This window comes from Bradyrhizobium ferriligni (assembly GCF_056837965.1).
Window position 1 is genome coordinate 1 of the sequence record NZ_JBXEJO010000019.1, and the last position, 57,671, is coordinate 57,671.

Consider the following 57,671-nt stretch of genomic DNA (forward strand, 5'->3'; position numbering starts at 1 on the left):
GGGGGCTCTCTCCGCGAGTCTCATTGCGGAGAGAGCCCCCACCCGTCGCGCTGCGCGCGCCGACCTCCCCCGCAAGCGGGAGAGGTGAAGCGGAGTCTGCTGCTAATTCGAAAAAAGTGATGTCGTTCTGCGCCGTGCCGGCGCCCGCATCGCGGCAGGCGGCGGAGCATCCACCGGACGGTGGATTGTTCCAAATGCCGACATGCCGAACGTTTGGCCATCATGCCGGCGTCGTGCGCGGTTCAGCCTTGTGCACCGCACGGTGAGAGGCTGATCGCTCCAGGCTTTCCCAATCGAGAAGTTTGATCCGTATGAACAGGACATTCGCCGACACGGTCTTCCGCAACGGCCGGATCTACACGTCGAACCGCGGGCAACCCTGGGCGACATGCGCGGCCGTCAAGGCCGGCCGGTTCATCGCCGTCGGCGAGGAGCGCGACGTCGCGGCGCTCATCGGCGAGGGGACGGTAACCGTCGATCTCGGTGGACGCATGGCGATGCCGGGGATCGTCGACATCCACAATCACATCATGATGGGCGGACAGGCCGATCTCTACGAGCTGCGCTTCTCCAACGCCGACAGCATTCCAAGGATCGCCGAGACGCTGCACAAGGCTGCCTCAGCGGCTGCGCCGGGCACCTGGATCGTCGGCGGGCAGTTCGGCAACAATCTCCTGAACGAGATGAACACCGCGGAGTCCTGTGCGCTGCTGGACGCGGCCTGCCTCGGGCATCCCGTCGTGCTGCGCGACGACACCTATCATAATCGCTGGGCGAGCTCGGCGGCGCTGCGGCTGGCCGGTGTTGCGGCCGACACGGCTGATCCGACCGACGGTGAGATCGGCCGCGACCTCAAGTCCGGGACGCTCACCGGGATCATGATCGAGGCCGCCTCGGGCCTGGTCGAGCGGGCGCTCGCGGCCTCCGGTCACTACACGGCCGAGATGGATCGCGCGGCGGTGGCGCGCTCGATCTCGGTGCTGAATGCCTATGGCGTCACCGCCTTCATCGACGCTGCCAGCATGCAGCCGATCATGGCGGCGCTGAAGGGCCTCGACGACCGCGGCGAGCTCACCGCCTGGGCGGTCTGCGCGATGCCGGTGGTCGAGCCGGGCTTCATGTTCGGCAAGGCCGGCGAGGAGCTGTTCGCGCTGCGCGAGGATTACCGCGGCGCGCATGTGAAACCCGATTATGTGAAGGTGTTCCTCGACGGCGTGCCGGGTGCCAAGACCGCGGCCTTCCACGAGCCCTACGTCGCCGATCCCGTGCGCGGCTGCTGCTTCCGCGGCGCCACCATGCTGACCGTGCCGGACCTGATCCGCTGGCTCGGGCGCTGCGAGAAGCTCGGCCTTGCGGCGAAGATCCATTGCGCGGGCGACGCCGCGGTGACGCAGGCGCTCGACGCCATCGATGTCGTGCGCAGCTTCAACGGCCCGACTCATCTGATCCATCAGATCGCGCATGCGAGCTATATCGCACCCGACGATATCAAGCGCTTCGCCGCGCTCGGCGTCGCGGCCGATCTGTCGCCAATCATCTGGTATCCGACCATCTTCCTCGAGGCGCACAAGGCGGCGATGGGCGAGGAGCGCGCGCAGCGCTTCTGGCCGAACCGCGATCTGAAAGAGGCCGGCGCACTGATGGCCGGCGGCTCGGACTGGCCGGTGATCCCGATCCCCGATCCCTGGCAGGGCATCGAGGGCATGGTGACGCGGCAAAATCCGACCGGGGATTTTCCCGGCAAGTCGCTGTGGGCGGAGCAGGCGCTCGATCTCAAGACCGTGATCGACATCTACACCATCGATGCCGCACGCGCGGCCGGGCTCGGCCAGTCGATCGGCTCGATCGAGGTGGGAAAGTCCGCCGATTTGATCGTGCTCGACCAGATGATCTTCGACATCCCGCCGGATCAATTGGCCGATACGCGGGTCGAGATGACCTTCTTCGAGGGTCGCAAGGTCTACGAGCGGGGCGCATGATGGCAGCGGTGGATCAGATCCCGGTCACGGTGCTGACCGGCTTCCTCGGCAGCGGCAAGACCACGGTGCTGAACCATTTGCTGCGCCAGCCGGAGCTCAATGGCGTCGTCGCCATCATCAACGAGTTCGGCGAGGTGGCGCTGGATCATCTGCTGGTCGAGAGCAGCGAGGACCGCCTGGCGCTGCTCGACAATGGCTGCATCTGCTGCTCGGTGCGCGAGGATCTGATCGAGACGCTGGCCGACCTTGCGTCGCGCCGTGCTGACGGCGCGATCCCGCCATTCCACCGGGTGCTGGTCGAGACCACCGGGCTAGCCGATCCCGTGCCCGTGCTGCACACGCTGATGACGGCGCCCGATGTCCTCAGCCGCTACCGGATCGACGGCGTGGTCGCGACCGTCGATGCGGTTAATGGTGCACACACCCTTGTGGCGCATGGCGAGGCCGTCAGGCAGATCGCGGTCGCCGACCGGCTGCTGGTGACCAAGACCGACCTTGCCGCCGGTGATGCATTGGCGCGGCTCGATGCGCAGCTTGCGGCGATCAATCCGGTCGCGACGCGCGCGAAAGTGCGGAACGGGATCGTCGATCCGGCGAATGTCCTCGATGCCGGGCTGTTCGATCCGGCGGCACGCTCCGCCGATGTCGTGCGCTGGTTCGATCTGGCGTCGCAGGCGGCCAACGCATCGCACGATCACGGGGATCATCACTGCGAGGGCGAGGCGTGCAGCCACAGCCATCACGTGCACGACGCCGGCGTGTCATCCTACAGCTTGGTCATCGACGAGCCGATCCAACGCGAGGCGTTCGCGCGCTGGCTCGATTATGTCGCGGCGCTCAAGGGCGAGGACCTGCTGCGCTTCAAGGCGATCGTGCACGTTGCCGAGCAGCCCGACGCGCCCATGGTGGTGCACGGCGTGCAGCACGTGTTCCATCCGCCGATCACGCTTGCCAGCTGGCCGTCGGCGGACCGGCGCTCGCGGCTCGTCTTCATCGTGCGCGGCATCCCGCGCCGGATCATCGAAAACACCTTGTGCAAATTCGCCGCGGTGAGCCGTGCGGCGATCCAGCGATCGGCTGCGTGAGCCGCGGTCAAGCATTTTCATCATTGGTTGTGGAGGGAGAGGGACATGACTGAGACAAGGAACAATACGGCGTCCGGCCGGCTCAATCGGCGCACGCTCTTGAAAGCGGCCGGTGCCACCGGTCTCGCATCGGCGATGAACGTGCCGCTGGTCAATGTCGCGCGGGCCGCCGGCAACACCATCAAGATCGGCTGGGTCGGCTGCCTCTCCGGCGTCCGGGCGCAGTTCGCCGAGCCCGATCCCTGGATCCATGAGCGCATCAAGGCACGGCTGAAGGATGGTCTGAAGATCGGCGGCAAGACCTATCAGGTCGAGCTGGTGTTCAAGGACAATCAATCCGATCCGAACCGCTCGTCGGTGATCGCGAGCGAGCTGGTGCTGCGTGAAAAGTGCGACCTGATCCTGATCGAGGACGGCGATGCGCAGCCGCCGGTGCAGGAGCTCGCCGACGCCCGCGGCATTCCCACCATCTCGACCATGGTGCCGTGGCAGGGCTGGATGTTCCCGCGCAAGTCGACGCCGGACAAGGGGTTTCCGTACAGCTACCATTTCTTCTGGGGCGCCGACGACGTCGCCAAAAATTTCTTGGGCATGTGGCAATCGGTCGAGACCAACAAGAAGGTCGGCACGCTCTACATCGACAACCCGCCGGGCCAGGCGTTCTCCGATCCGAAGCTCGGCCTGCCGGCGGGCATCTCGGCGGCCGGCTATCAGGAGTTCTCGGCCGGCAAATTCCAGATCGCGACCGACGACTTCACCAACCAGATCGCGCTGTTCAAGAACAACGGCGTCGACATCGTCTCCGGCTTCACCTTCAGCAATCACTGGGTGACGCTGTGGAATCAGGCGGCGCAGGCCGGGTTCAAGCCGCAGATCTGCACGGTGGCGGCGGCGTTCCTGTTCCCGGCCGCGGTGAATGCGCTCGGCGATCGCGGCGACGGCATGTCGACCGAAGTGTGGTGGACGCCGGCCTATCCGTTCAAGTCCTCGCTGACCGGGCAGAACGCTGGCGAGCTCGCCGCGGAGTGGGAGAAGACGACAGGCAAGCAGTGGACGCAGCCGATCGGCTACGCCCATGCGCTGTGGGAGGTCGGGCTCGCGGCGTTGCAGAACAGCGATCCCAAGGACAAGAACTCATTGCGCGATGCGATCGCCGGCCTCGACATGGAGACCGTGGTCGGTCGGGTCAAGTTCAAGGACAGCCCGATCAAGAACGTCGCGGTGACCTCGCTGTCGGGCGGGCAATGGCGCAAGGCCAAGGGCGGCAAGTCGAAATACGAGCTCCTGATCGTGCACAACGGTACGGCGCCGTTCATCCCGAAGCAGGCCGATCTCCAGCTGCTCTCCAAGCTGGCCTGAGATGGCACCGCTTCTGCGCGTCAGCGGGCTGTCCAAGCGCTTCGGCGAGATTGTGGTCGCCGACAATGTCAGCTTCGCGCTGGCGCGCGGCGAGTGCCTCGGCGTGATCGGCCCAAACGGCGCCGGCAAGAGCTCGTTGCTCAACCTGATCGTCGGCCTGCTCACGGCCGACGGCGGCTCGATCATGCTCGACGACAGGGAGATATCAGCCCTGCCGCCGCACCGCCGGGCGCGGATGGGGCTCGGGCGGGCGTTCCAGATTCCGCAACCGTTCCCGCATCTGTCGGTCTACGAGAACGCGCTGGTCGCGGCGTCCTACGGCGCGGGCCTCACCGGCGAGGCGGCATCGAGCTGGACCATGGAGGTGTTGCAGCGCACCGGGCTCGACGCCAAGGCCGACAAGCTCGCCGGCGCCTTGCCGCTGATCGACCGCAAGCGGCTGGAATTCGCCAAGGCGCTGGCCTCGAAGCCGAAGCTGATCCTGCTCGACGAGATCGCCGCCGGGCTGACCGAGCCGGAGGTCGAGCGCCTTGTTGCCATCATCCAGTCGGTGAAGGCCGATCACGCCATGATCTGGATCGAGCACATTCCGCACGCGCTGCGCGCGGTGTCGGATCGCATCCTGGTGCTCGACTTCGGCCGCAAGGTGCTGGAAGGGCCACCGGCCGAAGTCATGGACAGCGCCGTGGTGCGCGAGATCTACATGGGATTGAAGGCCGATGGCGTTGCTTGATGTGAACGGCCTGCAGATATTCTACGGCGATCTGCAAGCCGTGTTCGACATGAACTTCACCGTCGCGGACGGCGAGGCGGTGGCGCTGGTCGGCGCTAATGGCGCCGGCAAGTCCACGTTCCTGAAGGCGCTGGTCGGTCTCAACGAGGAGCGGCGAGGGGCGGTGCAGTTCGACGGCATCGATATCTCGCAGATGCCGGCGGAAGAGGTGTCGCGGCTCGGCCTCATCATGGTGCCCGAGGGCCGCCTGCTGTTCGACTCGCTGACGATCGAGGAGAACCTGCTGATGGGCAGCGTCAACCGGCGTAAAGGGAGCTGGACCCTGCGGCGGGTGTTCGACCTGTTCCCGATCCTTGAGGAGCGGCGGCGGATGTTTCCTGGCCAGCTCTCCGGCGGCCAGCAGCAGATGGCGGCGATCGGCCGCGCGCTGATGTCGAACCCGCGGCTCCTGCTGTGCGACGAGATCTCGCTCGGGCTCGCGCCGGTCGTGGTCGAGCAGATCTACCGCTCCTTTGCCGACATCCGCCGCGAGGGCACCGCCGTCGTGCTGGTCGAGCAGGACGTCAAGCGCGCGCTCGCGACCTCGGAGCGGATCTATTGCCTGTTGAAGGGGCGGGTGTCGCTGACCGGCCCGGCGCAAGGCTTGCAGCCGGAGCAGCTGACGCACGCTTATTTCGGTAACTAGCCAGGATTGGCACGACATGATCTGGGTTGAGACATTGATCAACGGGGCCCTGCTCGGCGGGCTCTATGGGCTGCTCGGCATCGGGCTCGCGCTGGTGTTCGGCGTGATGCGCGTCGTCAACATCGCCCACGGCGAGTTCATGGTGCTGAGCGCGTTCTGCGCCGTGCTGCTCGCCAACCTGTTTCCGCAGGTGTCGCCGCTGTTAATGCTGATCCCGGTGATCGCGCTGTCTTTTGCGGCCGGTTGGCTCTATCAGGCCGCCATCGTCAACCGCGTCGTGACGTCGCCCGATCCGCTCTCGCCGCTGCTGCTGACGTTCGGCGTTTCAGTCATTCTGCGCAACGTGATGGTCGAGGTGTTCGGCGCCGACGTGCGCAGCCTCCAGGTCGGCGAGCTGTCGCGCGCCAGCCTCGAAATCGCCGGGCTGAACATCGGCATCATGCCGCTGCTGACGCTGGTGCTTGCCGCATTGCTGTTCATGGCGCTGCAACTCGTGCTGCGCCATACCGAGTTCGGCCGTATCGTGCGCGCCACCGCCGACCGCCGCGATATCGTCCGGCTGTCCGGGGTCAAGCCCGACCGGGTTTATAACTACGTCATGGGCCTGTCGCTCGCGCTTGGCGCGATCGGCGGCGTGCTGCTCGCGGTGCGCTCGAGCTTCACGCCGTTCTCGGGCGCCGAACGGCTGCTGATCGCGTTCGAGGTCGTGGTGCTCGGCGGGCTCGGCTCGTTCTGCGGCGCGCTGCTCGGCGGCATCGCGCTCGGCATGGCGCAATTGATCGGCCTGAAGATCGATCCGAATGCCGGGCTGCTCTATGCGCACCTCCTGTTCTTCATCATGCTGCTGATCCGGCCGTCGGGTCTCGTGTCGAGCAGGGTGTGATGCCGATGCCGACACGGACCATTCTTGCGGCCTCTGCCATCGTGCTCGTCGCGGTGATTGCCGGCGCCCCCTTCGTGCTGAACGAGGGTTTTCTGCGGCTCGCGACCGAATGCCTGCTCTTGCTGACGATGGCGCAGATGTGGAACCTGCTGGCGGGCTATGCCGGGCTGGTGTCGCTCGGCCACCAGGTCTTCATCGCGTTCGGCGCCTATGCGCTGTTCCTGACTTCCGGCTGGCTCGAGGTCACGCCGATCTGGGTGCTGCCGGTCGCGCCGCTGGTCGCGGGCGCGGTTGCGGCGATCATCGCCTTTCCGCTGTTTCGTTTGCGCGACGCCTATTTCTCGATCGCGATGTGGGTGTTTGCCGAGATCATCGGCGCGTTCACGATGAAGTCGCAGGCCGTCGGCGGCACGTCGGGCGTGCCGCTCGCGACCAGCAAGCTGATCGATTTCGACTGGTTCGAGCCGACGATGTTCTGGCTCGCCGGCGGCCTGACGCTCGTGACCATCGCGGCGCTGTACAGGATGATGACGTCGAGCTTCGGGCTCGGGCTGATGAGCGTGCGCGACAATGATCTTGCCGCGATGAGCGTCGGCGTCGACGTCCGGCACAACCGCTTCGTCGCCTTCGTGCTCTCGGCGGCGGGATGCGGGCTTGCCGGCGCGCTCAGCTTCATGGGCAATCTGTTCATCGCGCCGCTGGCGGCCTTCGACGTCAACTGGTCCGTCTACATGATGTTCATCGTGATCATCGGCGGTATCGGAACCCTGGAAGGCCCGATCCTCGGCGTCATCATCTTCTTCGGCCTGCGCGAATTGATGACCGGACCGCTCGGGCTGTCCGGCGGCTGGTATCTGGTCGGGCTCGGCATTATTGCCGTCGTGGTGATGATCGTAGCGCCGCGCGGCATTTGGCTGGCCCTACGCGATCGCATCGGCGTGCGGCTGCTCGATGTCCACCGCGCCGCGCCACGCCCGGCCGCGGCCGCGATCCTGCCGGCTGCGCCGGAACAAGTTACCGGATAAAGCGGGCCTTCACGTCGCCACCGTTGTTTGTATTCTGACAGTTCTGGCTTTGAGTGGAGGGCGGAATGGCTCTGATATCCCGGCATGGCGTATGGGCAGTCGCCGGTCTGATGGCAGCGACATTGGCGGCGCCGCTGCCGGCGCAGGCCGAGCGCCGGATGTGGCCGCAGGTGACCGCAACGCACCCGATGGACGGGCTCACCACCGACGAAATCCGTTCGGTCTCCGATATCCTTCACGGCGCCGGCAAGCTCGACGATTCGGCGCGGGTCGTCTCGATGTCGGTCGAGGAGGACCCCAAGGACGAGGTGCGGGCGTGGAAGCCCGGACAGCCATTCACGCGTCGGGCCAGCGCCACGTTGCTGAGCGGCGGGCATCTCTACGAGGCGCATATCGATCTCGCCGCGCGGAGCCTGCTGGGCTGGCAGGAAGTCAGGGATCATGAGGCTGCGCTGACCATCGACGAGCTGATCTCCGCCGGCGACCTGCCGAAGCAGGACGCGCGCTGGATCGCTGCGATGGCCAAGCGCGGCATCACCGATTTCCGCAACGTCATGTGTCTGCCGCTGACGGTCGGTCCGGTGAGCGACCCGGCCCTGAAGGGCCGCCGCCTGCTCAACGTTCCCTGTGTCGACACTACGGGGGCCGCCAACAATCTCTGGGGCAAGCCGATCGAGAACCTGTTCGCCCAGGTCGATCTCAAGAGCAAGACGGTGCTGTCGGTGACCGATCTCGGCGTGGTGCCGCCACCGCCGCAGACGCCCTCGCACGCCTATGCCGACTCCGGAACATATCGCAAGCCGCCGAAGCCGATCGAGATCAGCGCGCCTGAAGGCAGCAATGTGAAGGTGGAGGGCGGCCAGGTCCGCTGGGACAACTGGTCGTTCCATGTTCGTCTCGAGCCGCGCGTCGGCGCCGTGCTGTCGCTGATCCGCTACGATGACCACGGCACGCTCCGCGACATCGCTTATCAGATCTCGGCGAGCGAGATGTTCGTGCCCTATATGGACCCGGCGCCGACCTGGTCGTTCCGCGCCTATATGGATATCGGCGAGTACGGCTTTGGCGTGCTCTCCAGCGAATTGCAGCGCGGCGTGGATTGTCCCGAAGGCGCGCATTATCTCGACCTGACGATCTCGGATACCAAGGGCGCGCCGGTCGTGTCCAAGGGCGCGGTCTGTATCTTCGAGCGCCCGACCGGCGATCCGATCTGGCGCCACAGCGAGCTGATCAACAACACCGCCGAGGTGCGGCCGAACAACGAGCTGGTGGTGCGGATGGCGCCGGTGGTCGGCAATTACGACTATCTGGTGGACTACGTCTTCGACCGTGCCGGCAACATCGATGTGCGGCTCGGCGCCTACGGCATCGATGCCACCAAGGGCGTCGCGAGCAAGACACTGAGCGACGCAACGGCTGCGCAGGATACCGCCTTTGGGACGCTGGTCGATGAACGGCTGCTCGCGGTTAATCACGATCACTACATGACGTTCCGGATCGACATGGACGTCGACGGCACCGCGAACCGGCTGGTCGAGGATCGCTTCAATGTCCGCCGGCTGGAGCAGGGTCAGCGCAAGAGCCTCTGGCAGGTCGACACCAGGCCGGTTGCGACCGAAGGGCCGATCACGATGCCGCTGAACGCGGCGCAGTTCAGGATCGAGAGCACCGGCAGGACCAACAGCCGCGGCTATCGCACGAGCTATCAGCTGATGCCCGGTCACTCCGACGTCTCGCTGCTCGCCAAGGACGATCCGATCCAGCTGCGTGCGGGTTTCAGCGCCTACACGCTGTGGACCTCGGCCTACGCCAAGGACGAGCGCTACGCTGCGGGCATGTATCCGAACGGAAACCCCGAGGTCGACGGCCTGCCGAAATGGACGGCGGCGAAGCGGCCGATCGAGGACCGCGACCTTGTGCTGTGGTACACGGTCGGCTTCCGCCACGTGCCGCGCGCCGAGGATTGGCCGGTCATGCCGGGCCTGTGGCATGGCTTCCGGCTGCGTCCATTCAACTTCTTCGATCGCAATCCCGCGCTCGACGTGCCGCCGATGGTGAATGCCAGGGAGACGAAATGAGCGGCCGCGCGCATCGCATCGGAGCGGCGGCCGGCGTGCTGCTTGCGCTGCTGGCGACCGGCCCAGCCGCGCGTGGCGCGGCGGCCGAGAGCATCGCCGACGATGCGTCCTTGCTCTATCTGAGCACCAGCGACTGGGAGAGGCAACCGGCGCCGCGCAAGGTCGCGCTCGCGGCCGACTTCATGCGCATCTTCTGCACCGATCAGACGATGTCGGCCATATCGCTGGCCGAGTGCCTCGACCGCGGCAAGGCGGATGGCGCGCTGTTCGAGCGCGCCATGGCTTGTGTGAGTGCGCTATCAGGAAGCCGCTGAGAGGCCGGCGTCGATTCCTTCGGCGATCCGCCTCACGTCGGCCGACGTCAGGATCAGGGGCGGCGACAGGATCAGGTTGTTGCCGGAGACGCGGAGCATCACGCCGGCCTCGTAGGCGGCGTCGGCAACCTTCGCCATCGTCTTCTTGTCGGCGGGCTTCTTGCTGTCGCGATCGGCCACCAGTTCGAGCGCAGCCATCAAACCCTTGCCCCTGACGTCGCCGACCAGCGCATGCCTCGCCTTGAGCGCGGCCAGCGCGCGCGCAAGGTCCTCCCCGCGCGCGGCGGCGTTCTCGTCAAGCTTCAGGCGGCGGGTCTCGGCGAGCGCCGCGAGGCCCGCGGCGCAGCCGACCGGATGGCCGGAATAGGTGTAGCCGTGGCCGATCGAGCCGAACGTGGTCGTGTCGGCCTCGAAGGCCTCCGTAACCTGCTCGCCGATCAGCGTCGCGCCGAGCGGGAAATAGCCTGACGTGATCGCCTTGGCCATCGTCATCATGTCGGGCTTCACGCCCCAGAGCCGCGAACCCGACCACGCGCCGGTGCGTCCGAAACCGGTGACGACCTCGTCCGCGATCATCAGGATGCCGTGATGGTCGCAGATCTCACGCACGAGCTTCATGAAGCTGTCCGGCGGCACGATCACGCCGCCGGCCCCTAACACCGGCTCCATGATGAAGGCGGCGATGGTGTCGGCGCCCTGGAACGCGATCTCCTCCTCCATCGCCGCCGCACACAGCTGCGCGAGTTTTGCGGGATCGGTCTCGTTGAAGGGATTGCGATAGGTTGACGGCGCGGGGATATGGAACACGCCGGGCAGCATCGGCTCATAGTTGCGGCGGAAATTGGCGTTGCCGTTGACGGAAGCGCCGCCGAAATGGGTGCCGTGGTAGCCCTTCTTCAGCGCCAGGAACTTGGTGCGGTCAGCCTGGCCTTTGATCTTCCAGTATTGCCGGGCGAGCCGCAGCGCGGTCTCGACCGAGTCCGACCCGCCCGAGGTGAAGAAAGCGCGCACCATGCCTTCCGGTTTGAACCATTCGGTGAGCTCGTAGGCGAGCTCGATCGAGGGACCGGATGAGGTGCCGCGGAAGCCCGAATAATATGGCAGCGCGCTGAGCTGGTCCGCGATCGCCTGTTTGATCGGGTCGCAGCTGTAGCCGAGATTGACATTCCACAATCCGCCGACCGCGTCGATCACGGTCTTGCCGTCGATATCGGTGACTTCAACGCCTTCGCCCTTCATCACGATCCGCGGCGGCTGCGCCCGCATTTCGGCGGGATGGGCCATCGGGTGCCAGATCGGCTTGGCGTTGTTCTCAACCAGGAAGTTTTTGTCGCGCATGATCGTTCCCTGTCCGGCTGGAGCCTTTTCCGTTTCGATGCAATCGGGACGGGGCTCCAGATTCTGGTCTTGATGCGCTTTCTTCACGCGAACCGGTACCCACTTCGCTCGAAAGCGCTTTAGTCGAATTGCAGCCCGAAATGCCGCAGCGCCTCGCCGTAGGACGTGGCAGGATTGCGCACATCGAACAGCACCGTGCGCATGTTGCATGCGGCGGCGCCTGCGATGTTGCGGCGCTGGTCGTCGACGAAGACGCAATTGTCTGCCTCCAGCGCCAGTTCGTCCAGCACGCTTTGATAGGCGCGAGGGTCGGGTTTCAGGATCCCGGTATGCGTGGCATCGACGATGGTGTCGAAGCGCTTGAGGATGGAAAGACGGCTGCGGAAATCGGCACCGTAGAACAGGTCGAGCTCGTTCGAGAGGATGGCGAGGCGGAACCCGGCATCGGCGGCGAGGGTGATCGCGCGCGCTGCCTCGGGGCGGATCACGGTGTCGGGATCGGCACCGCGCGCGCGTTTCACGAAGGTCTCCATGTCGCGCCAGTCCTCGCCGATCAGGCGCCCGACCTCGCGGCTGCGGGTCAGCCAGTAGTCGCGCTCAGAAATTTCGCCACGCTGCATGGAAGTCCAGAGCGGATCGCTGTCGGGCGCGAACGGTCCGAGCCATTTCAGTGTGCACGGGGCGAGCCCGAGCGTACGCTCGGTCAGGTCATGGGTCTCGAACAATGTCTTCGAGATCACCCCGCCGAAGTCGAGCACCAGCGCCTGGGCAAGCGGCCTCCTCATGCGGCAGCCGTGGTGCGGCCGCGAGGGACAATGCCGGCAGCGACCCACCGATCGAAGATGCCGAGCACCGTTTCGTTGAATGCGGCGCTGTTGATGTGATCCTTGATCTCGTGCAGTTCGACCGGCGCCTTGATCGCCGATCGCATGGCGTCGACGAAGGCGGCGAGGGCGTCGGGATCGTGCAAGGCTTCGCCTTCGCGATCCCATTGCTGGATGCCGCCGGCGGGCAGCACGAAGGCAACGGGAGCGTTGGCCTGGGACAGTTTCCCGGCAATCGCGCGGGCGATCCGTTGGCGATCAGTGGATCCCGACGTTGCCGACGCAAGCAGCCGGTTGTGCGCGTGGAATGGACGATCCGACAGCTCGTTCGGAACCCCAAGCCATGCCGGGAAGTCGACCATGTCGATCGCCCCGGGTGCGACGATCTGTGGAATCCCGGCTCTGCCCGCATTCTCCAGCCTGTCGGCGCCGGAATTGACCACCGAGCCGGTAAGCTGGTTGGCGACCTCCTGCAGGCTGAGGTCCAGCACCGCGGCGAAGCCACCTTGCGCGGCGATCGATTCCATCGCGCGGCCGCCCATGCCGGTGGTGTGGAAGACGACCACCTCGTAGCCGCGCCGTTCGAGCTGCGGCTTGAGCTCGACCATGTAGCGCAGGCAGCTCTTGCCGAGCGAGGTGATCGCAACGACCGGCCGATCCTTACGCGGCCTGATTGCGCTTCTGGCGGCGCCGACGATCGCGCCGCAGGCTTGCGACAGCACGGCGGTGCAGGTGCCGTTGAGGCCGTAGAGGCCGCCGGCCCACAGGATCATCATCAGGTCGGCGGCGACGCGCTCGGGCGGGATCAGATGCGAGAAGGCGACGGTCGAGACGATCAGCTTCGGCAGGCCGAGCGGCAGCGCCTGCGCGACGTCGAGGGCAAGGTCGGTGCCCATCGTGCCGCCGATCGCGATCACGCCGTCGATTGCATCGCGCTCCGCGAGCGCGCGCGCCAGATTGGCGGCGCCGACCGCCATCAGCGACATCGCGGAATTCTCGTCGCCGCTCGATGCAACAGCCTCGATCGTGGTCTGTGCGGCGGCCGCCACCGCGTGCTTGTCATGCGCCACCTGGTACGGCGGATCGCCGAGCACGCTGATGTCCATCATGATGGTTCGGCCACCGGCGCGCGCGATGCACTCGCTCATGAACAGCAGTTCGTCGGCCTTGGTGTCTCCCGTTCCGATCAGGAGAATGCGGGGCTGCGTCATCTCAGGCATGACCTTCGGCTCGCCGGCAGGCGTAAGGGATGGTGACAACCGGTTTGCATAACGCGGGCGGAGCGCTCGGCCATCGTGCAATCACGCTACGGGGACGGGCCTTGCCGTGACATCCACCTATCGGTTGATTGCTGCCAAAGCCTTGATTTGGCGAGGATTGCGCCATGCCAGCGGTCTTGCTCGGAAGCCGCTTTTGTCATCGCCATAGTTGTCTCGCATGCAGCAAGCCCAGATCGATCGACTACGCGCGGCCGTCATTCCGGCCCAGCAGCTCTTCATCGGCGGGCGGCCGGCGCTGGCGATCAGCGAGGCACGGCTTGATGTCGTGTCGCCGATCGACGGCCAGGTATTGACCAGCATAGCTGACGGCGACGTGGCCGATGTCGACGCCGCGGTCAGACATGCGCGGCAGGCCTTCGAGCAGGGCAGCTGGTCGCGCGCGGCGCCGGCGCAGCGCAAGAAGGTGTTGCTGCGGTTCGCCGACCTCATCGAGCAGCACGCGCTCGAGATTGCGGTGCTCGGCGTGCGCGACAACGGCACCGAGATCAGCATGGCCTACAAGGCCGAACCGCTCTCGGCCGCCGGCACCATCCGTTACTACGCCGAGGCGATCGACAAGGTCTATGGCGAGATCGCGCCGACCTCAGGCGATGTGCTCGGGCTCGTGCATCGCGAGCCGCTTGGTGTCGTCGGCGTGATCGTGCCGTGGAATTTCCCGCTGATGATCGGAGCGTGGAAGATCGGCCCGGCGCTCGCCGCCGGAAATTCGGTCGTGGTCAAGCCGCCGGAGCTTGCCTCGCTGACGCTGCTGCGGCTTGCCGAGCTCGCGACCGAGGCGGGGTTACCCGACGGCGTGCTCAACGTCGTCACCGGCCGCGGTGCATCCGCCGGCGAGGCGCTTGCGCTGCATATGGATGTCGATGTGCTCGCCTTCACCGGCTCGGGCGCGGTCGGCAGGCGCTTGCTGGAATGCTCGGCGCGGTCGAACCTGAAGCGCGTCCATCTCGAGCTTGGCGGCAAGTCGCCCAACATCGTGTTCGCCGATGTGCCCGACATCAAGCATGCGGCCAAGGTCTCGGCGAGCGGGATCTTCCGAAACTCCGGCCAGGTCTGCGTGGCCGGGTCGCGGCTGCTGGTGCAGTCCTTGATCTATGATCGCTTCATGGCCGAGCTGCTGGCCGCCACCGCCAAGCTGCGCGTCGGCGATCCCCTCGAATTGACCTCGGATATCGGCGCCATCGCGAGCAAACCGCAGTTGCGCAAGAATCTGGATGCCGTTGCCGGCGCGGAAGCGCAGGGCGCGACGCGGCTGGTCGGCGGCGAGCAAATCCACGTCGAGAGCGGCGGCAACTTCATGGCGCCTACGATCCTCACCGAGGTGACGCCGTCGATGCAGGTCTGGCGCGAGGAGGTGTTCGGCCCGGTGCTGGCAGTGACGCGGTTCGAGGGCGAGGAAGATGCCACAGCGCTCGCCAATGCGACTCCCTATGGACTTGCGTCGGCGGTGTGGACCGCAAGCCTGTCGACGGCGCATCGCATGGTGCGCGCCATCAAGGCCGGCGTCGTGCACGTCAACGCCTATGGCGGCGCCGACATCACGGTGCCGCTCGGCGGCTTCAAGCAATCCGGCTTCGGACGCGACAAGTCGCTGCACGCCCTCGACGCCTATACCGACCTCAAGACCGCCTGGATCGCGCTATGACAGCTGCAACTGCCGAACGCGCCGGCGTTCTGAACCGACTGCTCGATGCTGAGCAGGAGCGCTTTCGCGCGCTGCACCCGCGATCGGCCGCGGCCTGGCAGGAGGGAAGGCAGCACTACCTTTACGGCGGCCCGTCGCATTGGATGCGGCGCTGGGCCGGCGGATTCCCTGTCTATGCCGAGGAGGCGCAGGGCGCGCATATCAGGGACATCGACGGACGCGACTACATCGATTTCTGCCTTGGCGACACCGGCGGCATGTGCGGCCACGCGCCCGAGGCGGTGACCGAGGCGGCGCTCGCTCAGCTCAAGCGTGGCGCGACCATGATGCTGCCGACGGAAGACAGCCTTTGGGTCGGCGCCGAGCTGTCCCGCCGCTTCGGTCCGAAATACTGGACGCTGACGACGTCGGCGACCGATGCCAACCGCGCGGCGATCCGCATCTCGCGCATGATCACCGGCCGGCGCAAGGTGCTGGTGTTCTCCGGCTGCTATCATGGCGGCGTCGAGGAGGCGCATGTCGAGATCCGCGAAGGCCGGGTCGGCCTGCGCAACATGATCCATCCCAACGGCATCGATCATGATGCGGTGAGCCGGGTCGTTGAATTCAACGATGTCGCGGGGCTGGAGGCGGCGCTTGCGCATGGCGACGTCGCCTGCGTGCTGACCGAGCCGCTGATGACGAATTTCGGCATGATCCCGGTCGATCCCGGTTTTCACCGGGCGTTGCGTGACCTGACCCGCCGCGCCGGCGCCGTCCTCATCATCGACGAGACCCACACACTGTCCTGCGGCCCGTGCGGCTATACGGAGAGCCATGGGCTCGAGCCCGACATCTTCGTCGCGGGCAAGGCGATCGCGGGTGGCATCCCCGCCGGCGTGTTTGGTCTCAGCCACGAGATCGCGGAGCGACTCTGGAAACTCGTTCCCCACGTCAATCCGCGCGAGCGGCAGTCGGCGCATCTTGGATTCGGCGGCACGCTTGCCGGCAACGCGCTGACGGTCGCGACCATGCGCGCGGTGCTCGAGAAGGTGCTGACCTCTGCGAATTACGAGCGGATGATCGGAACCGCGACCTGGCTCGCGCAGGAAGCGCGCCGGCTGATCGCGGCGGCCGGTCTGCCCTGGCACGTCACGCAGATCGGCGCGCGCGCCGAGATCATGTTCATGCCGCGGCCGCCACGCAGCGGCGCCGACGTCATTGCCGGCCGGCAACCCGATCTCGAGACCCTGCTGCATGCGTTCTACATCAACGAGGGCATTCTGGTGACCCCGTTCCACACCATGCTGCTGATGTGTCCGGCGACGTCCGCGCGCGACGTCGACACACACACGGCGGTGTTGGCGCGGTTCATCGACTTGCTCCGCGGCGCGGGAGCGATCTGATGCAGGCGCTACCGTTCAATCTTGACGGCCGGATCGCCATCGTCACCGGCGGCGGCAGGGGGATCGGCGCGGCCATCGTGAGACGGCTCGCAGAGGCCGGCGCGACCGTGGTGATCGCCAACCGGACGCTTGATGTGGCCGAGGCGTTGGCGCGCGAATTGACGGCCGATGGACGGGCGGCGCATTGCGTCCCGTTCGACCGGCTGGACCGCAGTAGCTTGCGCGCGATGGTCGATCGCGTCGCTGCTCAATATGGCCGGCTCGATATCGTCGTGCACAATGCCGGCGGCTGTCCGTGGTCATCGCTTGAAGAGCTTGATGAAGCCAAGCTTGAGGACACGCTGGCGCTTAACCTCAACGCCAGCATCTGGCTCGCGCAGGCCGCGATTTCGCACATGCGCGCCGTCGGGTTCGGGCGCATCCTCGTGACGTCCTCGGTTTCCGCGCGTGTCGCGATGGGCGGCGGCGCGCATTACTCGGCGGCGAAAGCCGGCGTGAACGCGTTCATCCGCGGCGCCGCCTTCGAGCTCGCGCGCGACGGCATCACGGTCAACGGCGTCGAGGCCGGCTTCATCGAGAAGCCCGGCCGCGGCACCATGAGCGCGCCGGAGAACAAGGCGAAGCTCGAGCGCTTCATCCCGATGGGGCACATGGGCAGCGCCGACGACATCGCCTGCGCAATGCTCTATCTCGCCTCCACCGAGGCCAAATACGTCACCGGGCAGACCATCGTCGTCGACGGCGGCTCGACGCTGCCGGAGACCGGATTTGCCGTCGAACGGCAGTGGGGAGTCTAGATGAGCATGATCTTTTCGGAAAACCGGTTTCCACCTTTCCGGATCATGCTCTGATGCCGCGGCTCGACGGAAAGACGGCGCTGGTGACGGGCGCAGCCACGGGGATCGGCCGGGCCACGGCGGCGCTGCTGGCGTTGAGCGGCGCGCACGTCGTGCTGTTCGGCCTCGGCGACGCCGAGCTTCAGGACGCCGCGGCAGCGTGCGGAGGGCAGGCGATCCATGGTGACGTCACGCGGCCGGACGACATTGCCAACGCCGTCGCCGCCTGCGGGGCGTGGCTCGACATCGTGGTCAACGCCGCAGGCCTGATCGTGCCGGATCAGCCCGCCAGCGTCTCCGACGAGGTCTGGGCCAAAACGCTCGACGTCAACCTCACGGGGACGATGCGCGTCTGTCGCGCGTCGCTGCCGCTGCTCCGGCAGCGCGGCGGCGCGATCGTGAACGTCGCCTCGGTTGCCGCGTTCAATGCCAGCCCAGATAGCGCAAGCTACGCCGCCAGCAAGGCGGCCGTCGTCGCCTATACGCGCTCGCTGGCCTATGCGCACGGCGCCGACGGCATCCGCGCCAATGCGGTGGCGCCCGGCTGGGTGCGCACGCCGATGAGCGCCCATGAAATGCAGCTGCTTGCGGACCAGAACGACACCACTGTCGATGCCGAGATTCGCGGCGTCGAACGACGCATTGCCCTGGGACGGATGGCCGAGCCCGCCGAGATCGCTGCGTGCTGCCTGTTCCTGGCCTCCGACGAGGCGTCCTTCGTGACCGGCGCGGTGCTGGTCGCCGATGGCGGCGGCCGCTCGCCGACGCAGAATCGCGCGGTGTAGAACAGTCGGCGAGCCGGTCACGAGGCAGGCGGCACCTTGATAACGACCGGCGGATTTGGCACTCTCGCGCCGTCACGTCATTCGATCGAGGGGCGTTATGAACAAGTCATTTTCCGTGATCATTGCCGCCGCCGCTTCCATCGTCGTTCTGTCTTCGACGGCGGCGCGATGCGGGGACTACTATCCGTTTGGCGATCCGCCGTACCGGCTGGACTACGTGCAAGAGCCCCAGATCGCATCGGGCTGCTGGAAATGGAATTGGCAGCTGTACCAGTGGCAGGATCGCTGCCCGGTCTACGTCAATCCGAAGGCGTATATGTTCTCGCGCTCATCGCGCGCCGTGCTCCGCACCAAGGGGTGAGGAGAGTTCGGCTGCTTGAGGTGCTCTGCGTCACGCCCATTGGAGCGACGCAGAGCACGCACTCATGAATGCGCGATGGTGCACGCCACCTGGTGACGCTTGCCGAAGTTGAGCAGCGCGTTTTCCCGGAAGCCGTCCAGCCAGACGCCGCGGCCCGCATAGCGATAGCCGACGCCCATCGGAACGTGCCGCACATGGATGCCGCCACGGCCGGTGAGCAGGGAGGCCGTGACCACTTCGCCCTCGACCGACACAGCGCGCGGGCACAGCGGATATTGATGGCCGTTCTCGCAGGTGAAGACGATCTCGGTACAGGTGCCGACCGGTGCTTTCGTGACCAGGCCAAGGTCCGCTGCCGCCGCCGGCCCGGAGTTGCCGAACAGCGTTGTGCCCAAGGCCAAAATGCCTGCGACCGTGTAGCCAAACCGAATACGCATCTGTGCCCCCTCGTCCAGCGACAGGCTAAGTAATTGAGGAAAATATCTCGCGCTAAATGAGCAAAAAAAACTTCGGAGGTCAAACCTCTGCCCAGTGCGGTGCGGGGAGATCGGCCGGCGCCAATGCGAATGGCGTGTCAGGTGTTGCAAGTTTGCTGCAGTAAGTCTGAATTCGGCTGCAAGCTGGCCGGTAGCGTTAACGCACCTTTACTGGCCACAATTCGCCCTGCAAGTGGTGTGATGTATTGAGTCGTGTTCCGGAGATTGCTTCAATGAGCCGACCGGATCGCATCACGAACGCATTCGGACGGACATCGGGGGTGGGAATGGACTTCCGTGGTGGCATTGCACGTTCGCTACTGGCCCTGATGATTGTCTCATTGCCTGCGCTGGCAGCTCATGCGGAGACTCAAGCTCAACCGGCGAACGGTCGGGCAGCGGCGGCTCAGGGCGATCAAGCCTTTTCTGGCCCGAGCTTCCGCAAAGGTCTGTGGCGCTTCGTGCGAACGCTCGATGTGGTCAGGACCGCCAACAAGAACTTCAAGTATCGGGTGGTCAACGCGGAGACGACGCGCTGCGTCGACCCGACCCACGCCATGAAGGCGACCTTTGCCTCGGGATCGATCGGAAGCTGCGTCTCGGACAAGCCCGAAAAGGTCGGTAATCAATACACCTTCGGACGCCGCTGCGATTACATGGGGACGGTCAGCACCGTCATCACCGTGCGCAGCGACGAGGCCTATACCGAGCTGAACGAGATCAGCACCGGAGAGCATCCCCGGACCGACACGGTCGTCGCGACAAGAATTGGCGACTGCGACGACGGTAGCGCGGCCAAGATTGAGGCCAAGTCAGAGGCCAAATCAGAGGCCAAGACTGACAAGTCCGCTGCAGCGGCTTTGCAGCACTAGCCGGCAATCCAGACGGCGGATGGCGGCGGACGAGGCGTCCATTCGTCCCGACGGCATAGGGCTGCGCTTCCTTTCGCGCCGAAGCTGCCCGGCCCTGAAGCAACCGGGCATTCACCGTGTTTGGCGCGAGAGCTCGTGAGGGCTTCGAGCAAAAGCCAAGCATTTACGGGGCCTTAACGCGAAATGCTCCTGAATGATGTGAGGTTGGACGTGCTTCAAGCGAAGTCGCGCGATCCGCGTCAATCGGCCGGTTAGGGATTCAATAAATGACATCGCGTGAGGGCTTCGCCCCGTCGAAGATCTGCGCATCCGCGCTTGGCGTCGTGACCGCGCTTTCCGTGATCGTGCTCGCCGCCCCGAGCGCCGTGGCGGAGGAGGGATTCAGCGGGCCGACCTTCCGAAAAGGAATGTGGCGCTTCGTGCGGACGCTGGAAATCGCCACGTCCTCGAACGTCCGGCAAACGCTGCTCGAGCGCGAAATGACGCGCTGTGTCGATCCGACCCAGGCGATGAAGGCGACCTTCGCATCCCCGTCCGTTGGAAATTGCCACTCTTCGCGGCCGGAGAAGATCAACAACAAATACGTCTTCTCCAACCGCTGCGACTATCTCGGGCCGGTCAGCACCGTCATCACGGTTCTCAGCGACGAGGCCTATACCGAGGTCAACAAGACCAATGTTGGTCAGGCGCCGCGGACCGACCGGGTGGTCGCCCGCCGGATCAGCGATTGCCACGAGGATAGAGCTTCGCTCAGCCAGCCGGCCTCCGCACCGAGCGAGGTGCCGCTGCAGCAGGACGAAGCAGAGGGCGAGCCGCTCTAAGGCGGCCGGTCTACGCGGGCATTCAGGGCATCAGCATTCGCGTCACCTGGTCAGATCTTTTGCTGGCCTCCCGGGCCGCTGACCTTGACGGTGATCTTCTGAATTTCGGTCCGACCGCCCTGGTACTTGACCTCGATGGTCAGGGCGTCATCGCCGAGAAATTCCGGCGGCGCCTTGTAGAAGGCGACATAGGCCGGCACCTCGAGCGCCAGGCAGGCCTTGTAATTGGTGGCCTTCGCCTTCGCCGACTTCACCACCACCTTTCCGGCAGCCGGCGCAGTGACCAGGCGGATGGTCGGCAGCGGCCCCGACGTGCAATCAGGTAACACGTTGAGGTAGAGGCCAATCTGGGTGTCCCGATTGGCCAGGGCGCGAACCTGGCGCTCCACCGTGGTCTCCTGCGGGACGGGTTGTGCAGGGGCTTGCGCGGCCGCCGCGCCGAAACAGCCCCAAATCAAGACAGCGGCACACGCCTGAAGAATCACCCGCATCGACTGCTGCTCCAAATCGCCGGGAAGGACGAACGGGGCCGGGGAAATACTGCTTTCGGCCAAGTTAATCCGGCTAAGCCGTTGTTCTTTCAGCTTCGACCTGTCCGATCTTTACCACACTTCCACGGAAAGCATTGATTAACCAAATACATTTCTTGACCGCGGGGAGGGTTAACAATAGCCTAAAACTAAATTTTTCTACAATTTTTCCTCTAATCGCATTTTGCGGAGTTGATAATGCAGGGTTCGTTTCAGGTCGCTCAGGCAACCGGCACCGGCAATTCCACCAATTCGGCTCCCGTACGAATTTACAAGCTGACCAAGCCGCTGACCGATCAGGCGGTGGTCGTCAATCTTGGATACGACCAGAAGGTGAAGGTCGACTTTTCGTCGATCGCCAATGAAAAGATCACGCTGGTTCACGTCGGCGAAAAGCTGATCATCCTGTTCGACAACCAGTCGACCGTCACGGTTGAGCCGTTCTTCGACTCCCGTGCGGATGGGCAGAAGAATGTCACGATCGAGATGGCGCCGGGGCGCGAGGTCTCGGTCCAGGAATTCGCGACTCTTTTTCCGATCAGCACGGACACCTCGGTGTTGCCGGCGGCCGACAATAGCGGCAACTCGAACGGCAACGCGCAGGCGAGCGGCGCGAATTTCAGTCCGTTCGCGATTGATCCGCTAGCTCCTGTGCCGACCAACGTGTTGGCGCCGCAGGAAGAGTTGCCGAACCTCGTGACCCCGCCGCCGCCGACCGGCTTCGTGCTGGGCGTTGCTCCGCCTCCGATCATTTCCGGCAATCCCCTGTCGGCGCTGATTGTCGACGAGAGCTTCCTGACCGCGGCCACCAACCATGGTGTCGCCGGTTCGGGGCTCGGACCCGCAGGGGCAACGGTCGCGTCTGTGCAGGTGTCGTTCAACGTCACGGTACCGGGCGGCCAGCAGTCGCTGACCTATGCGCTGTCGGTCACGACACCGAACGAAGATTCCGGTCTGATCGATTCGGCGACCGGTCAGCACGTTCTGCTGACGGTCAACGCGGCCGGCGTCGTGGAAGGGCGCACGGCGATCAGTGGCGATCTGGTCCTCACGGTCTCGGTTGACGCCACGGGTCATGTGACGCTGACCGATCTGCGCGCGGTTCATGAGGCAACCCCGGGCAACTTCAATGAAGGGATCACGCTGGCGTCGGGTCTGATCACGCTGACCGCCACCGTGACTGACAACAACGATCAGTCGGCAAGTGCGAGCGTCGATGTCGGCTCGCATCTGACGATTCTTGACGATGGTCCGGTGGCGGGCACGGTGACCGGCGCGACCGACACCCTGGTGCTGGACGAAACGCGTCCTGTCGGCAGCGACACCGCGGGCGGCACGACGCCGACCGGTCTCGCCAGCGTGACGGCGGACTTCTCCAACAATTTCACCGGCGGCAGCTACGGCGCCGACGGTGCCGGCAGCACTGCCTACACGCTGCATCTCACCGGCACGAACGTCGCCTCGGGCCTCTATGCGCTGGATCCGACCGACACCAACCCGGCCCATTTCGGGCAGGGTGCGCAGATCGTGCTGAACCAGTCCGGTGACACCATCACCGGCTCGGCGAACGGTACGATCTACTTCACGATCACGATCAACGAGACGACCGGGATCGTGACCTTCACCCAGGTCAACAACATCTGGCATGCCGATCCGACCAACCCGGATGACGCGGCGACGTTGACCCTCTCCAGCGCCAGCCTGCTGCAGGTGGTGCAGACCATCACTGACGTGGACGGCGACAGCGTGACAACGCCGATCAACCTTGGTGGCGGCGTGTTCACAATTCAGGACAGCGGTCCGACGGCCGGCACGGTGATCCAGAAGGAAGGGCCGGCGGAAACGCTGGTGCTGGACGAGTCGCGCCCGGTTGGCAGCGACACGCCGGGCGGCTTTGCGCCGAGCGGGCTTGCCAGCGTGACGGCGGACTTCTCCCACGACTTCACGTCCGGCAGCTACGGCAGCGACGGACCCGGCCATACGGCCTACACGCTGCATCTCACCGGCTCGAACGTGGCCTCGGGTCTCTACGCGCTGGATCCGACCGACACGACCACTGCTGACGGCGACGGCATCGGACAGGGCGCGCAGATCGTCCTCAACCAGTCCGGCAACACGATCACCGGCTCGGCCGGCGGGACGACGTATTTCACCATCACGATTGATCCGTCGACCGGTATCGTTACGTTCACGCAGTCGAACAACATCTGGCATTCTGACCCGAAGAATCCGGACGATCCGGCAACGCTGACGCTGTCGAGCCCGAGCCTGCTGCAGGTGGTGCAGACCATCACCGACGCGGACGGCGACAGCGTGTCGACGCCGCTCGATGTCGGCACCCGTGTGTTCACGATCCAGGACAGCGGCCCGACCGCCGGCACGGTGACCGGTGCAACTGACACGCTGGTGCTGGACGAGACCCGTCCGGTTGGCACGGACACCGCGGGCGGCACAGCGCCGACCGGCCTTGATTCCGTGACGGCAGACTTCTCCAACAACTTCACGCCCGGCAGCTATGGCAGCGACGGCCCGGGCCACACCACCTACACGCTGAACCTCGCCGGCGCCAACGTGGCGTCCGGTCTCTACGCACTTGATGCGACCGATACGACCACCGCCGACGGCGACGGTATCGGGCAGGGCGCGCAGATTCTGCTGAACCAGGTCGGCAACACGATCACCGGCTCGGCTGGCGGCACCAATTACTTCACGATCACGATCGATCCCTCGACCGGCATCGTGACCTTCACCCAGCTCAACAATATCTGGCACTCCGACCCGACCAATCCGGACGATGCGGCGACGCTGACGCTGTCTGGCGCCAATCTGCTGCAAGTGGTGCAGACCATCGTCGATGCCGACGGCGACAGCGTGACGACGCCGCTCGATGTCGGCACCGGTGTGTTCACGATCCAGGACAGCGGTCCGACCGCGGGCGCGGTGATCGCGGCGGCGGATACGTTGGTTCTGGACGAGACCCGTCCTGTCGGCACCGACACTGCGGGCGGCACCACGCCGACCGGCCTCGACACCGTCACGGCGGACTTCTCGAACAACTTCTCGGCCGGCAGCTACGGTAGCGACGGCCCGGGCAACACGGCCTACACGCTGAAGCTCACCGGCGCCAACGTCGCCTCCGGCCTCTATGCGCTCGATCCGACCGACAAGACCGCCGGTGACGGCGATGGCATCGGCCAGGGTACGCAGATCGTGCTCAACCAGGTCGGTGACACCATCACCGGTTCGGCGAACGGCACGACCTACTTCACGATCACGATCAATGAGACGACCGGGATCGTGACGTTCACGCAGGTCAACAACATCTGGCACTCCGACCCAACCAATCCGGACGATGCCGCGACGCTGACGCTCTCGAGCGCCAACCTGTTGCAGGTGGTGCAGACCATCACTGACGCGGACGGCGATCACGTGTCGACGCCGCTCGATGTCGGCAGCGGTGTGTTCACGATCCAGGACAGCGGCCCGACGGCGGGCACGGTGGCCGGTCCGACCGACACCCTCGTTCTGGACGAGACGCGGCCTGTCGGCACCGACACTGCGGGCGGCATCGCGCCGACCGGCCTCGACACCGTCACTGCGGACTTCTCCAACAACTTCACCGGCGGCAATTATGGCAGCGACGGCGCGGGCAACACGGCTTACACGCTGAAGCTCACCGGCGCGAACGTCGCCTCCGGTCTGTACGCTCTCGATCCGACCGACAAGACCGCCGGCGACGGCGATGGCATCGGGCAGGGTACGCAGATCGTGCTCAACCAGGTCGGTGACACCATCACCGGCTCGGCTGGCGGCACCAACTACTTCACGATCACGATCGACGAGACGACCGGGATCGTCACGTTCACCCAGCTCAATAACATCTGGCATTCCGATCCGACCAACCCGGACGATGCAGCGACGCTGACGCTCTCGGCGGCCAATCTGCTGCAGGTGGTGCAGACCATCACCGATGCGGACGGCGACCATGTGTCGACGCCGCTCGACCTCGGCACCGGTGTGTTCACGATCCAGGACAGCGGCCCGACGGCGAGCACGCTGTCCGGCGCAACGGACACGCTTGTGCTCGACGAGACGCGTCCTGTCGGCAGCGACACCGCGGGCGGCACGGCGCCGACCGGCCTCGACACCGTGACGGCGGATTTCTCGAACGGCTTCGCCGGCGGCAGCTATGGCAGCGATGGCCCGGGCAATTCGGCCTACACGCTGAAGCTCACCGGCGCCAACGTCGCGTCCGGCCTGTACGCCCTTGATGCGACCGACACGACCACCGGCGATGGCGATGGCATTGGGCAGGGTACGCAGATTCTGCTGAACCAGGTCGGCAACACGATCACCGGCTCGGCCGGCGGCACCGATTACTTCACGATCACGATCGATCCCTCGACCGGCATCGTGACCTTCACCCAGCTCAACAACATCTGGCACTCGGATCCGACCAACCCGGATGACGCCGCGACGCTGACGCTGACGCGCCCCGAACTGCTGCAACTCGTGCAGACCATCACGGACGCCGACGGCGACAACGTGACGACGTCGCTCAGCCTCGGCACCGGTGTGTTCACGATCCAGGACAGCGGCCCGAGCGCCGGCACGGTGATCGCGGCGGCGGATACGTTGGTTCTGGACGAGACCCGTCCCGTCGGCACCGACACTGCGGGCGGCGCCACGCCGACCGGCCTCGACACCGTCACGGCGGACTTTTCGAACAACTTCTCGTCCGGCAGCTACGGCAGCGACGGCCCGGGCAACACGACCTACACGCTGAAGCTCACCGGCGCCAACGTGGCCTCCGGCCTCTATGCGCTCGATGCGACCGACACGACCACCGCCGACGGCGATGGCATCGGACAGGGCGCGCAGATCCTGCTGAACCAGGTCGGCAATACCATCACCGGCTCGGTTGGCGGCACCAATTACTTCACGATCACGATCGATCCCTCGACGGGGATCGTGACATTCACCCAGCTCAACAACATCTGGCATTCCGATCCGACCAATCCGGACGATTCTGCGACGCTGACGCTGTCGGCTGCCAATCTGCTTCAGGTGGTGCAGACCATCACCGACGCAGACGGCGACAGCGTGACGACGCCGCTCGACGTCGGCACCGGCGTGTTCACCATCCAGGACAGCGGCCCGACGGCCGGCACGGTGACAGGTCCGACCGACACATTGGTGCTGGACGAGACCCGTCCTGTTGGCAGCGACACCGCCGGCGGCACGGCGCCGACCGGGCTCGACACCGTGACGGCGGACTTCTCCAACAACTTCACCGGCGGCAACTATGGCAGCGACGGTGCGGGCAACACGGCCTACACGCTGAAGCTCACCGGCGCCAACGTCGCCTCCGGCCTCTATGCGCTCGATCCGACCGACAAGACCGCCGGCGACGGCGATGGCATCGGCCAAGGTACGCAGATCGTGCTCAACCAGGTCGGCGACACCATCACCGGTTCGGCGAACGGCACGACCTACTTCACGATCACGATCAATGAGACGACCGGGATCGTGACGTTTACCCAGGTCAACAACATCTGGCATTCCGATCCGACCAACCCGGACGATGCCGCGACGCTGACCCTGTCGGCGGCCAACCTGCTTCAGGTGGTGCAGACCATCACCGATGCGGATGGCGACAGCGTGACGACGCCGCTCAACCTCGGCACCGGCGTGTTCACGATCCAGGACAGCGGCCCGACGGCGGGCACGGTGACCGGCCCGACCGACACCTTGGTGCTGGACGAGACACGTCCTGTTGGCAGCGACACCGCCGGCGGCACGGCGCCGACCGGGCTCGACACCGTGACGGCGGACTTCTCCAACAACTTCACTGCCGGCAGCTACGGCAGCGATGGTGCTGGGTCGACGACCTACACGCTGAAGCTGACCGGCGCCAACGTGGCGTCCGGTCTGTACGCTCTCGATCCAACCGACAAGACCGCCGGCGACGGCGATGGCATCGGGCAGGGTACGCAGATCGTGCTCAACCAGGTCGGCGACACCATCACCGGCTCGGCGAACGGCACGACCTACTTCACGATCACGATCAATGAGACGACCGGGATCGTGACCTTTACCCAGGTCAACAACATCTGGCACTCCGACCCGACCAACCCGGACGATGCGGCGACGCTGACCCTGTCGGCGGCCAACCTGCTGCAGGTGGTGCAGACCATCACCGACGCCGACGGCGACAGCGTGACGACGCCGATCAACGTGGGCACCGGTGTGTTCACGATCCAGGACAGCGGCCCGACCGCTGGCACGGTGACCGGTCCGACCGACACATTGGTGCTGGACGAGACGCGTCCTGTTGGCAGCGACACCGCAGGCGGCACGGCGCCGACCGGGCTCGACACCGTGACGGCGGACTTCTCCAACAACTTCACCGCCGGCAGCTACGGCAGCGATGGCGCTGGGTCGACGACGTACACGCTGAAGCTGACGGGCTCGAACGTCGCCTCCGGCCTCTATGCGCTCGATCCGACCGACAAGACCGCCGGCGACGGCGATGGCATCGGCCAAGGTACGCAGATCGTGCTCAACCAGGTCGGTGACACCATCACCGGCTCGGCGAACGGCACGACCTACTTCACGATCACGATCAATGAGACGACCGGGATCGTGACGTTCACCCAGGTCAACAACATCTGGCACTCCGATCCGACCAACCCGGACGATGCGGCGACGTTGACGCTGACGCGCCCTGAGTTGCTGCAGGTGGTGCAGACCATCACCGATGCGGACGGCGACAGCGTTGCGACGCCGATCAACGTGGGCACCGGTGTGTTCACGATCCAGGACAGCGGCCCGACCGCTGGCACGGTGACAGGTCCGACCGACACATTGGTGCTGGACGAGACCCGTCCTGTTGGCAGCGACACCGCGGGCGGCACAGCGCCGACCGGGCTCGACACCGTGACGGCGGACTTCTCCAACAACTTCACCGGCGGCAGCTATGGTAGCGACGGTGCCGGCAGCACGACCTACACGCTGAAGCTCACCGGTGCGAACGTGGCCTCCGGCCTCTATGCGCTCGATCCGACCGACAAGACCGCCGGCGACGGCGATGGTATCGGACAGGGTGCGCAGATTCTGCTGAACCAGGTCGGCAACACCATCACCGGCTCGGTCGGTGGCACCAACTACTTCACGATCACGATCGATCCTTCGACCGGCATCGTGACCTTCACCCAGCTTAACAATATCTGGCACTCCGATCCGACCAACCCGGACGATGCCGCGACGCTGACGCTGTCGGCTGCCAATCTGTTGCAGGTGGTGCAGACCATCACCGATGCGGACGGCGACAGCGTGACGACGCCGCTGAACCTCGGCACCGGCGTGTTCACGATCCAGGACAGCGGCCCGACCGCCGGCACAGTGACCGGCCCGACCGACACGCTCGTGCTGGACGAGACGCGTCCTGTTGGCACCGACACCGCGGGCGGCACGGCGCCGAACGGGCTTGTTTCCGTGACGGCGAACTTCTCCGACAACTTCACCGGCGGCAGCTACGGCAGCGACGGTGCGGGTTCGACGACCTACACGCTGAAGCTGACGGGCTCAAACGTGGCCTCCGGCCTCTATGCGCTCGATGCGACCGACAAGACTGCCGGCGACGGCGATGGTATCGGACAGGGTGCGCAGATTCTGCTGAACCAGTCCGGCAACACCATCACCGGTTCGGTTGGCGCGACGACCTACTTCACGATCACCATTGATCCCGCGACCGGGATCGTGACCTTCACCCAGGTCAACAACGTCTGGCACTCCGATCCGAACAATCCGGACGATGCGGCCACGCTGACGTTGACTAGCGCCAATCTGCTGCAGGTGGTGCAGACCATCGTCGATGCCGACGGCGACAGCGTGTCGACGCCGCTCGACCTCGGCACCGGCGTGTTCACGATCCAGGACAGCGGCCCGACGGCGCCGACGGCGACTGTGAGCGCAGCTACGATCGGCGTGGACGAGACGCCCGGCGTGCAGACCATCGGCGGCGCGAGCGACGTGCTCGGCTCCACTGCGATCACGTTCAACGGTGCCGCCAGCACCGTCGCCGCGCTGTTCAGCACGGTTGCGAACAAGGGCGTCGACACCGATGTGTCGGCAGCGTCGCTGGACAATGGTGCGCTCAGCTTTGCCTCGACGGGCGCGAGCAGCATCTTGACGGTGGCCGGCGGCAGCTTCGGCTCTGACGGCGCGGGGTCTACGACCTACGCGTTGAGCGTCCTCAGCGCTGCGTCAGGCCTGACACTGACGGATGGCACAGGGATCGCGCTGTCGCTGGATGCCAGCGGCCGGATCATCGGTACGGTGGGCAACGATGTCGCCAACCCCAGCCTGACGGGCCAAACGGCCTTCGCGATCGCCATCGATCCGATCACCGGCCAGCTCTATGTGGCGGACTATCTCTCGCTCCACCACAACAGCACCGCCAGTTCGAACGATCTGCTGACGATGACGGCCGGCAAGATCGGCGCGACGGTCACGCTGACGGACGCCGATGGCGATCATGTGACGGCCACCGCCGACATCAGCACGCATATCAGCTTCCTCGACGACGGCCCGAGTTTCGGCACGATCGAGCATGGAATCATTGCCGATTACGCGGGAATGTCCGTGGTCGGTAACCTGCCCGTGTTCTCCGGCGCCGATGGTTTCGGCGCATATGACTTCACCTTGACTGGAAACACGGCGCCGGCCGGCCTGACGTTCAATGGCCAGGCCGTGCACTATTCCATCGACGCACTTGGACAGAATTTGACGGCCTATATCGGTGCGGCCCCGTCGGCGGCGAACAATATCTTCACGCTGAATCTGGATGACACAACCGGTCACTACCTATTTACATTGCTTCAGCCATTCACGGAGACAACGATCCAGAATGTCGGCAGTTCATCCTCCTTCGGCTCGGGACCATCGGAAGAGCAGGTTCTTTCCTCGAACACCGATCAGCTGGCGGTTGTTTCGGGCACGACCTCCGGCGGCGGCCAAGGCGGTGTGAACGGATCAACCAGCGGCTGGGGCGTCGACAACAATAACTTCGACCCCAATGAAAAGCTGCTGTTCGATTTCACGAGCGGCGCAATCGCCAGCCCGGTCGGCAACGCCGGGTTCCATCCGCCGGCAAACGAATCGGTCGCGAACTACACGTTCTCGCACTACGCCGGCGGCGACAAAATCCACTACGTCGTCTCCTATTGGGACGGAGTGCACGCCGCCTCCATCACATCGGTATCCGGTGATTTCGATCCTTCCACCCACACCACGGTCGCCACCGAATGGTCGACGCCCACAGCGCCGGCCGGCCTGCAGCTCTACACTGTCCAGTTCACGGACGTGACAGGCAGCGGCAAGGTCGACCTGGTTGGCGTCGGAGTTTCGTCGACCACGAACGTCTCCGAGGATCTGAGCTTCAACGTGTCGACGATTGACGGTGACGGCGACACGGCGTCGAGCACCATCAATATCAACATCAATGGCACGACGACCCTGATGGGCACGGCCGGCAATGATGTCATTGTCGCCGGACCAACCAACGAGACGCTCACCGGCAATGGTGGGGACGACAAGTTTGTTCTCAATCTCAGCGCCCACGAAATCATCAGTGATTTCAACAGTGGTGATACGCTCCTTCTCGACGTGGCCGGTCTGAGCCTGCCGACGGGCGCTTCAAACGCCCTTACGCCTGGTCAGTTCACGTCATCGGCAGTCACCGGCCAGACCGAGAACAACGCCAGCGCCTGGAACGAAAGTGCAAGCACGAACAAGTTCTTCTTCAACAATACGACCCAGGAGCTCTGGTACTCGGCAAATGGCACGGGCTCCGACAAGGTGGACCTCGCACATGTGAGCACCGGCTTGCCGGCGGCTACGAACGTTCATGTTTTCTAGGCCAGGCTTGCAGCAAAATCGAAAATCCGCGGAGACCTCTCCGCGGATTTTTTGTTGATTGGATTGTCGCCTTTCTCGCGCGCAATCACATCAGCACGGGCAGGAAGCGCAAGAGCGGGCTTGCCGCGTCCAGCGCTTCCACGCCGGTCCATTCGGTCTCCGCCGCATTGGCGGCCGCCGGCGCCGCGTCGAGTTCATCGCCGAGCGGGAGCCGCTTGGCGTAGGGTGCCGCAAACAGCTGCACGCCGCGGTCGTTGATCGCGAACATCGGCGTGAAGTTGCCGAGCTCGCCGTCGTCGATCAGTTCGGAGCGGCGGCTGTCCAGGATCAGCCAATGGCCATCCAGCCGCGCCGCCAGCACGGCATGATCCTGGCGGATGGCGCGATCGCGGCCCAGCACGAGGCGCAGATCCTCGCGCGGGAAGCCGGCTTCGCTGAGCGCGATGTATTTTGCGATCGCATAGTCCTCGCAGTCGCCCTTGCCGGTCGCGAAGGTGGCGAGCGGGGCGGTCCAGCGGTCGGGCTCGCCGTGCTGGGCGAAGTCGCTGACATAGCGGATCGCCTGGTTGACGGCGCGGTTGGCCTCATCCAGCCGGTCGCGTCCGGACTTGGACTTGACCGCGCCGATCAGGCGAAGGAATTGCGCGGCTTGCGATGGGCAGCCGGCGGCGCTCTCCCGGCATTGCTCGAGAACGCTCTGCTCCCTTGCGAGATCGGATTCGAGGCCGCGCCATTTGCGCCACAGGCTGTTTTCCGGTGCGCGGAAGGTGAACAGGCCAAACGGCTCGGCGCTGACAGGCGGAAGCGGCTTTGCCGCGGGCACCGCGTCGGTCGCGGTATTTGGCGGCGTGAGCGAGGCGGTGCGAATGGCGTTCGGACCACGTCCGCGCTGCCGGTCGAGCTTGGCCAGGACGTCGGCGATGGTGAAGAAGGTGGCAGGCGGCCGGTTCGACGCGGCGTCCGACGCCGGCGCGAACTCGGCGGCGGAATTGCCGAGGGAGAGCTCGTCTGCAGCGAACGCGGACGGCGCTGCGCAAAGACTGATCGAAAATGCAGCCACGGCCATGACGGCCGACGAAGCAAAGTTCAGCGACTTCATATGACGTCCCCAATGTCGGGGACCGTCAACGTCTGTGCGTCGATCTGCGTCCCCGCTGTTATCGGGACGCAAACTGGCGCCTTGGCCGCTTAAGTGGAGTTAAGTGGAGGGGGCCGCCACCTCGAATGTCAAAAAGGCAGTCAATCCGGGGTTTGCCGGTTCGTTCGAAATTGAACGAACCGAGGTCACGATCGGTTAACCACGGAATCCGTGGTCGCGATCAGCGTTCGCGCAGGGCCTCGTCACGCAGCAGGCGCGCGGGCTTCACAATGTAGTCCAGCACGGATTTCTCGCCGGTCAGGACCTCGACCGTGGTCACCATGCCCGGAATGATCGGCAGCGGATGCTGCTCGGTGCCGAGATGGTTCTTATCGGTACGCACCATGACCCGGTAGAAGGTCTCCTGGCGTTCGGTCTTTTCCGCCTTGTCGTCGACAATGGTGTCGGCGCTAATGCGTTCGACCTTGCCCTTCAGCGATCCATAGACCGAGGAATCATAGGCGCTGATCTTCACCACCGCGTCCTGGTCGGGACGGATAAACGCGATGTCCTGGGGACGAATCCGGCCTTCCACCAGCAGCGTGTCGTCCAGCGGCACGATGTCCATCAGGTTGGCGCCCGGCTGTACGACGGCACCGATGGTACTGATGTTCAGTTTGTTGACGATGCCGTGGACCGGCGCCCTCAGATCCGTGCGGCGCACCCGGTCCTGGGCGGACTTGATATTCTCGTCGAGCACGGCGAGGTCGGCGCGCGATTTGGCGAGGTCCTCGTCGGCCTGTGAACGGAACGAGGCGGTGATGTTCGCGATCTTCGATTGCGCTTCGGCCAGCTGTCCCTTCATCTCGGTTGCCTGCCGATCAAGTCGCAGCATCTCGATCTCGGGCACGACCTTCTGCTCATACAGCCTGCGCGTCAGGGTCTGCTCGCGCTCCAGGAGCTTGAGGGAGCCGGTGAGGCGAGTGACCTGCTGGTTGAGGACGTCGATGTCCTGCGCGACCTTCTGACCCCGCATCTTGAACACGCTGGTCTCGGTCGCGACGGCGGCGGGGACCATCTTGTCGAGATCATCCGGGAAGGTGATCTCGGCTCGGCCGCGCGCCTCGGCGTCGAGGCGGGCCACTCGCGCCGCCATCGCCGCGCGCCGCTCGCGGATTTCGCCGAACTCGGAAGCAAATTTCGTATCATCGATGCGCATCAGGGACTGGCCCTGCTGAACGATGTCGCCTTCCCGTATCAGGATGTCGCCGACGATCCCGCCTTCGAGCGATTGAACCACCTGCATCTGCCGCGACGGCACGACGCGGCCGCTGCCGCGCTTGACCTCGTCCAGCACGGCAAAATGAGCCCAGATCAAGAACGTCGCAAGCAGCGCGCACGAGGTCCACAGCAGCATGCGGGAGGTGCGCGGCGTCCGCAGCAGCGCCGCGGACCGGATATCATTTGCAAATGTGAAATCGGAAGACGCCATAATGTATTTGCTCGTTATGCGGATTTCGGCTGAATCGTATTCTCCGGCGACGGGGCCGCGGACGCCGGCCGGCCCTGGAGCAGGGCGAGCACCTTGTCGCGCGGGCCGTCGGCAACCAGGCGGCCATTGTCGAACAGCAGCAAGCGATCGACCATGTTCAGCAATGACAGGCGATGGGTCGAAATGATGATGGTCATGCGATCATCATTGAGGCCCTTGAGCCGCTCAAGGAATTCCTGTTCGCTGCGAATATCGAAGTGCGCCGTCGGCTCGTCGAGAAAGAGCACGCGGGGCTTGCGGATCAGAACGCGCGCGAGCCCGATGGCCTGCTTCTGGCCGCCCGACAGGCTGCGGCCGCCTTCCGAGATGGGCATGTCATAGCCCATCGGATGGCCGGCGATGAAGCTTTCGACGCCGGAGAGCCGCGCGGCAAGCAGGACTTCCTCGTCGGTCGCTTCCGGTTTGCCAAGGGCGATGTTGTCACGCAGCTTGCCGAAGAACAGGTCGGTATCTTGCATCGCAAAGCCGATGCCGGCGCGCAGGTCCGAGGGATCGTATTGGCGCGAGTCGACACCATCGACCAGGATGCGGCCTTCCTTCGGTTCGTAAAATCCGAGCAGCAACCTGCCGACCGTGGTCTTGCCAGAGCCCACCCTGCCGATGATGCCGACCCTCTCTCCGCCCTCGATCTTGAAGCTGACCTTTTCGAGCGCGTTACCCGGCGCGTTGGGGTAGGCGAACGACACGTTCTCGAAGGCGACCTTGCCGTCTTCGATTCGTCTTGTGACATAGGACCGGGTCGGCGACCGTTCCCGCTCGATCGACATGATGCGGTCGATCGCCTTGAGGGCCGTGATCGTCTGTGTGCCCTTGGTGATCACCGAGGCGATCCCGGCGATCGGCGCCAGAACACGCCCGGCGAGCATGTTTGCGGCGACCAGCGCGCCGACGCTCAGCTTGCCGTCGAGGATCAGGAAAATGCCGACGATGACGAGGAGCAGGCTCGTGATCTGCTGGGCCGTGCTCGCGCTCGTCAGCGACATCGACGACCAGAAGTGAACGTCCTCGCCGGATCGGGCGGTCGCGGCAACCGAGCGTTCCCACAAGGTCTGCATGCGGGCCTCGGCGCCGGTCGCACGGACGGTTTCGAGGCCGGACAGCGACTCGACCAGCACGCCGTGCCGGGCGGCGGATTCGGCCTGCAGCCGCTTGATGGCGCGATCGAGCGGGCGTTGCAGCAGGAAGCCGATCAGCATGACCAGCGGCAGCATGATCAGCGGGATCCAGGCCAGCGGTCCGGCGATGAGGAACAGCACCCCAACGAAGAGGATGGCGAACAGCAGGTCGGTGGCCGAAACCACGCTTCCGGAGGTGAAGAACTCGCGCACCGAGTCGAAATCCCGGAGCTGATTGGCCAGGATGCCAACCGACGTCGGCCGCTGCGCCATCTTCACGGACATCACATGCTCGAAGATGTTCGCGGCCAGCACGACGTCGATGGTCTTGCCGGTCACGTCGATCATGCGGCTGCGGACCATGCGGAAGATGAAATCGAAGACGATGCCGAGCCCCATGCCGATCGAGAGCGCGATCAGGGAGGGGATCGCCCCGTTGGGGATGACGCGGTCATAGACGCTCATCGTGAACAGCGGCGTCGCCAACGCGAGGATGTTGGTCAGAAAGGCCGCGACCGCGATGTGCCCGTAGCTGCGCCAATGCGTCTTCACCACCGACCAGAACCAGTGGCTCTTGGGGATGTCGCCTGCGGCGACGGCGCGCGCATCGGCCTGCGGCGCGCTTCTCACCAGGAACGCATAGCCGGTATAGTCCGTGGCGAGCGAGGCGATGTCGGCAACGCGCGGGCTGTTCGGCGTCGCCGGATCAACGACCTTGATCGCCTTGTTCGCCGGGTCCACACCCAGAAGGATCAGCGCTGAGCCGTTCTTCATGACGAGGACGGCCGGCAGGACCAGCGCGGGAATGTCTGAAATGTCGCGCTTGACGGCCTCGGTCTCCAGACCGGCGCGCCTTGCCGCGCGGTCGTAGAGCGAGACGGACAGGCATCCGTTCGTGATCGGAAGTCCGCCGAGGAGAGCTGCGCGGCTGACCGCGCGGCCGTGATGGGCGGCGAGATAAGTCAACGATGCGGTGAGGGGATCGTCGCCCAGCGCGCGTGGCCCATTTATCGCGACAGGCTTTGAGGTTGAGTCATCCGGCGAGGGGCGGACGGCGTCGGCCGCCGCGCTGGGGGTTCGAAACAACAACTGAAACCTCGACAAGCAAAATGGAAATGCAGCAATCGCATTAGATTTCGGGCAGACTACAACAAACAGCGAACAAATTCAGCGAAACTTATCTTAACGATTAATAAGGAATCGAAAGGGCCCCGACTTGGGGCCCTTCCGGCAGTCCTGTCCTGAGCTTGTTGGCGGTCGCTATCGCGCGGAACTCGGGAAGGCCGACAGCAGCCAGTGAGGCTTGGTCGACGCATAGGAGCTCGCGTTCGCCGTGACCGACGGATCCGCGTAAATGATGTTAGGGCCGTCCGCAGCGGTCTTTTGCTGCTGCATCCATTCCGCTGAACCGGGCACCGCTGCGGTCGTCGTCGCGCCGGTGAAGCGGTCCGCAAAGCCAACATCCTTCGGCTGGGCTGCCGCATAGGTCTTGGCAGGACGGGCGACAGGCGCCGGAACGGCGACGCGCAGCGGCTCGGACCCGGTTTGCGGGAGGTTCACGCGAAGCGTCGGGAACGAGTAGCGGGGCAGGCCGATCGAAAGCATGTCCGTCGGCGCAGCATCGACCGGCGGCGGAGCCTTCAGGTACTCGATCAAGGTGCCCATCGCGGCCAGCAGCTGATAGTCGGCGAAAACCACGACGCCGCGGGCTGAGGTGAGCGAGACCGACGCGTTGAAGAACTGGTTCTGCGCGTTCAAGAGATCGATCAGCGAACGCTGGCCGAGTTCGTATTCCTTCTGGAACGCCACGATGGTCTTGCGGTCCGCTTCCAGCTGACGCGTCAAAGCGGCGATGCGCGTGACCGTAATCGTACGGGCATTCCACGCCTTGTCGATCGACTCATACGCGTCGCGCTGCAAGCGCGCGTGGCGCATGGTGGCTTCGGTAAAGCGCTCGGCCTTCTCCGACCTGTTCCAGGCATCCTGGCCGCCGCGGAAGATGTCCCACGACATCACAACCTTGCCGCTGTAGTCCTCATGCGTAATGGAGGGAGTTCCTGGGGTCGCCACGTAAGGGTAGGAGTTGTCGTAATGGGTTGCCCGTCCCTCGAGATAGAATTTCGGGCCGAATGTGCCGTCCGTGGCCTTGAACGCATGCTTGGCGGCGTCGGCGTCGGACTGTGCCGCCGCGATCGTCGAATTGAACCGGAGGGTGGTCGCCAGCGCTTCGTCGCGGCTGTGCGGCAATCCCGCGAGAGGAGCAGGGAAGCGAACATTGATCGGCTCGAGGCCAACCGTCTTGCGGTACTTCGCCCTGGCGTCATCCAGGCTGCGCTGGAATTCGGCGAGTGCCGCGCGGGCGGCCTCGACACGCTCGCGGGCTTGCTCCAGATCGCCTTCGCCGGCCCGGCCGCCCGAGAAGCGGGAGTTCACGTTTGAAAAGATCTTCTCGTGATTGGCGACGTTTTGCTGGGCAAGACTGACCAGCCGCATGTAGCGCACGACGTCGATGTAGCCTTCGGCGGCATCGAGGGCCAAGAGCTCGGTTCTCTCCTTGACGCGGGAGGCAGCTGCATTGACGCGCGCGGTCTGGCGCCAGACGTCATAGATCGACGAAAAACCGTCCCACAACAGCTGGCGCACCACGACCGATTCCTGGCTGCCATTGCGCCATGGTCCTGAACCCACGGTCGGCGCTGACTGAATGTTCGGGGTAATGAAGCCCGGCGATTGATCGAATTTTTCCGGGCCGTAGCTGGCGTCAATGCGCACCTGCGGCAGCAGTGTGCTTTGGGTTTGCCGCAGCTCGCTTTCCGTCGCCCGCCGGTTCGCCGAAGCCTCGCCGATACCCGGGTTGGTCTGCATGGCCTGGCGTAGAGCATCATTAATAGAAAAAACCTCGGCACATGCTGGCGTTGCCGCCAGGCATAGGCACGCAATGACCGTGTATGCCGACTTCATAATCTCCGCCCCCAACTCACAAAAATATTACGTAGAATCCTCCGAAGGGTAACAAAGGACAGTTCCGCGACCTATGACATTTCAGCCACACAGGCGCCCTAAGTGGGTCCGAACCATCGAGTTCCCATGCGCGAAAATCCAAGCATTTTTAATAAAATTCAATGGTTTACCTGACATTTTATGGTCATGCGAGCTGATGCCGAGCCGCAACACCGGGGACCGGAACATGAAAGATCAGTTAAGCCTGTCTTAAGGTTGGCGGCAGCCGGCTACTGCTGACGACAGGTCGCCAGATAGGTTGTAACGAAGGGTGCGGCCTTGGGGTCCGCGGCGGGGCCCCCCAGCCGGCTCGTCAACTTGTAGAGCGACTTGTCGCCAAAATAGAACCGGAAGATCTCGGCCGTGGTGTCGTCCACGCGGGTCGCAAAGATCGACGCGGCGGAACGGCGGGCGGCCGCAAAGACGTAGGTTGTGAGCTTGGCTCCTCCCTTGCCTTCCGCAGCGACAGATGTCCCCCAGGTGACCGTGAAGGTGTCGCCATCGATCACGACGGCGGGCCTGACCGTATCGAGATCGTCATCGATCCACTGGGCGTCGCCGCCCTTGCCTGACGGGCCGAGCTCGACCCGTTTGCCCCGCGGCGTGTCGCAGGTGAACCGGGAAGGCTCGGCGATCGCAGCGCTCGTCGCCGCCAAGAACAACAACAGGCAGCCGACCGACCTCCGCATGGGTGTTACCCTCTGTTTCGTTGTTTGGGGGATAGTGATGTCAGCGTCCGACTCGCGCAACTCGGTGATTTACGGACAAGCAAAGCCGCCCTCTTGCTTCCTCACCGGAAGAGGCGCCCGCGATTTCACTCGGGCGCGATCGGGTGCGCTGGACGTTCGATCGATGCCCTGAGGCTTTCGAGTTCGAGGAAGACGTCAGCTTGCCTGCGAAGCTCGTCGGCGATCATGGGAGGCTTTGTTCGGATGCTGGAAACGACTGTCACGCGGACACCAGCCCGTCTGACGGCTTCGACGACGGCGCGCAGATCACCGTCGCCAGAGAACAGGTACGCGTGGTCGATGCGGTGCGCGATTTCCAATGCATCGACCGCGAGCTCGATGCCGATGCTGCGCTTCATTCGCCGCCGCCCTTCGCCGTCATCGTGGGTTTTGGCTAACTTTCTCCTGACCGCATATCCGTTGTAATCGAGCCAATCCACCAGCGGCCGAAGGCTGCTGAACTCGTCGTCGTCTCTCACGACTGTGTAGAAGTAGGCGCGCACGATCTGTCCATGCCTGCCAAACTCCGAGAGCAGTCGCCGGAAATCGATTTCGAAGCCGAGGTTCTTGACGGTGGTGTGGAGGTTCGCACCATCAATGAAAAGTGCAATGCGATCGGCCATCTCAAATCCCCATGACGCCCGGATCAGTCACTGTATGCTGTGGTTCTAAAATTCCACGGGCGCATCGTGGGTGAGCACCCTAGCTGAAATGGCTAATCCTAGAGCAAGGGCTTGGCCGGGAAGAAGCGGAAATTTTCGCCAAACGCCGACACGGTTCTCATCGGGCGCACACGCCGATCCGACAGCGTCGCAGCAAAAGCCGGCAACCGACGAGCGCAGGCGAAAGATTGGTTTGTCAAACAAGGCCGATCATCCGACGAGATGAGATCCGACGAGCTCGCCGACGATGCTGCGCCGATAGTGCAGCGCAGCGGCGCTATCGTGCGGGCCGCCGGTGCGCCAGGTCGCTATTGCGCAAACAGCTAAATTGTATCTAAAATCAACCAGCTGGGGTCGGTGCGATTTCGCACCGAGCCATTTTTGAAGACGTCATTTTTGCCAATACGAATTGTTTGCCACGGTGGAGAGCGCGCTTCTGCGTCCCTGATTGCACAGACATTTCGTTCTCGCTGGCAGAACGCGACGCATGGCGGCACATCTGTTGCGCCAACCGGAGACCCGATCGTGCATCGGGATGGACGGGCTTGGCCGAAGCGCGCGCGATGCCTGGTCGTTGTCGCGCTCTGCATCCTGCTGACCTGCTGCGGGGCCGCTCGCCAGGCCATCGAAAAGGAGGCGGAGCCGGGAGCGGAGCCAACAACGGAGACGCCAACAGCGCCCACAGAGCCGGCACCAGCGGCGACAACGATACCGGAGGCGACTCCGGTACCGACACCGACGGCGGCGACGGTCAACCTGAGCGGAGCGCTCGCGGAATGCCGGAGCGCGTTTCCGGATCAGATCGCGCAAGCCGTGGCGCGGGCGTCCTGCGTGATCAAGGCGACCGACCTCGTCCGGCCGCTGCTGCCGTTTCCCGAACTGCTCGACCGCGAGAATGCGCTGCGCAAGGCGCTGGCCGAGCAGGTTCAGACACGAACGATGTCCCTGCTCGAGCGCAACATCCAGATCCAGAAGCTTCATTCGCAGCTCCTCGAAGAGGAGCGCAGCAGGCTATCGGCCGCGCCGGCGGACGCGAGCAAGCCGCCGCTGGCGGTCACGCAGTGGCGGCAATCCAACGGGGAGAGTTGCGGCCGGCTCGGAGGGGATTCCGGGACCTGCTATTGAAACGAGCAATCCTGCGAACGGTGATCGGGGGGGAGGGAAGCGGATTGTGCCACCGTCACCTCCGAGGTCGTTGTCGCGATAGCGGCACGTCCGACGCCGTTACCGTATTCGCACGGGGCGGCGCAGTTGAAATGGTGTGAAATGCCGAAAGTCCTATAATTTAAGGGGTTTCGTGCGTCGCCGTCGGAGCGCCTTGCCGAGAAGAAGGTGCGCGCCGCTACGCCAGTAGGGTTAATAAACGATTACCAATCGACAGGTTTCTCGCGACGCATTATAAGAAAATCCTAGTTGGCACCGGATTTTGCCCCCCGCCAACGTATTGCGTAAATTTCATCGTAAAAGGGATATTTTCCTATGTTGAAACTGTACATCCAGACCACCGAAGCCTTCAAGCGCCTGCGTGCGGATGCGGACGGCGTTGTGTCGTTCGAGTACGTGATCGTTGCCGCTTGCATCGTCGCCGCCGTCTCTGCTGCCTTCGGTACGGGTACCGCCAGCGGCATCGGCTCGGTCCTGAACGCCTCGATCACCACGATCGCGAGCAAGGTCGCCACCGCAGTCTCCGCTTAACTCCGGATGTTGAATGCTGTTGGCAGATTCTTGCTGTCAACAGCGGTCAACCGGATTGCGATGTGCGCGAGCCTTAAGGAGGCTTTCTCCTATGTTGCAGTCATACATCAAGATCACAGAAGGATTGAAGCGTCTGCGCACGGACAAGGACGGCGTTGTGTCGTTCGAGTACGTGATCGTCGCCGCCTGCATCGTCGCCGCCGTTTCCGCGGCGTTCGGTACGGGTACTGCGAGCGGCATCGGTAGTGTTCTGACCACCTCGCTCACTTCGATCGGCACCGCGGTTGCCAACGCGGTTAGCGCTTAAGTCCAGAGGGACGGCGCTCCGGAGGGGGGCATTATTTTGTGCCCCCCGCCATTTTTCTAAGGCGATTATTTCATGAATTGGATTGCGTCCACGACCTCGTGTCTGGAAATCGCATTGTTGTTGTATGTCGCAACGATCGATATCGCGACACGGTTGATCCGAAACGAAATTTGTCTGGCGCTGGCGTTCCTTGGGATCGTCGGCCAATTGGCCAGTCCGATGCAGATCGGCCAGTCGCTGATCGTTGCCGCAATCCTGTTCCTGGTGCTCTTCGTGATCTATCTGCGCGGAGCGATCGGCGGTGGCGACGTCAAGCTGCTGGTTGCTCTGGCGATCGGTCTGCCGCTGACCGGCGTGATTGAACTGTTGACGGCAACTGCACTGGCCGGCGGCGTTCTGGCCGCGGTGCATCTGATGATGCGCCGTCTGCCACAACCGAAGCTGGCGCCCGCCGGATCGTCGCTGATGCGCCGGGTCTACGCGGTCGAGCGCTGGCGTCATTTGCGACATGCACCGCTGCCCTACGGGGTCGCCATCGCATGCGGCGGTATCTGGGCCATTTTGAGCAAAGGAATTTGACATGTCGTCCGCTCTCCGTGTCTCGATCATCATGGTGCTGCTGCTTGCGGCTACGGCGCTTGGAATGATCGCCTACAGCATGAACCGACCCGCAGACCCGGTCGTTGCACAGGCAGTCGAAGAGAAGCCTGCGCCTGTGCCAGCGGCCGCGACGGTCGGCTACTTTGTCGCGACGCGTCCGCTTTCGAAGGGAACGCTGGCGCGGGAAGAAGATTTCGCAGTGCGCCAGACGGCACCGAACCGTGTCCCCGCGGGGGCGATCCTCGAAACGCCTGACTCCAAGGCCGGGCTGCCCGGTTCGCTGGTTCGCAAGTTCGTCGACGCCGGCAGCGCCATTACACTGGACGACATCCTGCGTCCGAAGGATCGCGGCTTCCTTGCCAGCGTCCTGGCGCCGGACAGCCGCGCCATCAGCATCAAGGTCGACGAAGAGACCGGTGTGTCCGGTCTGATCAGGCCGGGCGACAATGTCGACGTGGTGCTGACCCAGGTGTTCGAGAAGGCCGCTCCGGTGAAGCGTGCCGTCAGCGAAACCGTTCTGTCCAATGTGCGTGTGATCGCGATCGATCAGGAGATTGCGCAAGGCGGCCGTCCGATCACCAATGCCGTGCCGGGCAAGACGGCGCAGACCGTGTCCTTGGAGCTCAAGCCGGATCAGGTCAAGAAGGTGGCCGTCGCAAAGCAGCTCGGAACGCTGTCGCTCGTCATCCGCGCTGCGGCCGAGCAGTGGGACAAGGCCGACACAAGCGTAACGTCCAGCTGCGATGTCTCGCCGGAGCTGGCGCGCCAGAGTGCAGTTGCCGGCCAGAGCACGATGGTCGCGATCTATACCGGCAGCGAGGTCAAGCAATACTCGGTCAGGAAGCAGGATTTGGACGACGACGCCCGCGCGGGCTGCGAGGTGCCGTCCGAGCTCGATCGTCAGACCACAGCGGCAGCGAGTGACGTCGGCAAGGCACCGGAGAAACGTTGATGAGTGCGAACATGGCAGTGGTGGAACAACCCGAAGAGACGACGTCTCTTGTCGCGCGCAACCGCATCGTCTGCTTCGTCAATGACGAGCTGAGCGCGGCAGCCCTCCGCAAGGGTCTCGACGGCAGCAACCTGGTGATCCGGCGCGGCACCATCCGTCATGCGACACGCATGCTCGAGACCGACACCGATCTGTACGCGCTGGTGACCGACATCAGCGGGATCGATGATCCCTTCACCGAACTGGAACGCCTCGCCAGTGTCTGTCCGCCCGATGTGAAGGTGGCCCTGATTGGAGACAACAGGGAGATCGTCTTCTACCGCGAGCTGATGGAGATCGGCCTTACTGAATACCTGCCGACGCCGATCACCAGGGATATGGTGCTCGACCAGCTGCGTCCCAAGCTGATCGGCGACGCCGCGCCGGCCCAGAATGACCGCGGCGGGCACGTGGTGTCGATCTGTGGCGCGCAGGGCGGCGCCGGCGCGACCAGCGTCGCGATCAACCTCGCGCTGCAACTGGCTGAAACCACCAAGGCGAAGGTGGCGCTGCTCGACCTGCATCTGCAGGGCGGCGAGACCGCGGTGATGCTGGGTGTTCGTCCTGGACCCGGCCTCCGCATCGCCCTTGAAAACCCGATGCGGGCCGACACGCTGTTTCTCGAGCGGGCGGCGATCGAGGTGAATGATCGGGTTTGCCTGATTTCCGGCGACGAGGAGCTCGATGCGAAGCTCGACATCACCGAAGCCGGCGTGCGGCACGTGCTGGGCCTGCTCCGTCAGCGGTTCAACTACGTCGTTGTCGATGTGCCGGTGCCGTTCCCGGCATCGATCTATCCGGTCATTCAGATGTCCCGTCATGTGCTGGTGCTGCTGGAGGCCGAAGTAACCGGCCTGCGCAATGCCCACGCGCTGCGCAACGCCGTCACCAACATCGCGGGCAAGGATCGCGTGTTTACCCTGCTCAACCGGGCCGACCGCGCCGGCGGTCTGCCGAGGGCGACGATCGTCAAGGCGCTGGGCGCCGAACCGGACATGATCATCCCGGATCTCGGCAAGGGAATGACCCAGGCGGTCAACCTCGGCGTTCCGGCTCTCAAGCACGTATCCGGGCTGCGGCGTCACCTGGCTCCGATCGTACGGGAAATCACCGGCGTCGGTGCCAAGAAAAAGGCCGGGTGGAAGAGGTGGCTCGGGCTATGAAAAAGTTCGGCAGGCGCGCAGACGAAATGCCGGTGCGGATGCCCGCAGCGGTGCCGGACGCCCCGGCAGCGGCACCAAGCGCGCGGCCGGCGCCGCCGCCCTTGCCGCCGGCGGAGCCGAGCGTGGCGTCACCGGCATCCAGCCTGTTTGCATCGGCGCCGAAGCATGAAGAACCTGCGACCCACCATCCGGTGATGTCGGCATCCCTGCGCGAACGGGTCATCGAGCAGATCGAGCCGTCGGTGGCCGCGACCGTTCCCCGCGACGTCCTGCGCCGGCAGATCGAGGAAATCATCCACGGCATCGCCAACCAGGAGCGGCTGGAGCTGTCGGGCCGCGAGCAGCTCTTCCTGGCGGAGGAGATCGCGGACGACATGACCGGCTACGGGCCGCTGCGTCCGCTTCTGCTCGATGAGACGATCAACGACATCATGATCAACGGGCCGAGCAACGTCTATGTCGAGCGGGCCGGCAAGCTGGAGCGGGTTGCGGTCCGGTTTCGCGACAATGACCATATCGCCTCCGTCGCACAGAAGATCGCTTCGCAAGTCGGCCGGCGCGTGGATGAATCCAGCCCGATGGTCGACTGCCGTCTGCCGGACGGCAGCCGCGTCAACATCATCCTGCCGCCGCTGGCGATTCATAGCCCCTGCATCTCGATCCGAAAGTTTCCGAACCGGCGTCTCAACATCGCCGGGATGATCGAAAACGGCTCGATGACCGCCGCGCTCGGACAGCTGCTGGAGATCGCCTCCCGCTGCCGGCTCAATGTCCTGGTCTCCGGAGGCACCGGTTCCGGCAAGACGACGCTGCTGAACGCCTTGAGTCAGTTCATCGATCACAGCGAGCGCATCGTCACGATCGAGGACGCGGCGGAGCTGCAGCTTCAGCAGCCGCACGTGATCAGCCTGGAGACCCGTCCGGCCAGCCTCGAGGGCACCGGCCAGGTGACGCAGCGCGACCTTCTGTGGAACGCACTTCGTATGCGTCCGGACCGCATCGTCGTCGGTGAGGTGCGCGGCGCCGAGGCGTTCGACATGCTGCAGGCGATGAACACCGGCCATGATGGATCGATCTCCACCGTGCACGCCAACAGTACCCGCGACGCGCTGACGCGCGTGGAGAACATGGTGCAGATGGGGCAGGTCAATCTGCCATCGCGCGCGATCCGCTCGCAGATCGTCGCCGCCCTTGATCTTATCGTGCAGGTCGAGCGCATGCGCGACGGCCAGCGCCGCATCGTGCAGATCAGCGAGGTGATCGGCCTCGAGGGCGAGGTGATCACCACCAATGACATCGCGTTGTTCGAGTATAAGGACGAGGATGTCCAGGGGCGGATATCCGGCACCTACCGCTCCACCAACGCGGTTCCGAAGTTCAAGAGTCGCCTCGTCTATTACGGGCTCGATCGGGCCTGGGCAGAAGCGATGAGGCACATCTGATGTCGACGCCCTTGATCATCGTTCTGGTGCTGCTGCTGTGTGCCGGGGCCAACACCCTTTGGCTCGACGCACGACAGAGACGAATGGAGCGCCAGCTCGAGATTGCGCTGCCGACGGCCGAAGCAGCAGCCTTGGTGTCCATCCGTCGCGCGGCCAAGACGTCGCGTTGGCGCGCGCTCCAGCGCTTCGCCAATTATCGCCCTGATATGGTGTACGTCGTACGCCCGGTCTATGTGCTGCTTGCAGGGGGAATGGCCGCGGCAGGAATTCTCTACGTCAATGGATTCCTGAGATTCCCGGGCTCCTATGGGGCCATTGCGGCTGCCGGCGTCGCCATCCTGGTCGTGCGCGGTCTGTTCGGATGGCAGCAACAACGCTTTGCAAAACAGCTCTTCCAGCAGCTTCCCGATGCGGTCCAGCTGGTGACGAGTACTGTCCGGTCCGGACTGCCCGTCCACGAAGCATTTCGCACCATCGCCCGGGAGATGCCGCAACCGACAGCCGGGCAATTTGCCATCGTCTGTCATGAATTGAACCTGGGCAGGTCGCCCGAGGAAGCTGTCGAGGAGATCTATCAGCGAACGCAGGTGTCGGAGTATGCGATGTTTGCGGTGACCCTCGCGGTGCAGTTGAAGACCGGCGGCAGCCTGGCGGAAACGCTGCAGACGTTGGGTGAGACCGTGAGTCAGCGGGTTGCGCTGGCGGCCCGTGCGAAGGCCTTGGCGGGAGAGGTCATCTTTTCATCGCGTGCGCTCACCTGTGCGCCGGTCGTGATCGGCGGGTTGCTTTACCTGATCAATCCGCAGTCGGTCGATCTGCTGTTGTTCGACCCACAAGGCAACGTGCTTCTCGCTTATGCGGCGTCCTCGGTCCTGATCGGGCATTTCGTGATCCGCTGGATGGTCAGAAGGGAAACCACCCTATGACGGCTGTTCTCGGTTTTGCCACGCTTGCCGTCGCACTCGCGGCCGCGACCTTCCTGCTGGTCATTCGCGAGATACATCTCCGCACCTTGGACACGCGTGTCTCGAATGCCGTGCTGGGCATCTCCGATCGATCGAATTCGAAGGATCTGATCGGTTGGCTTTCATCGGTCGGCACGCGCTACAGGCGTTACTACGCCCAGGAGAATCTCGACCAGCTGAGGATGGTTCTTCAGTCGGCAGGGTTCAATCACTATCGAACCCTGCCGATCTGGATCGGCTTCAAGACGGTCAGCACATTTGCGTTGCCGTTCGCGGCTTTCTCTATTTCGCAGATTCTTGGGCGGCCGTTCACCGACGTGATGATCTTCACGCTGCTTGGCTTGGCGTTTGGAATCATGATCCCGCGCCTGATCTTGCTGGTCGTGAAGCGACGCTTCGATGCGGCGATCCGGCTCGGCACGCCGGACACAATCGATCTGCTTGTGGTTTGCAGCGAAGCCGGCATGGGCCTGGAGAGCGCGATCGAGCGCGTGGCGGAAGAGATGCGGGAGACCAATCCCGCCATCACCCACGTGCTGCGCGGTCTTCTCGATGATCTGCGGATCCTGCCGAACCGTGCCGACGCCTTCGAGAAGCTCGCGTCCACGTCGGAGGGCCTCCGTCGTTTCGGCACCATGGTCAGCCAGAGCCTGCAATATGGCACGCCGCTCAGTCAGGCGCTGCGCAGCATCGCGGTCGACCTGCGCCGGGAACGCATCACCAAGCTCGAGGAGCGGGCGCACAAATTGGGCGCCAAGCTCACCGTTCCGATGGTGCTGTTCCTGCTTCCTGCGATGTTCGTCATTCTGGGTGGAAGCCCGTTCCTTCATTTGATCCGTACATTCTCCAACCTCGGCAATTGAGCCATGAGCGCAGCTGCAATGAGTCTTTCGACGAACCTGGCCTACGATCGGGCGACCCGATTGCTGGGCAGCGCATGGTTCCTTCTGTTGGGACTTGCCGTGACGACCAACCTTGCGAAGACGGGGGTGCCTTGGCCGTCGCTCGTCTCGAATTTCCTGGTCGCGGTGTTTTACCTGATGCTGGCGCTGCTGATCCTGATCCGCGGGCCGGCAAAGGCGCAGGCCGAAGGCCTGCTGCCGAGGATTGCGGCGTTCGTCGGCACCTACTGGCCATGGACGATCACGTTTTTCGAGAAGACCGAGGGCGCGTTGCCGAACCTGTTGTCCGCGGTTTTCGTGCTGACCGGCATGATCATGATCCTTGTGACCGTTCGTCATCTCGGACGATCGTTCAGCCTGGTGCCGCAGGCGCGTTCGGTGGTGCAAACCGGGCCGTACCGGTGGATCAAGCATCCGCTCTATCTGTCGGAAGAGATCGTGTTCCTTGGTGTCGTGCTGCAGCATCTGAGCTGGATGACCGTGGGCCTGTTGATTCTGCACATCTGCATCCAGGTCTGGCGAATTCACTACGAGGAGGACGTGCTCCGGCGCACGCTTCCTGAATACTCCAGCTACGAGGCGTCGCGCTGGAGATTGATTCCCTATGTCTGGTGAGCGGTCATGCAGATCTGGAAAAGCCGTGTGAGCGGCAAGCGTTCTCTGATCCGGGATCAACGCGGCGCCGTCGCGTTCGAGATGCCGCTTGTCTACTTTTTCCTGATCACCGTTCTTCTGGTGCCGCTGGCCGATCTCGGGATCGCGTTCTACCAGTACGCATCGGCGTGGGCGGCGCTGCGCGCGTTCGGGCAGTCCATCCAGTACTCGCCGCCGTCCGATGTGACGAATTCTTCGAGTTGGGCGACGACGGCACTTGCCAAGGCCGATTCCCGATATCCGATTCCCAGTATCCAGGTGATGTGTGGCACTGCCGTGTGCGCATCCGGCAATACCGTGTCGCCAATGTACTATTCTTACAGCACGACCTTCACCTTGCAGCCAATGGTGTTGAGATCGGCATTGTGCACCAGCGCCAATACCAATCCTTGTTCGTTCACGTTGCTTTATACCGAACGGTTTCAATAGGAGTGTCCCATGCGTAATCTGCTCCGTTGCCGCAGAGGATCGGCCGCATTCGCAACCGTGATTGCGATGATCCCGCTAATCGGCGTGCTCGCGCTCGGGGGCGAGGCGGGATCGTGGTACGTCACCCAGCAGCGCGCGCAGAACGCCGCCGATGCGGCCGCCTATTCGGGCGGCTTGCAGGCGGCCTGTCTGGCTGCCGGGTCTACCTGTACGACGTCGGGCACTACGGTCGACTATAGCGGCAAGCAATTCGCCGCGCAGAACACGTTCTGCAATTCGGGTGATACGTCCTATCCAGGTTCGAAATGTGCGACGAGCCTTCCGAGCGGTATCTCGCAGACCGTCCAGATCGCTTCGCTGACGACGTATGGCGGATCGGCCGGCATTTACGTTCAGGCCACCGTCAGCCAGACGCAGCCAGCGTATCTTGCAAAGTTGCTTGGGCTTTCCACCGTGACCATCGGCGCGATCGCGGTTGCCCAAGTCAATAGGGTGGCGCCAAATCCACCATGCGTCCTGGCCTTGTCAGGCTCTCTGAGTTTCCAGGGGAGCCCCAACATCAATGCGCAGAATTGCGGCATGTTTTCGGACAGTCAGGCCAGCAACGCGATCGACTTCACTGGCGGCGGCATGACCCTCACAGGCCCCTTGTCTGCTGCGGGCGGCTGCACGGGGAGTACAACGTTCTGCAATAAGGCTTTCCTTTATTCGCAGCCGGTTCAGAACCCCTACACCGCTCTCGATGGCGCCCTCACCACGTTGTGTGGAGCGAATCCGACCCTCCCCACCAAATGCGGCCTCCCAGTATGTACAGGATCGGGGCTCGTCGCTTACACGGCCGCCACCCCATGCACGAATGATGGCCTCCATATCACATCCAATGGGGCCATATCTCTGAACGGAACGGGCTCGACCTGCACCCCAACGACATCGTTCTGCGTATACTTCATCTCAGGTACTCTGAAAATCACTGGAACCCCCACCATCTCGGGCACGGCGACCTTCATTCTGCTGCCAGGGGCGACAATCAACAACCAGGGGAATGCGGTAATTAACATTGCGGGGCCGTCGACTGCCCCATCGTCGCTTCCCGCGGCGCTTCAGTCTTCTGCCAGCTTATTCCAGTACATGTCCATGTACGACGCTTCGGCGGCGGCTGTGCAATTTGGCGGAAATACCAACATCAACCTCACAGGAACCATTTACGCGCCAAACGCGGCCGTGACATTTCAGGGTAATCCGACGATCAACATGGGCAATGGAACAACCTGCGGCCAGTTGATCGCCGCGTCGGTCGCGTTCAATGGCAATGCTACTCTCGACAGCTCTGGTTGCCCGACGCAAGTGCAGGTGAAGAGTCCGCCTCAGTACGTGCAGTTGGTGCGGTGATGAGGAGGCTCGATCAGCGCGGCGTGGCAGCGTTGGAGTTTTGTCTCGTCTTCGTGCCGCTATGTCTCGCATTTTTCGCGATCTTCGATCTGGGGCGCTACGCACTCACCCTGCAGTCGTTGCGTACGCTCGCGAACGCGGGCGCCCGGACGATCATGATCGGTTGCTATAGCAACGCCGCTATCGCGAAGACTACTCCGCCCAGTTGCTCGGGCGATCCGTTGCCGACCGATGCCGAGAAGCAGGCCGTGGCTCCTTTCTTGTATGCCGGGGGCCTCACGCCGACGCTGACCGTCCCGGCGGCGACGAGCAGTCCGATCATCGTCACGGCGTCTTCGCCGAACTTCCAGATGATGATGCCGATCTGGGGCACCACGCTCAACGCGCCGAGCGTGACCACTAAGATTCCGTTCTAAGCAGAGTCCGATTCGGTGAGGCTGATCGGTGGCGCCGGCTTGGGCGGACGCCAGGCCGGCTCGCCCGTGGGCGGGCCGAGAAATAGCCCGGGCGGGCTACGGAAGTGGTGCGCGCTGGCAACATCGGGCAGTTTTCTCCGGGGTTGCCGCGGCTTCGCGGACCTCTTTCCTTGCAATCGAGGCGCGTGGCAGGGGATGATCCCAGAGCCGCCATTAGCGGCCTTGCGACCCGGGTGAGTGCCCGGTGCGCCGGAAATGGGAATTTTGCGAGTAACGATTTGTAGTCGGACAGACTGTAAGCTCTACGGCGTGGTGGACGAACGGGAGTGATCGGGACGCCGAGGTCGTAGATTTACGGGGATCGTCGCGGAGACGCGGCGAAGGGGATTGGCATGATGGGAAGTCGCGTTTCGGTCGATGCGGGACTTGGGCTGGTTGCCTTGAGCGCGATGGCGTTTGGCGCTGCGATCGCCCTGTTCCATTTCACCGATCCTGCTGCCGCCGCGGACCGGCGGGCGCCGTCGTCCAGCGGCGTGTTCGTCAGCGAGATGAGCGACGTCCAGCGCGTCAAGGTCACGATCAACAAGTCGCGCACCTTCAGGGTCGATACGGCGTTCTCGTCGATCGTCGCGGGCTCGCCCGATATCGTCGACGTGAAGTCGCTGAGCGATCACCTGATCTACGTGCAGGGCAAGAGGACCGGTACCACCAACGTCATCCTGTTCGACAGCTCGATGAAGCAGATCGGCATCCTCGATGTCGAGGTCACGATCGACATCGGCACTCTGCAGCAGAGCATCCAGTCCAGCACCGGCACCCGCGGCATTCGCGTGTCCGCCGCCGAAGGGCAGGTGGTGCTGAGCGGAACGGCCGCCGATGCGGTCGCCGCCGAGAAAGCCATGGCCATTGCCACCGGCACCGTCCCGAAGGGCGGCATCGTCGTCAACGCGATGAACGTGGCTGCGCCGCAGCAAGTCATGCTGGAAGTGCGCTTCCTCGAGGTCGCGAGGTCCGCCGGCCGCGAACTGGGCATGAACCTCTATGCCGGCAACGGCAACCTCACGCAGGTTGGGAATACCGGCACTGCTGGCAGACCGGTAGCCTCACCGACCCCTCAAGGCGTTCCTGTTCTATCCACCGCGTCAGGGCTGATCGGTGGCGCAGTTCCGTTCGGTAACCTGTTAACGAATGTGCTGAGAACGAGTAACGGCACTTCGGTCGATCTGTTGCTGCAGGCGCTGGAGACGAAAGGGCTGGTGCGCAGCCTGGCCGAGCCCAACCTGATGGCGTTGTCGGGCGATGCAGCGCGCTTCCTGGCGGGTGGTGAATTTCCGGTGCCGGTAGCTTCCAACACTACGAACGGCTTTCCCACCGTCACCATCGAATTCAAGAAGTTCGGCGTCGAGTTGGGCTTCGTACCCACCGTTCTCTCGCGCGGCGTAATCAACCTTCGGGTTGAGCCGTCGGTCAGCGAGCTCGATTTCACCAATGCGGTGACAATCCAGGGGACGACAATTCCAGCATTAAGCAGCCGCAATGCTCGGACCACGGTTGAATTGCGCGACGGCCAGAGCTTTGCAATTGCCGGCCTGCTCCAGACCCGCAACGCACAGGATGTACAGCAATTGCCCTGGATCGGCTCGGTGCCAGTCCTTGGTGCGTTGTTCCGAAGCGCATCTTATCAGCAGAAAGAGACGGATCTGGTGGTCATCGTGACGCCGCGTCTGGTCGCGCCGGCGGCACCTGGGCAGCAATTGGCGTCGCCGCTGGACTCCCGCCTGCCTGCAAACGATGTCGACTTCTTCCTCAACGGTCAGATGGAAGTGAAAAAGCGCTACAATGACTACGTCAATTCCGGCGGTGACATCAAAGGTCCCTACGGGCACATCATCGCCCCCGATGTCCGGGTATCTGCGCCACCTGCGGTGGTAACCGACCAGCCCGTAGTCAAGACGCTCAACTGAAGGACGACCGATATGACATGCACGGCGTTACTCGCAGTTTTCACGCTCGGGGCTTGTAACGGCTTGGCCGGCAATGACGAAATGGATCGTTATTTCCAGCGTTCGGATACGATCACCTTAAGTGCCGGGGACGCGAAACAGGTCAATGCCGTGACCCACACGATCCATCCCTGGCCGAGCTACGTCGGCGATCGCCGGATCGTCTCTCAGGCCGCGAAGACCAATGGCGCTATAACGCGCTATCGCGCCGGCAACCAGCCGCGCGATCCGTTACCGGCGTTCGGAGGGGATGCTCCAGGGTTGGGGCACCCCCCATTGGGAGCGGCGGGTGCAATCGGAGCAGCAGTGGATGCAAATAATGGTAGTAGCATCTACTTTGGAACTGGAGCTGGCTTGGCCGGCGTAGGCGCCGCGACCCAACGGTAACGAGTTTGAGATAGCTATTTTTCTACCGCTAATACGTCTCCAATCCCGTTCTGCTAGTGTGGGAACAATATTGGAGCGTATAATTATGGGGCAGGGATAACGGTTATGCGGCGCCTTTTTGTTTGGCTAGCTTGCGCCTCAGTGGCCACAGCCCTCGCGGCTTGCGATACGGTGCAAGAATATACTGTGCGTGACGCCGCTGTCGTCGCGCCCGGCGCTCCAGCCGGTCCCGACCCCGTGCAGGAGCCGACCGACGTCAAATACTATCCCTCCGACGAACCGGTGCGGATGGGGCTCGAGCACTACAACCGCGGCAATTACGGAATCTCGCAGCGCTATTTCAAGGAGGCGGTCGAGAAGGCGCCGAAGGACGTGACGGCCTGGGTCGGCCTCGCGGCGAGCTATGACAAGCTGCGCCGCTTCGATCTTGCCGATCAGGCCTATGCGCAGGCGATCCGGCTTGGCGGCGAGACCGTCCAGATCCTCAACGATCAGGGCTATTCCCTCATGCTGCGCGGCAATCTGAGCGGCGCGCGGCGGAAGTTCGAGAAGGCGTATTCGCTCGATCCTGGCAACCCCGTCATCGCCAACAACCTCGAGCTTCTCAACGGCAGCCGGAAGTTCATCGAGCGGCCGCCGAATAATCAGCCGTAGGTTGACAGCGGTTCACGAGCCTCTGCACGATTTCTTAGGGGTATGATAATACCCAATTTTGCCCGACGCGTCGAGTTGCCGGGTCCGCCGGCTCCTTTGCATGGGGTTGTTTTCGATATTTTGGCAGCTCGCCCCTGCGACTTGACCTCGCCACGATCTAGTTCGGCATCAGCACGGCATCGATGCGGCGGCTGTTTCGCGTGCTGATGATGATGGCACCGTTGCGAGTCGCAAATCTCGCGCCGACAAGGCGCGGCAGCTTCTCCGTCAGCGGTGAAGGCAGCGGAATCATTCCGCCGGTGATGGGATCGCCGACGTTGATCGACGCGACGGCCGCTCCGGCCGAAGGCGCCGCCTTGATGTACTCCCTGATCAACTGAATCTCTTCACGCGAGAGGCTGAGCGCGGCCTGTTCGCCTGCGCCGTCAGTCAGCCTCTTGTCCGCCTCGGCCTTGTTCTGCGCATCTTCCTGCTGGGCGGCATCGCGTTTTGCGACTTCGACCTGTTCGAGTCTGGCGAGGCGTTCCCTCAGCGGCGCGATTTCCCGTCGCAAGGCGGCAATGTCCGACTTCAGCGAAGAGAGCTGACCAAGTGCAATCGCGGCGGCAACGCAAGCGACGACCGAGATCAGGCTGAGGCACGCCACCGCCAGCCCCGTCAATCCGCCTCGACGATCGGCACGACGATCCGGGACATCGTCTACGGATCGCCGTCGCCGCGCGCCGGCGAATTTCGGCTTGATCGTGCCGAGCAAGCTGACCAGACCGGATAGCCGCGAAGCCTTGCGGTTCGTCTCTTGAAACGAGCCGAATGCAGGCGCAGGGATGATCGGAGAGTCTCCCGAGGGGATGTCGGGAGCAGTGGTCGAACGGCCTTCGCCGGATGGCTGGCGGTCGTCGCAGTCCTCGCGCGTCACGCCGGGGAGCTCGAGATCAACGCCGTCGGGATGGTCGATTGCGGTGTCCGCACCTGGATGGCGCGTGTCGGATGCAACAGCGTTCAATCGTTCCGTTTCCTGTGGATCGAGTCTTTGCTCGATGCGGGCGGTTTCAAGCGAGCGCCACAGCGAGAGTCCCGAATCGGTGATCTGCAGGCCCGCATCGTTGATCGATGCCCATCCCGATTGGAAGACGTCGGCGTCGCCAAGCTCGGACGGCCGCTTCGACTGCGTGGCTTCATCGCCGGCCGCGATCATGCGCTTGACCTCGCGGCTGACCTCGTCGATCGCGATCCGCTCCCCGGGCCTTGCGGCCAGCACACTCAGGATCGCCAGATTGAACCTCATGCGGCGCCTCGCGATGCCGATCAACCGGCCGTGCGGCCGTTCCTCTCCCGTCAGGCGACGTGCAAGCCTCAGCGGGGTCGAAGCGGATCAATCATGCCGGCACGGACGTCGGTCAGTCAGGGAGTCGAGCAAGTGTACCGGCTCCCCAAGGGGCAAACAATCCGGCACCAGACCTACGACAGATGGATAAGTCGCTCCGCAAACGAGACGCGTCGGGATCGCGTTCGCTGTAGCGCCTCAGAGAAACTCGCGAAGCCTGGAGAGCTCGATCACGTGCTCGGGTGACAGCACGTCGGGGACGAGGGGAGGCTGCGACTTGGTCCGGATCTCGTAAAGATGTCGCGTCTTCTCGGGCTTGCCCATGAAATCCCGAATGCATTGGTCGAGCGTTCCGTTGACGACCATATAGGGCGCGCGATCCTCTCGCCTCGCGTTGTTGAGAGAAGGCCATTTGTAGAGGTGGGCCGCAGCTTGGAAGTCCACCTGATGAGATTGGTCGGTCATTGCAAAATATCTAGCCGAAAAAGCCCTGCGCGGCAAAGTCAGCCGGCTGATGCGTGAGCTGGTGCGGCAATACGCGCAAGCTGCGTGCGGTCGTCCATCGCAGAAGCCGCCGTCATGCATCTCGAACGATCCGCCGATATGCCCTGCGTCGATGCCTCGCAGCAACTCCCGCTTCGATCTCCCGCAGGCCGAGATCGGTGGCGATGGGGCGAGGCCGGCTGAAGGAAGAGCCGGCCGACTCCCTCGCGCGGCACGCGCGCGCAGTGGCGGCGCGCGTTGACGACCTCGCTCGTTCGCGGCGCCAGCAGCCGCGACGACGCGTGCTGGATTGACTCGATTCCAGAATGTTCCTATTTTGTTCTATTGTCAATTTCCGCGTCCGGAGACGGGCGGCTTCGGTCAGGTCAGGGATGAACGGGTCGAGATGGCAGCCGCGGCCACCATCCTTCATGCGGACCTCGATGCATTCTACGCATCGGTCGAGCAACTGCTCGAGCCGTCGCTACGCGGCAGGCCGATCGCCGTCGGGGGCGGGGTTGTGCTGGCGGCGTCCTATGAGGCCAAGGCCTTCGGGGTGCATGGCGGCATGTCGGGGCGGGAAGCGCGTCAACTGTGCCCGCAGCTCGTTTTCGTCGGCGGCCATTTCGGCGATTACCAGCGGCTGGGCGACGCGGCCATCAAGGTGATCGGCGACTTCACGCCGCTGGTCGAGCGAATTTCGATCGACGAGGCGTTTGCGGATGTTGCCGGCTGCACGCACCTGTTCGGAACGCCTGCCGAAATAGCCGCGTCGATCCGGTGGCGCGTGCGCAGCGAGCTCGGCCTTCCGATCTCGGTCGGCGTCGCCCGCACCAAGCATCTGGCGAAGATCGCCTCGCAGGTCGCAAAGCCCGACGGACTTGTCGTCGTTGATCCCGACGCCGAGCTAAGCTTCCTTCACGAATTGCCGGTTGAGTTGATGTGGGGGGTAGGGCCGGTCACCAGGACCCGGTTGGACGCGATCGGCGTGGCGACGATCGGTCAGCTCGCCAAATTGTCGGAACGGTCGCTGACGCATTTGCTCGGTCCGGCAGCGGGCGAGAAACTCGCCGCGCTGGCCTGGAATCGCGATCCGCGACAGCTCAAGCCACACCGGCGCGCGCGATCGGCGGGAGCACAATCGGCACTTGGCCGAAAGCCTGCGATCGAGCGAGTCATCCGGCCAACGTTGCTTCATCTCGCCGACCGCGTCGCCACGCGGCTTCGGGCGAAGTCACGGCCTGGACGAACCGTGACGGTGCGCGTCCGCTTCGCCGATCTGAAGTCGGTGACGCGCTCGATGACGCTCGATGCGCCGGTGTGCACGACCATCGTCCTGGCCCGGCTCGCCGAGAATCTGGTGCGCGCTGCGCTTGCCGCCCATCCCGGCGAGAAGATCATCTCGCTGCTGGCGATCTCGGTGTCGCATCTCGAGGAGCATTGGGATCTTGCGCTGGAGCTTCCACTCGGACTGGCGGATGAAGCGCTTCGCCCTGGAAGCCCGACAGGGATGGCCCGCTGGGCGGCGGACCGTGCGATCGACAAGATCCGCGATCGCTTTGGCTGGGAGGCGATCGGATACGGTTCAGCTGCGCTGGAGGCGGTTCATTCGGTGCCCGATGCGTTTCGCAAGCTTGCCGAGAGAGACCTCTAGCGCTCGCCGGTTCACGTACCGGTCACCGCATTAAGAAAAGGCAATTTGGAATCGCGCGCTTGTGAGTGGCGACCCCGTGCCGTCGGCTTATTTTGAGCCTGCGGAGGGACAGCCATGAAGCACAGCGCCGAACTGATCCAGACGATGCGCGATGCGTTGGATGCGGTCATGACAAGCGTGCCGGCGGATCAATCCGTGTTCGGTCTCAAGGCCGCTGTTGCGGAATGCATCCTGCGCGCCGCAGCTCACGGCCAGACATCGTTCGACGGGCTCGTGACGTCCGCATCCGATCAGCTTCAATCGATCATCTCGATGCTGACCTAGGCGATCGGGAGGCGCGCGCCATCGCTCACACCTTGCCGCGCGGAGCGATGATGACGCAATCGCTCGGGCCGACGGTTCTCTCAGGGCAGCGATACGACCCGTAGATTGTTGGTCGTTCCCGCTTGTCCAAAGGGAATGCCGGCGACCACGACCAGCAGATCGCGGCTCGATGCAAACTGCTCTGCATGCGCGAATGCAGTTGCGCGCTCGACCATCTCCTCATAGCTCTGAACGTCGCCGGAAAGCACGCTGTGAGCGCCCCAAAGCAGGCACAGGCGGCGGGACACTTCGCGGCTTGGGGTGATGGCGAGGATCGGGCGGCTCGGCCGCTTGCGCGCGACGCGTGCGGCCGTGGTGCCGCTCGAGGTGTAGGCCACGATGGCTGGGGCGTGAACGACGGAGGCGAGATCGGCCGCTGCCGTCGCCACGGCATGCGGTGGCGTTTGCTCCTCGCCGGGTTGGGTCGCCTCGACGATCGAGCGGTACATCTTGTGTTGCTCGGTGCTGCGGATGATGCGGTCCATCATCTCGACCGCCTCGCG

The 57,671-nt window shown here is 64.1% G+C and carries 49 protein-coding genes (1 of these 49 running past the window's edge); 35 read left to right on the top strand and 14 right to left on the bottom strand.

Going from position 1 to position 57,671, the window contains the following annotated elements; genetic code table 11:
- Positions 1-311: 311 nt before the first annotated feature.
- The 9 genes from AC1VNY_RS13370 to AC1VNY_RS13410 all read left to right on the top strand — a co-directional run bounded on the left by AC1VNY_RS13370 (position 312) and on the right by AC1VNY_RS13410 (position 10,141).
- A complete protein-coding gene (locus AC1VNY_RS13370) occupies positions 312-1,979 on the top strand; it encodes an amidohydrolase (protein WP_482405478.1) in 1,668 nt (555 codons plus the stop codon).
- Positions 1,976-3,064 carry a CobW family GTP-binding protein gene (locus AC1VNY_RS13375; protein WP_482405479.1) on the top strand — a complete coding sequence of 363 codons (1,089 nt, stop codon included), beginning with the start codon at positions 1,976-1,978 and terminating at the stop codon, positions 3,062-3,064. Before AC1VNY_RS13370 ends, AC1VNY_RS13375 begins: the two co-directional genes overlap by 4 nt.
- Before the next feature lie 45 nt (positions 3,065-3,109).
- Positions 3,110-4,423, top strand: coding sequence for an ABC transporter substrate-binding protein (locus AC1VNY_RS13380; protein ID WP_482405480.1), 1,314 nt, complete (start codon positions 3,110-3,112; stop codon positions 4,421-4,423).
- A gap of 1 nt (position 4,424) precedes the next feature.
- Positions 4,425-5,156, top strand: a complete 732-nt coding sequence (locus tag AC1VNY_RS13385; protein WP_283062350.1) for an ABC transporter ATP-binding protein — start codon at positions 4,425-4,427, stop codon at positions 5,154-5,156.
- Positions 5,143-5,841 carry an ABC transporter ATP-binding protein gene (locus AC1VNY_RS13390; protein WP_028331396.1) on the top strand — a complete coding sequence of 233 codons (699 nt, stop codon included), beginning with the start codon at positions 5,143-5,145 and terminating at the stop codon, positions 5,839-5,841. Before AC1VNY_RS13385 ends, AC1VNY_RS13390 begins: the two co-directional genes overlap by 14 nt.
- Positions 5,842-5,857: 16 nt before the next feature.
- The gene (locus AC1VNY_RS13395; RefSeq protein WP_482405481.1) at positions 5,858-6,724 is read left to right on the top strand and encodes a branched-chain amino acid ABC transporter permease; all 867 of its coding nucleotides are present in this window, start codon (positions 5,858-5,860) and stop codon (positions 6,722-6,724) included.
- Positions 6,724-7,749: a branched-chain amino acid ABC transporter permease gene (locus AC1VNY_RS13400; protein ID WP_482405482.1), complete on the top strand. Its 1,026-nt coding sequence runs from the start codon at positions 6,724-6,726 to the stop codon at positions 7,747-7,749. The genes AC1VNY_RS13395 and AC1VNY_RS13400 overlap by 1 nt, the downstream gene beginning before the upstream one ends.
- 65 nt (positions 7,750-7,814) lie before the next feature.
- Positions 7,815-9,827, top strand: coding sequence for a copper amine oxidase (locus AC1VNY_RS13405; RefSeq protein WP_482405483.1), 2,013 nt, complete (start codon positions 7,815-7,817; stop codon positions 9,825-9,827).
- A complete protein-coding gene (locus AC1VNY_RS13410) occupies positions 9,824-10,141 on the top strand; it encodes a hypothetical protein (RefSeq protein ID WP_482405484.1) in 318 nt (105 codons plus the stop codon). Before AC1VNY_RS13405 ends, AC1VNY_RS13410 begins: the two co-directional genes overlap by 4 nt.
- Here AC1VNY_RS13410 and AC1VNY_RS13415 read toward each other — a convergent pair.
- The 3 genes from AC1VNY_RS13415 to AC1VNY_RS13425 all read right to left on the bottom strand — a co-directional run bounded on the left by AC1VNY_RS13415 (position 10,127) and on the right by AC1VNY_RS13425 (position 13,523).
- Positions 10,127-11,479, bottom strand: a complete 1,353-nt coding sequence (locus tag AC1VNY_RS13415) for an aminotransferase class III-fold pyridoxal phosphate-dependent enzyme (RefSeq protein WP_482405485.1) — start codon at positions 11,477-11,479, stop codon at positions 10,127-10,129. The two genes, AC1VNY_RS13410 and AC1VNY_RS13415, sit on opposite strands and share 15 nt — an antisense overlap.
- A 119-nt stretch (positions 11,480-11,598) precedes the next feature.
- Complete coding sequence (locus AC1VNY_RS13420; RefSeq protein ID WP_482405486.1) at positions 11,599-12,264, bottom strand: HAD family hydrolase; 666 nt, start codon at positions 12,262-12,264, stop codon at positions 11,599-11,601.
- Positions 12,261-13,523: a Tm-1-like ATP-binding domain-containing protein gene (locus AC1VNY_RS13425; RefSeq protein WP_482405487.1), complete on the bottom strand. Its 1,263-nt coding sequence runs from the start codon at positions 13,521-13,523 to the stop codon at positions 12,261-12,263. Before AC1VNY_RS13425 ends, AC1VNY_RS13420 begins: the two co-directional genes overlap by 4 nt.
- Positions 13,524-13,740: 217 nt before the next feature.
- Between AC1VNY_RS13425 and AC1VNY_RS13430 the strand changes: the two genes are divergently transcribed.
- The 5 genes from AC1VNY_RS13430 to AC1VNY_RS13450 all read left to right on the top strand — a co-directional run bounded on the left by AC1VNY_RS13430 (position 13,741) and on the right by AC1VNY_RS13450 (position 18,592).
- Entirely contained in the window at positions 13,741-15,225 is a 1,485-nt protein-coding gene (locus AC1VNY_RS13430; RefSeq protein WP_482405488.1) for an aldehyde dehydrogenase, read from the top strand.
- Positions 15,222-16,610, top strand: a complete 1,389-nt coding sequence (locus AC1VNY_RS13435; RefSeq protein WP_482405489.1) for a transaminase — start codon at positions 15,222-15,224, stop codon at positions 16,608-16,610. The genes AC1VNY_RS13430 and AC1VNY_RS13435 overlap by 4 nt, the downstream gene beginning before the upstream one ends.
- Complete coding sequence (locus AC1VNY_RS13440; RefSeq protein WP_482405490.1) at positions 16,610-17,407, top strand: SDR family oxidoreductase; 798 nt, start codon at positions 16,610-16,612, stop codon at positions 17,405-17,407. The genes AC1VNY_RS13435 and AC1VNY_RS13440 overlap by 1 nt, the downstream gene beginning before the upstream one ends.
- Positions 17,408-17,460: 53 nt before the next feature.
- Positions 17,461-18,231 (top strand): SDR family NAD(P)-dependent oxidoreductase, encoded by a 771-nt coding sequence (locus AC1VNY_RS13445; RefSeq protein ID WP_482405491.1) that lies wholly within the window; start codon positions 17,461-17,463, stop codon positions 18,229-18,231.
- A 97-nt stretch (positions 18,232-18,328) separates the two neighbouring features.
- The gene (locus tag AC1VNY_RS13450; protein ID WP_028345104.1) at positions 18,329-18,592 is read left to right on the top strand and encodes a hypothetical protein; all 264 of its coding nucleotides are present in this window, start codon (positions 18,329-18,331) and stop codon (positions 18,590-18,592) included.
- Positions 18,593-18,654: 62 nt separating this feature from the next.
- On the opposite strand, the gene AC1VNY_RS13455 is transcribed toward AC1VNY_RS13450, so the two are convergent.
- Complete coding sequence (locus tag AC1VNY_RS13455; protein ID WP_028345103.1) at positions 18,655-19,029, bottom strand: hypothetical protein; 375 nt, start codon at positions 19,027-19,029, stop codon at positions 18,655-18,657.
- Positions 19,030-19,301: 272 nt separating this feature from the next.
- Between AC1VNY_RS13455 and AC1VNY_RS13460 the strand changes: the two genes are divergently transcribed.
- Together AC1VNY_RS13460 and AC1VNY_RS13465 are read left to right on the top strand one after the other, a co-directional pair.
- Positions 19,302-19,940, top strand: a complete 639-nt coding sequence (locus AC1VNY_RS13460) for a hypothetical protein (RefSeq protein ID WP_482405492.1) — start codon at positions 19,302-19,304, stop codon at positions 19,938-19,940.
- Between the two features lie 266 nt (positions 19,941-20,206).
- The gene (locus AC1VNY_RS13465) at positions 20,207-20,761 is read left to right on the top strand and encodes a DUF3617 domain-containing protein (protein ID WP_482405493.1); all 555 of its coding nucleotides are present in this window, start codon (positions 20,207-20,209) and stop codon (positions 20,759-20,761) included.
- Positions 20,762-20,811: 50 nt separating this feature from the next.
- Here the strand turns inward: AC1VNY_RS13465 and AC1VNY_RS13470 are convergent, their stop codons facing one another.
- Positions 20,812-21,315, bottom strand: coding sequence for a hypothetical protein (locus AC1VNY_RS13470; RefSeq protein WP_244435646.1), 504 nt, complete (start codon positions 21,313-21,315; stop codon positions 20,812-20,814).
- Positions 21,316-21,489: 174 nt separating this feature from the next.
- On the opposite strand from AC1VNY_RS13470, the gene AC1VNY_RS13475 reads away from it, so the two are divergent.
- Positions 21,490-31,212 (top strand): beta strand repeat-containing protein, encoded by a 9,723-nt coding sequence (locus AC1VNY_RS13475; RefSeq protein WP_482405494.1) that lies wholly within the window; start codon positions 21,490-21,492, stop codon positions 31,210-31,212.
- 85 nt (positions 31,213-31,297) lie between these two features.
- Here the strand turns inward: AC1VNY_RS13475 and AC1VNY_RS13480 are convergent, their stop codons facing one another.
- The 6 genes from AC1VNY_RS13480 to AC1VNY_RS13505 form a co-directional block, all read right to left on the bottom strand.
- A complete protein-coding gene (locus AC1VNY_RS13480; RefSeq protein WP_482405495.1) occupies positions 31,298-32,311 on the bottom strand; it encodes a transglutaminase-like cysteine peptidase in 1,014 nt (337 codons plus the stop codon).
- 220 nt (positions 32,312-32,531) lie between these two features.
- Positions 32,532-33,782 (bottom strand): HlyD family type I secretion periplasmic adaptor subunit, encoded by a 1,251-nt coding sequence (locus AC1VNY_RS13485; protein ID WP_304499601.1) that lies wholly within the window; start codon positions 33,780-33,782, stop codon positions 32,532-32,534.
- A 14-nt stretch (positions 33,783-33,796) separates the two neighbouring features.
- Positions 33,797-35,968 (bottom strand): type I secretion system permease/ATPase, encoded by a 2,172-nt coding sequence (locus tag AC1VNY_RS13490; RefSeq protein ID WP_482405550.1) that lies wholly within the window; start codon positions 35,966-35,968, stop codon positions 33,797-33,799.
- Between the two features lie 249 nt (positions 35,969-36,217).
- A complete protein-coding gene (locus AC1VNY_RS13495) occupies positions 36,218-37,918 on the bottom strand; it encodes a TolC family outer membrane protein (protein ID WP_482405496.1) in 1,701 nt (566 codons plus the stop codon).
- 269 nt (positions 37,919-38,187) lie between these two features.
- A complete protein-coding gene (locus AC1VNY_RS13500) occupies positions 38,188-38,646 on the bottom strand; it encodes a hypothetical protein (RefSeq protein ID WP_482405497.1) in 459 nt (152 codons plus the stop codon).
- 125 nt (positions 38,647-38,771) lie between these two features.
- On the bottom strand, positions 38,772-39,308 hold the full coding sequence (locus tag AC1VNY_RS13505) for a LabA-like NYN domain-containing protein (protein WP_028345095.1): 537 nt from the start codon (positions 39,306-39,308) through the stop codon (positions 38,772-38,774).
- Between the two features lie 111 nt (positions 39,309-39,419).
- Between AC1VNY_RS13505 and AC1VNY_RS13510 the strand changes: the two genes are divergently transcribed.
- From AC1VNY_RS13510 to AC1VNY_RS13585, 16 genes are all read left to right on the top strand, one after another.
- On the top strand, positions 39,420-39,674 hold the full coding sequence (locus AC1VNY_RS13510) for a hypothetical protein (protein ID WP_482405498.1): 255 nt from the start codon (positions 39,420-39,422) through the stop codon (positions 39,672-39,674).
- 198 nt (positions 39,675-39,872) lie between these two features.
- Positions 39,873-40,472, top strand: a complete 600-nt coding sequence (locus AC1VNY_RS13515) for a hypothetical protein (protein WP_482405499.1) — start codon at positions 39,873-39,875, stop codon at positions 40,470-40,472.
- 354 nt (positions 40,473-40,826) lie between these two features.
- Positions 40,827-41,042, top strand: a complete 216-nt coding sequence (locus AC1VNY_RS13520) for a Flp family type IVb pilin (protein WP_212058809.1) — start codon at positions 40,827-40,829, stop codon at positions 41,040-41,042.
- Positions 41,043-41,133: 91 nt separating this feature from the next.
- Positions 41,134-41,349, top strand: coding sequence for a Flp family type IVb pilin (locus AC1VNY_RS13525; protein WP_028345093.1), 216 nt, complete (start codon positions 41,134-41,136; stop codon positions 41,347-41,349).
- A gap of 72 nt (positions 41,350-41,421) precedes the next feature.
- Entirely contained in the window at positions 41,422-41,928 is a 507-nt protein-coding gene (locus tag AC1VNY_RS13530; protein WP_028345092.1) for an A24 family peptidase, read from the top strand.
- Between the two features lies 1 nt (position 41,929).
- The gene (gene cpaB, locus AC1VNY_RS13535) at positions 41,930-42,901 is read left to right on the top strand and encodes a Flp pilus assembly protein CpaB (protein ID WP_482405500.1); all 972 of its coding nucleotides are present in this window, start codon (positions 41,930-41,932) and stop codon (positions 42,899-42,901) included.
- Positions 42,901-44,103, top strand: coding sequence for a CpaE/TadZ family protein (locus tag AC1VNY_RS13540; protein WP_253592212.1), 1,203 nt, complete (start codon positions 42,901-42,903; stop codon positions 44,101-44,103). Before cpaB ends, AC1VNY_RS13540 begins: the two co-directional genes overlap by 1 nt.
- Positions 44,100-45,545, top strand: a complete 1,446-nt coding sequence (locus AC1VNY_RS13545; RefSeq protein ID WP_038379677.1) for a TadA family conjugal transfer-associated ATPase — start codon at positions 44,100-44,102, stop codon at positions 45,543-45,545. The genes AC1VNY_RS13540 and AC1VNY_RS13545 overlap by 4 nt, the downstream gene beginning before the upstream one ends.
- The gene (locus AC1VNY_RS13550) at positions 45,545-46,471 is read left to right on the top strand and encodes a type II secretion system F family protein (protein ID WP_482405501.1); all 927 of its coding nucleotides are present in this window, start codon (positions 45,545-45,547) and stop codon (positions 46,469-46,471) included. The genes AC1VNY_RS13545 and AC1VNY_RS13550 overlap by 1 nt, the downstream gene beginning before the upstream one ends.
- Entirely contained in the window at positions 46,468-47,373 is a 906-nt protein-coding gene (locus AC1VNY_RS13555; protein WP_482405502.1) for a type II secretion system F family protein, read from the top strand. Before AC1VNY_RS13550 ends, AC1VNY_RS13555 begins: the two co-directional genes overlap by 4 nt.
- Positions 47,374-47,391: 18 nt before the next feature.
- Positions 47,392-48,027 (top strand): methyltransferase family protein, encoded by a 636-nt coding sequence (locus AC1VNY_RS13560; RefSeq protein ID WP_482405503.1) that lies wholly within the window; start codon positions 47,392-47,394, stop codon positions 48,025-48,027.
- A 6-nt stretch (positions 48,028-48,033) separates the two neighbouring features.
- Positions 48,034-48,495, top strand: a complete 462-nt coding sequence (locus tag AC1VNY_RS13565) for a TadE/TadG family type IV pilus assembly protein (protein ID WP_482405504.1) — start codon at positions 48,034-48,036, stop codon at positions 48,493-48,495.
- 9 nt (positions 48,496-48,504) lie between these two features.
- The gene (locus AC1VNY_RS13570; protein ID WP_482405505.1) at positions 48,505-49,884 is read left to right on the top strand and encodes a pilus assembly protein TadG-related protein; all 1,380 of its coding nucleotides are present in this window, start codon (positions 48,505-48,507) and stop codon (positions 49,882-49,884) included.
- Positions 49,884-50,300, top strand: a complete 417-nt coding sequence (locus AC1VNY_RS13575) for a TadE/TadG family type IV pilus assembly protein (protein WP_482405506.1) — start codon at positions 49,884-49,886, stop codon at positions 50,298-50,300. Before AC1VNY_RS13570 ends, AC1VNY_RS13575 begins: the two co-directional genes overlap by 1 nt.
- 392 nt (positions 50,301-50,692) lie before the next feature.
- On the top strand, positions 50,693-52,264 hold the full coding sequence (locus tag AC1VNY_RS13580; protein WP_482405507.1) for a type II and III secretion system protein family protein: 1,572 nt from the start codon (positions 50,693-50,695) through the stop codon (positions 52,262-52,264).
- 612 nt (positions 52,265-52,876) lie between these two features.
- On the top strand, positions 52,877-53,344 hold the full coding sequence (locus AC1VNY_RS13585) for a tetratricopeptide repeat protein (RefSeq protein ID WP_253577147.1): 468 nt from the start codon (positions 52,877-52,879) through the stop codon (positions 53,342-53,344).
- Between the two features lie 157 nt (positions 53,345-53,501).
- Here AC1VNY_RS13585 and AC1VNY_RS13590 read toward each other — a convergent pair whose 3' ends face one another.
- The gene (locus AC1VNY_RS13590) at positions 53,502-54,629 is read right to left on the bottom strand and encodes a hypothetical protein (protein ID WP_482405508.1); all 1,128 of its coding nucleotides are present in this window, start codon (positions 54,627-54,629) and stop codon (positions 53,502-53,504) included.
- A 237-nt stretch (positions 54,630-54,866) separates the two neighbouring features.
- Positions 54,867-55,298 (bottom strand): hypothetical protein, encoded by a 432-nt coding sequence (locus AC1VNY_RS13595; RefSeq protein WP_482405509.1) that lies wholly within the window; start codon positions 55,296-55,298, stop codon positions 54,867-54,869.
- Between the two features lie 259 nt (positions 55,299-55,557).
- Here AC1VNY_RS13595 and dinB point away from each other — a divergent pair, with 259 nt between their 5' ends.
- Positions 55,558-56,805, top strand: a complete 1,248-nt coding sequence (gene dinB / locus AC1VNY_RS13600) for a DNA polymerase IV (RefSeq protein ID WP_482405510.1) — start codon at positions 55,558-55,560, stop codon at positions 56,803-56,805.
- Between the two features lie 114 nt (positions 56,806-56,919).
- A complete protein-coding gene (locus AC1VNY_RS13605) occupies positions 56,920-57,129 on the top strand; it encodes a hypothetical protein (RefSeq protein WP_028345078.1) in 210 nt (69 codons plus the stop codon).
- Between the two features lie 80 nt (positions 57,130-57,209).
- Here AC1VNY_RS13605 and pyk read toward each other — a convergent pair whose 3' ends face one another.
- A protein-coding gene (pyk, locus tag AC1VNY_RS13610) for a pyruvate kinase (RefSeq protein WP_482405511.1) crosses the window boundary here: on the bottom strand, positions 57,210-57,671 show its 3' portion. 954 nt of this gene lie beyond the right edge of the window; the window shows 462 of its 1,416 coding nt (coding positions 955-1,416); the start codon falls outside the window, past its right edge; its stop codon occupies positions 57,210-57,212.

Excerpts from the sequence above, each read along its gene's own strand:
- AC1VNY_RS13370 (WP_482405478.1), top strand. The coding sequence starts at position 312 with ATGAACAGGACATTCGCCGACACGGTCTTCCGCAACGGCCGGATCTAC.
- AC1VNY_RS13375 (WP_482405479.1), top strand. The coding sequence starts at position 1,976 with ATGATGGCAGCGGTGGATCAGATCCCGGTCACGGTGCTGACCGGCTTC.
- AC1VNY_RS13380 (WP_482405480.1), top strand. The coding sequence starts at position 3,110 with ATGACTGAGACAAGGAACAATACGGCGTCCGGCCGGCTCAATCGGCGC.
- AC1VNY_RS13385 (WP_283062350.1), top strand. The coding sequence starts at position 4,425 with ATGGCACCGCTTCTGCGCGTCAGCGGGCTGTCCAAGCGCTTCGGCGAG.
- AC1VNY_RS13390 (WP_028331396.1), top strand. The coding sequence starts at position 5,143 with ATGGCGTTGCTTGATGTGAACGGCCTGCAGATATTCTACGGCGATCTG.
- AC1VNY_RS13395 (WP_482405481.1), top strand. The coding sequence starts at position 5,858 with ATGATCTGGGTTGAGACATTGATCAACGGGGCCCTGCTCGGCGGGCTC.
- AC1VNY_RS13400 (WP_482405482.1), top strand. The coding sequence starts at position 6,724 with ATGCCGATGCCGACACGGACCATTCTTGCGGCCTCTGCCATCGTGCTC.
- AC1VNY_RS13405 (WP_482405483.1), top strand. The coding sequence starts at position 7,815 with ATGGCTCTGATATCCCGGCATGGCGTATGGGCAGTCGCCGGTCTGATG.
- AC1VNY_RS13410 (WP_482405484.1), top strand. The coding sequence starts at position 9,824 with ATGAGCGGCCGCGCGCATCGCATCGGAGCGGCGGCCGGCGTGCTGCTT.
- AC1VNY_RS13415 (WP_482405485.1), bottom strand. The coding sequence starts at position 11,479 with ATGCGCGACAAAAACTTCCTGGTTGAGAACAACGCCAAGCCGATCTGG.
- AC1VNY_RS13420 (WP_482405486.1), bottom strand. The coding sequence starts at position 12,264 with ATGAGGAGGCCGCTTGCCCAGGCGCTGGTGCTCGACTTCGGCGGGGTG.
- AC1VNY_RS13425 (WP_482405487.1), bottom strand. The coding sequence starts at position 13,523 with ATGCCTGAGATGACGCAGCCCCGCATTCTCCTGATCGGAACGGGAGAC.
- AC1VNY_RS13430 (WP_482405488.1), top strand. The coding sequence starts at position 13,741 with ATGCAGCAAGCCCAGATCGATCGACTACGCGCGGCCGTCATTCCGGCC.
- AC1VNY_RS13435 (WP_482405489.1), top strand. The coding sequence starts at position 15,222 with ATGACAGCTGCAACTGCCGAACGCGCCGGCGTTCTGAACCGACTGCTC.
- AC1VNY_RS13440 (WP_482405490.1), top strand. The coding sequence starts at position 16,610 with ATGCAGGCGCTACCGTTCAATCTTGACGGCCGGATCGCCATCGTCACC.
- AC1VNY_RS13445 (WP_482405491.1), top strand. The coding sequence starts at position 17,461 with ATGCCGCGGCTCGACGGAAAGACGGCGCTGGTGACGGGCGCAGCCACG.
- AC1VNY_RS13450 (WP_028345104.1), top strand. The coding sequence starts at position 18,329 with ATGAACAAGTCATTTTCCGTGATCATTGCCGCCGCCGCTTCCATCGTC.
- AC1VNY_RS13455 (WP_028345103.1), bottom strand. The coding sequence starts at position 19,029 with ATGCGTATTCGGTTTGGCTACACGGTCGCAGGCATTTTGGCCTTGGGC.
- AC1VNY_RS13460 (WP_482405492.1), top strand. The coding sequence starts at position 19,302 with ATGAGCCGACCGGATCGCATCACGAACGCATTCGGACGGACATCGGGG.
- AC1VNY_RS13465 (WP_482405493.1), top strand. The coding sequence starts at position 20,207 with ATGACATCGCGTGAGGGCTTCGCCCCGTCGAAGATCTGCGCATCCGCG.
- AC1VNY_RS13475 (WP_482405494.1), top strand. The coding sequence starts at position 21,490 with ATGCAGGGTTCGTTTCAGGTCGCTCAGGCAACCGGCACCGGCAATTCC.
- AC1VNY_RS13480 (WP_482405495.1), bottom strand. The coding sequence starts at position 32,311 with ATGAAGTCGCTGAACTTTGCTTCGTCGGCCGTCATGGCCGTGGCTGCA.
- AC1VNY_RS13485 (WP_304499601.1), bottom strand. The coding sequence starts at position 33,782 with ATGGCGTCTTCCGATTTCACATTTGCAAATGATATCCGGTCCGCGGCG.
- AC1VNY_RS13495 (WP_482405496.1), bottom strand. The coding sequence starts at position 37,918 with ATGAAGTCGGCATACACGGTCATTGCGTGCCTATGCCTGGCGGCAACG.
- AC1VNY_RS13500 (WP_482405497.1), bottom strand. The coding sequence starts at position 38,646 with ATGCGGAGGTCGGTCGGCTGCCTGTTGTTGTTCTTGGCGGCGACGAGC.
- AC1VNY_RS13505 (WP_028345095.1), bottom strand. The coding sequence starts at position 39,308 with ATGGCCGATCGCATTGCACTTTTCATTGATGGTGCGAACCTCCACACC.
- AC1VNY_RS13520 (WP_212058809.1), top strand. The coding sequence starts at position 40,827 with ATGTTGAAACTGTACATCCAGACCACCGAAGCCTTCAAGCGCCTGCGT.
- AC1VNY_RS13525 (WP_028345093.1), top strand. The coding sequence starts at position 41,134 with ATGTTGCAGTCATACATCAAGATCACAGAAGGATTGAAGCGTCTGCGC.
- AC1VNY_RS13530 (WP_028345092.1), top strand. The coding sequence starts at position 41,422 with ATGAATTGGATTGCGTCCACGACCTCGTGTCTGGAAATCGCATTGTTG.
- cpaB (WP_482405500.1), top strand. The coding sequence starts at position 41,930 with ATGTCGTCCGCTCTCCGTGTCTCGATCATCATGGTGCTGCTGCTTGCG.
- AC1VNY_RS13540 (WP_253592212.1), top strand. The coding sequence starts at position 42,901 with ATGAGTGCGAACATGGCAGTGGTGGAACAACCCGAAGAGACGACGTCT.
- AC1VNY_RS13545 (WP_038379677.1), top strand. The coding sequence starts at position 44,100 with ATGAAAAAGTTCGGCAGGCGCGCAGACGAAATGCCGGTGCGGATGCCC.
- AC1VNY_RS13550 (WP_482405501.1), top strand. The coding sequence starts at position 45,545 with ATGTCGACGCCCTTGATCATCGTTCTGGTGCTGCTGCTGTGTGCCGGG.
- AC1VNY_RS13555 (WP_482405502.1), top strand. The coding sequence starts at position 46,468 with ATGACGGCTGTTCTCGGTTTTGCCACGCTTGCCGTCGCACTCGCGGCC.
- AC1VNY_RS13560 (WP_482405503.1), top strand. The coding sequence starts at position 47,392 with ATGAGTCTTTCGACGAACCTGGCCTACGATCGGGCGACCCGATTGCTG.
- AC1VNY_RS13565 (WP_482405504.1), top strand. The coding sequence starts at position 48,034 with ATGCAGATCTGGAAAAGCCGTGTGAGCGGCAAGCGTTCTCTGATCCGG.
- AC1VNY_RS13570 (WP_482405505.1), top strand. The coding sequence starts at position 48,505 with ATGCGTAATCTGCTCCGTTGCCGCAGAGGATCGGCCGCATTCGCAACC.
- AC1VNY_RS13575 (WP_482405506.1), top strand. The coding sequence starts at position 49,884 with ATGAGGAGGCTCGATCAGCGCGGCGTGGCAGCGTTGGAGTTTTGTCTC.
- AC1VNY_RS13580 (WP_482405507.1), top strand. The coding sequence starts at position 50,693 with ATGATGGGAAGTCGCGTTTCGGTCGATGCGGGACTTGGGCTGGTTGCC.
- AC1VNY_RS13590 (WP_482405508.1), bottom strand. The coding sequence starts at position 54,629 with ATGAGGTTCAATCTGGCGATCCTGAGTGTGCTGGCCGCAAGGCCCGGG.
- dinB (WP_482405510.1), top strand. The coding sequence starts at position 55,558 with ATGGCAGCCGCGGCCACCATCCTTCATGCGGACCTCGATGCATTCTAC.
- AC1VNY_RS13605 (WP_028345078.1), top strand. The coding sequence starts at position 56,920 with ATGAAGCACAGCGCCGAACTGATCCAGACGATGCGCGATGCGTTGGAT.